This is a genomic window from Thermococcus sp. MV11 (assembly GCF_012027285.1).
Classification (GTDB): domain Archaea; phylum Methanobacteriota_B; class Thermococci; order Thermococcales; family Thermococcaceae; genus Thermococcus; species Thermococcus cleftensis.
In genome coordinates this window covers 761,830-815,605 of sequence record NZ_SNUD01000001.1, presented here as the reverse complement: position 1 = coordinate 815,605, position 53,776 = coordinate 761,830, and the positions used below count along the sequence as shown (strand labels likewise).

Genomic DNA, 53,776 nt, shown 5'->3' with positions numbered 1-53,776 from the left:
CAGTTCTCAATCCGGTCGGGGGGTTAAAAGGGTTTCCATTTGCCAACCTTTCGTTTCTTTCGTTTCGGCCCGGTTTGAAGCGATGAGGGGGGTATAAATACCCTGCCGCCGAATATAGTACAGGTGATTCTCATGAGGAAAAAGGCGATGGCTGCAGTTGGTGGAATTGCACTTGTAATCCTGGCGGTTTTTTCGTTCCAGGGAGAAAAGGCGGTGGCGAGCGACACCACCGTTGTTCTCTACAACTCCGCGAAGATTGGGGTTGTAGAGAAGACGCTCGAGCTTGAACTGGAAGAGGGAATAAACGATGTTCCCCTCGAGGAGCTTGCGGGCCTTAACATAGCCGAAGTCACGATAATGCCCCTTGATGAGGGGGTCCGGGTTCTCGGCATCTTCAGTAAAGGCCAGGGCGGGGACGTCTACAGCGCCAACATCGGGAGTGAAGTTGAGATAAAGCTGAGAGGTGGCGATACCGTTACCGGCAAGTTCCTCGGCTTCAAGAACGGGAAGATAGCCATCGAGGGGGACGGCTACTACCTGATCAACCCTAACGAGGTTGTCTACTTCAAGGCCAGGAACCTTGAGGGTCAGGCGAGCGTTTATGCGGCCATACAGGCCGACAAAGCGGGGAAGTACAACGTGAGCATAACCTACCGCGTCGCCAACATTAGCTGGGAGAGCAGGTACAAGCTCTACATCGGTGATGACGCAAGGCTCTACGGCTACATCGTCCTCAACAACCCGACGGCACAGGAGTTCAAGGGTGCGAAGGTCCTGCTGGTGGCCGGCGACGTTCAGCTCTACCAGAACGTTCCCCAGCCCAGGGTTCTCTACGCCATGGCGGAGAAGGGAACCGACCAGGTTAACGTCGGTCAGCCGGAGAAGATAGAGGCGTTCTACCTCTACAAGCTTGGAGTCGTTGACCTCAACCCATCGAGCAAGATGATGTACCCTTACATAAGCTTCGAGGTTCCCTTCGAGAGGGAGTACCTCTACGAGAGCTGGCCCTACAGTCGGGAAGGGCCGGTTTACGAGTCGATATCCTTCAAGACCGAGAAGGTTCTCCCGGCGGGTATAGTGGAGATATACCGGGAGACCGATGATGGAAGCCTGCTGGTGGGTGAGAGGACCATAGAGCACACCCCCAGGGGTGATGTGCTTAGGATAGGCATTGGACGGGACTACGACCTTAAAGGCACGACGACCGTGCTCGATCAGAGGAACGGTGATGGTTACTCCTACTACAAGGTCAAAATCACCCTTGAGAACTTCGGGAACGAGACTAAAACGGTCATCGTCAGGCACCACAAGTGGGGAAAGGTAGTTACATCAAACGTTGAACCTATCAACGAGACTGCAAACTACGTGGAGTTCAAGGTTACGATTAACCCCGGTGAAAAGAAGGAGATAATCTTTGACTACGAGAACCGCTATTAGCCCTTCCGGAGCGTTACTTCAAACCTTTTTTCTCCCCTCGTAACCTCGATGACGAGGCTCTTGTCGTAGTCGATGAATTTGGTTCCAACTACCGCGTAGCCCTCCTCCCTCAGGAACTCCGCCATCTTGAGGCCCAGGTCGTCGAAGAGCTCAGCAGCCATCGTGGCCATGCTCGGCTCCTTTATGCCCAACTCATCGTGGTAGCGCCTCGCGAGTTCGAACACGTCCATCTGTCCCACCGGTTGCTGTATGTACCCTGGGGATAAAATGCTTTCGTCCGAAAGGCTTAAAGCGGTGTAGGCCGAGCCTTTGGGAGTGGGTGCTATGGACGAAAAAACCCTCCGGAAGGGGGAGCGTTATTATAAGGCGGGAAAGGTCCTATGGGTGGTCAAGCACGGGGGTAAGCTTTTTTCCAAGGTTCTCGGCACGTATCCCTATTACGTCGAGCTAGATCTCTCCACGGGCGAGAACCGCTGCACCTGCCCCCTTGGCGGGGACTGCAAGCACGTCGCGGCCGTTCTCAAGGCCCACGAGAGCGGCTTCTACTTCGAGAGCTTTGATAAACATGCCGAGCTTTTTCCTGAGGCCGTTGCCATGGAGTTTCTGGCCGAGGTCCCCGAGCTGGCGCTCGACGTTACCCTCAAGGAACTCCTCTTTACCATGAGCACCGACGAGAGCGGGAGCGAGGTTGCGAAGCTTTTCAGGCGGGCCTTAAGGCTGGTTGGGATAACCCGCAAGAAGGAAGCCCTCCACGTCCTTGAAGAAGTTCTCGATGAGTACCGCCACGTGTTCGATGACTACGAGCTGGCGGTGAAGCTCGAGGACGAGCTGAGGGAACTCGAGTCTGCCCTCTAAAAAAGCCTTATAAATCCCCCGTTCCCCAAATAAAAACTTAGAGGGTGGGAAAATGAAGGCGATTTACCGGGAGATGTGCCCGAACTGCGCCGGTAGAATCTCCGACGAGAGGCTCGTAATGAAGAACCCCTGTGATGAGTGTCTCGAAAGTCCCGTTCACGCTGATTCCTATTTTGAACTCATCACTGCCGTCAGAAACGCCCTCCAGCTGAGGGGAACGCTCAAGGAGTGGGAGAGGATTCACTCCCTTGAAGCCGGGCTCAGGGAGGTCGAGGAGTTCTTTGAAAAGGCGACGGGCTTCACCTTCTGGAGTGCCCAGAGGACGTGGGTGAAGAGGCTCTTAAAGGGGAGAAGCTTCTCGATAATCGCGCCGACCGGAATGGGTAAGAGCACCTTTGGAGCGGTCATGGCGGTGTGGCACGCCCTCGGGGGCAAGAAGAGCTACATAGTGGTCCCAACCACCCCACTGGTGATTCAAACCGCCAAGAAGATTCAGGCCATAGCCGAGAGGGCGGGCGTCGAGATAAACCTCGCCTACTACCACGGTAACCTCCGCAAGAAGGAGAAGGAGGAGATGCTGGCCAAAATCGAGGGTGGCAACTATGACGTTCTCATAACCAGCGCCCAGTGGCTGGCCAGGAACTACGACGAAAAGCTGGAGGGCAGGCGCTTCGACTTCATTTTCGTCGATGACGTCGATGCGTTTCTCAAGGCCAGCAAGAACATAGACCGCTCTCTCCACCTGCTCGGCTTCAACGAGGAGATCATCGCCAAGGCCTGGGAGATAATAAGGCTCAAGAAGCAGATGTCAAAGTACCTCAACGGCCGCTCCCAGGACAGGGAAGAGAAACTCAGGGAGCTGAACTCCCAGATCTCGGAGCTTCAGCGCGAAATTGAGGAGTTCAAGCGCGAGAACCCGGTTGGAATAATGATAATCGCCTCCGCGACGGGAAGCGCGAGGGGTGACAGGATAAAGCTCTACCGCGAGCTTCTTGGCTTCGAGGTCGGAAGCGGAAGGAGCGCACTGAGGAACGTTGTGGACAGCTACCTCAAGCCCACGAAGGACATCAGGGAGCATGTGGAGGAGCTCCTAACGAGGCTCGGGAAGGGAGGAATAATATTCACGCCAATAGACCAGGGATTGAGCTATGCTGAGGAGCTGGTCGGTTACCTCCGCGAGAGGGGATTCAGAGTTGAGCTGGTAAGCTCAAAGAACAGGAAGGCCATCGAGAGGTTTGAAAACGGCGAGGCGGACTACCTCATAGGCTCCGCCACCTACTACGGCTCACTGGTCAGGGGTCTCGACCTGCCCCACCTGATACGCTACGCCGTCTTCACCGGCGTTCCCAAGTTCCGCTTTTCCATAGACCTCGAGAGGCCGACAATCTACCGCGCCCTCGGCCTCCTCAGTGAGGTCATGGACTTTCTGAGCGATGAAGACAGGAAGCAGGCTGAGAAGCTCCACGCGAGGCTCAGGAGGCTCATAAGGAACATTCCACAGTTCGAGCTCCTCAAGATAGAGGAGGCCCTCGCGGAGGGACTGCCTATAGAGAACGACTTCCACAACCACGTGCTCGGCGTCTTCCGCGAGCTGGTGGAGTTCCTGAGGAAGGTTCTGAGGGACGAGGAGGTTCTCAAAAGGCTCGCCGAGGATCCATTCGTCAGCCTCGTCGAGGAAGAGGGGAAGTGGTACATCGAGATTCCCGACGTCAGAACATATATCCAGGCCACCGGAAGGACGAGCAGGCTCTTCGCGGGCGGAATAACCAAGGGCCTCAGCGTCCTCATAGTGGACAACGAGAAGGTCTTCAACGGCCTGGTCAGGCAGATGCGCTGGCGCTTTACGGAGTTCAAGATGGTGCCCTTCGAGGAGCTGGACCTCGGCGAACTCCTGCGGCAGATAGACGAGGACAGGGAGAAGGTAAGGCTCGTCATGGAGGGCAGGATAAGCGCCAAGGTCAAGGATTTGGTCAAGTCGGCACTCATGATAGTTGAGAGCCCCAACAAGGCCAGAACGATAGCCAACTTCTTCGGTCAGCCGAGCAAGACGAGGATAGGGGATCTGGTCGCCTACGAGGTGAGCATAGGTAACATGATGCTGACCATTCTCGCGAGCGGCGGGCACATGTTCGATCTCGTGACGAACGAGGGCTACCACGGCGTTCTCGTTGATGAAAAAGATGGCATGCTGAGGTTTATTCCCGTCTACGACACCATAAAACGCTGCCGTGACTGTGGCCATCAGTTCGTGGACTGGGAGGAGAAAGGTACCTGCCCGCGCTGCGGCTCAACGAACGTGAGGGACGCGCTTGAAAACGTTAAGGCCATGCGTGAGCTGGCGCAAGAGGTAGATGAGATACTCATCGCGACCGACCCCGACACGGAGGGTGAGAAGATAGCCTGGGACATAAGGAACGTTCTCAGCCCCTACACGCCGAACATCAAGCGCATAGAGTTCCACGAGGTGACGAGGCCGGCGATAATGAGGGCCATTCAGGAAGCCAGGGACGTGAACGAGGGCCGCGTTAATGCCCAGATAGTGAGGCGCATAGAGGACAGATGGATAGGCTTCGAGCTGAGCCAGGAACTCCAGCGCGTCTTTGAGAACCGCAACCTCTCAGCCGGAAGGGTTCAAACGCCAGTTCTCGGCTGGATAATCGAGCGCTATAAGGAGTTCACCGAGAGCGAGACCTACTTCCTTGGTTTAACCCTTGAGAACGGTCTCCAGGTAACCCTTGAGGTGGGAAAGGACGGCAAGAAGGTTGAGCCGCCGGAGTACGTCACCGTTGAGGAGGTCGAGCTGGAGGAGAAGGAGCTCAACCCCTTGCCCCCCTACACGACCGACGCCATGCTGAAGGACGCCTCGACTTTCCTCAAGCTGTCAGCACCCGAGACGATGCGCTTAGCGCAGGATCTGTTCGAGGCCGGATTGACGAGCTATCACAGAACAGACTCCACTCACGTCAGCAACACCGGGATAGAGATAGCGAAGGAGTACATCACCCAAGAGCTCGGTGAGGAGTACTTCAGGCCGAGACACTGGGGTGAAGAAGGAACGCACGAGGCCATAAGGCCCACGAGGCCAATAGACACGGGCAGGCTGATGCAGTTAATCCGCGATGGAATCATTCAGATTCCAAAGAACCTCACAAGGAACCACTACAGGCTCTACGACATGATATTCAGGCGCTTCATGACGAGCCAGATGAGGGCTGCGAAGCTTCTCATGGAGAGGGCGGTCATCGATGCCGGCGTTGGGAAGGTCGAGCTCGAGGGCTACGTCGAGGTAATCGAGGACGGCTGGACAAAGCTGAGGAGCCCGCCGATGAGGCAGCTGCCAAAGCTTGAGCCTGGAGCTAAGCTTAAAGTCGTCGAGGCCAAGAAGTGGAAGGCGCCCAAGGTTTCCCTCTACACCCAGGGCGACATAATAGCGCTCATGAAAGAGCGCAAGATAGGAAGGCCTTCAACCTACGCCAAGATAGTCCAGACCCTGCTCCAGCGCTACTACGTGATCGAGACTCGCGGAAGAAAGAAGCTCGTGCCCACGGATCAGGGCATCAAGGTCTACCACTATCTCATAAGTAAATATAGAGAACTCGTAAGTGAGGAGAAGACGAGGGAGCTGGAGGAGCTGATGGACCGCATAGAGGAGAAGGGCGTGGACTACCAGAAGGTTCTGGGGGGCCTTTATCGGGAGCTTCAGGAATACCTTAAAGGTGGAAATGAAGGCTCCGTATGATGATTTCCGTACGGTCAGTTACCCTTTCCAAGTTTCTAAATATTTGTTCTAACAACATCGTGGTGGTACGATCTTGGAACTCACACGTACATAAAGTCTGGTTTTCGCTGATTTTCTCTGGCGGAGAGCAACATAAAGTTTCAACTTGAAATTTTGCTCCCCAGTAAAACCAAAAATTTTAAAATCCCTATGTAGTAATAGGTTTGCATGAATGCGCAACGGCCGTAATATCCGGGAAAGTTATCCCGGGCAGTCTCCGGAACATAACCGGAGACACTAACAAAGTTTGGAAAAAACTTATATGTGATGAAATCCAACTTCGAATATAGAAAATGTGGTGGTGGTAAAGATGGTTAAGGACAGGATGGTTGAGCTCCTTCAGGAGCACTTTGAGTTGAACCTCTACGAGGCCAGGGCGTACGTGGCATTAGTTGGTTTTGGCGTCCTCACCCCGGCCGAGCTGGCCAGCGTTTCGGAGGTCCCGGCTCCAAGGACCTACGACGTTCTCAGGAGCCTCGAGAAGAAGGGCTTCGCCATCAGCCAGCCGGGCAAGGTGAACAAGTACAGGCCCGTTCACCCGCAGAACATCCTCGAGAAGTTCATCGAGGAGTGGCAGGAGCGCGTTGCCGAGGAGCTTGAGGCCAAGAAGAAGGCGAAGGAGGAGCTCCTCGAGCTCATGAGCCCGCTCATCGAGACCGAGATTCCGAAGTACGGTGTCGAGAAGGTCTGGGTCGTGAGGGGCATAAGGAACGCCACCCTCAAGACCAAGGAGATGTTCGAGGAGGTCAAGGAGCAGATCCTCCTGGCTGACGACGGTTACATAGCCATCAACCTTGAGAGCGACATCATCAAGGCCATTGACAACGGCGCCAAGGCCAAGATAATAGTCACCGAGAACGTCTTCCACAGGCTCGGCACCTCAAAGATAATGGACTACTACAAGGCCGGCAAGCTCGAGCTCAAGGTCATCGACAAGCTCGAGCTCCCGATGCTCATCTGCGACGACGAGGTCTTCTTCGCCCTCGAGGACATGGCGGCAAGGTACTTCAACTACGAGACCCAGATCTGGATCAAGGACTTCCGCGTCAAGGCCCTCTTCGAGGGCAAATTCAACGAGTACTGGGAGAAGGCCAAGAAGGCCTGATTCCTTTTCTCCCCTTTCGTTTGTGTTGCTCTTTTCTGCAATTATAATGGAAAGAAAAGTCAGACGTACTTGAACTCTTCCTCAAGCTCGTCCTTCTCCTTCAGCTTCCAGTAAAGCTTCCCGTCCCTTTCAAAGGCCTCGGCCTTCCCGCTCTCGGCGAAGCGGAGTAAATAACGCCTCACTTCCATCGGTCTGATCCCGGTTTCCTCCGCTATCTCCTCGACGGTCTTCGGGCCGCTCTCAAGGGCCTTGAGAACCTTCACGTTCTTCATTCCCCTCCCTCCAGGACTTTGTACCTTTCTAACAGATTTATTATGAGTTCCATGACCCTTAAGTGTTTCTCAAGCTCCTCGATGTCCTCCGGGAGGGAGTTGGCGAGCTCGTTTAGCTTTTCCATCAGCCTCTCCTCGACGCCCTTCAGCTCAGCCTGTCTCTGCTTCTTCCTGTGCTCGCAGACGGGGCAGAAAACCTTCCCGTCCTTCTCGAAGAGCGGGGAGCCACACTTGGGGCAGTGCCTGTCAAGCATCTTAGCGCCGGAGAGCATGAGGGGCATTATTATCTTCCTTATCTCCTCCTCCGTGGGAGCCTTCGTCATCTCTCACCCTCCCAGGAGCTGGAACACTTCGACGAACGCCTTCTTTCCGAGTCTCGAGCGTCTTATTCTGTCCGAGACCTCGGCAATGTCAAAGGCTTTTATCCTGAAGTTCTCCTTGATTCCCTCCAAAAGCTCTAGGAGCTCTTCTAGGGTCAGCTCGCCGTGCTGGAAGCGGGCTATCTTGTACTCCGGTCTTAAGACGTCCATGTCCACGGTGAGGTAAACCTCATCACCGAGGTACTTCTTGGTTTCGTCAAGTATCTCCAAGAGGTCGTTGGTCTGGAGGTTCCTGTAGGCCCTCCACTTTCCCCTTACCCTCCTGCTCCTCAGCAGAGCCGGGAATATTTTGACCCTTCTCGTCCACAGCTGGGTCCTCTCGGTTGTGGGTATCATCAGAACCGGGGCCAGAACGACGGCCCTGTTCACGAGGCGCTCTTCCAGGGCGTAGGCGAGCCACGAGCCGTGGTCAAGGTAGTCGTGCATAAGGTCAGTGTGGGCATCGACGCTGATGAGGGATTGGGGCCTGAGCTTTTCAGCTATCCCGTACGTGGCAAGGTGCTCCCCTATTATGTACGCCCTATCCTGGGGAATCCTCTCGGCCAAAAGCTCGACCCTGCTTGATTCCACTATCATGTAGTCGTCGATGAGCTTGTTGCGCTTGAGGAGCTGGAGAACGTACAGAACCCCGTCCCTGTTGGGTTTTTCTCCGAAGGGAATGAACGTTACCATTGATTCCACCGCCCCCTGTTGGGTCTCGTGCTTTTAAAGTTTGGCCGAGCTCTTGGACATCTAAATGTTAATTTGCAATGCCAAAGTTTAAAAAGTAGCATCGCAAGCTTAAATCGAAAACTCTTCGGAGGCGAGGAGATGATACTCCAGGTTGCCCTGGACCTCACTGATATTGAGCAGGCCATTTCTATAGCCGAGAAGGCTGCGAAGGGCGGCGCTCACTGGCTAGAGGTTGGGACCCCGCTCATAAAGAAAGAGGGCATGCGCGCTGTCGAGCTTCTCAAGAGGCGCTTTCCGGACAGAAAGATCGTCGCCGACCTCAAGACCATGGACACCGGCGCTCTGGAGGTCGAGATGGCGGCTAGGCACGGTGCCGATGTTGTTTCTATCCTCGGCGTCGCGGACGACAAGACCATAAAGGACGCGGTCGAGGTCGCCAGGAGGTATGGAATCAGGGTCATGGTCGATCTAATCGGTGTCAAGGACAAGGTTAAGCGCGCCAAGGAACTCGAGAAGATGGGCGCCCACTACATACTCGTCCACACGGGCATAGACGAGCAGGTTCAGGGCAAGAGCCCGCTGGAGGACCTGGAAAAGGTCGTCAAGGCTGTGAGCGTTCCCGTTGCGGTGGCCGGTGGTTTAAACCTTGATACCATACCCAAGGTCGTCGAGCTTGGCGCCACCATAATAATCGTCGGCGGCGCGATAACCAAGGCCAAGGATCCGGAGGAAGTCACCAGGAAGATAATAGACCTCTTCTGGGGCGAGTACATGATGACCATAAGAAAGGCCATGACCGACATACTCGACCACATCAACAACGTCGCGGGAGAGCTGAAGCTTGATCAGGTTCGCGGCTTCATCGACGCCATGATAGGGGCCAACAAGATATTCATCTACGGCGCCGGCAGGAGCGGCCTCGTCGGCAAGGCCTTCGCGATGAGGCTCATGCACCTCGACTTCAACGTTTACGTCGTCGGTGAGACCATAACACCTGCGTTTGAACCAGGAGATCTCCTCATAGCCATCAGCGGTTCCGGCGAGACCAACAGCATCGTCGATGCCGCAGAGATAGCCAAGAAGCAGGGAGGCAAGGTTGTTGCGATAACCTCCTACGCCAGCTCGACCCTTGGAAAGCTCGCGGACGTGGTGGTTGAGATACCCGGAAGGGCCAAGACCGACATACCAACCGACTACATAGCGAGGCAGATGCTCACGAAGTACAAGTGGATAGCGCCGATGGGAACCCTCTTCGAGGACTCGACCATGATATTCCTCGACGGCGTCATAGCGCTCCTCATGGCGACCTTCCAGAAGACCGAGAAGGACATGAAACGGAAGCACGCCACCCTTGAGTGAGCACCGAAAAGGATATGAACGGCCCCCCATATTTTCCTTTTAGGGGTCGTCATGCAGTCTTTTACCCACGTCTTCGTCGGAATCGGGGGAACCGGAGCGAGGATTGTAAACAGCATCACTGCCGACGGGATAGTCAAGGTAACCGTCAATCCAGCATACTATCTCCTTCCGAACTCCAATAGTTACGAGGATCGGCTGAGGAACTTCTTTTCCAGGCTCCCAAGGGACACGTTTCTCTGGCTCGTGTTCGAGGACAAGGACATCAACCACGAGCTCAGGGAAATCATAACCGAGAGTGCCCCGGGGGATACCATAAAGCTGGCCTACGTCCTCACTCCCCGCAAGGAACTTGTTGAGGAGAAAAAACCCTCCTGGGCACGGGAATTTGAAACGGTCTTCTACGACTCCCTCTGGGACTTCTTCTCCGATGAAAACGTTTCCCTGGTAAAAGCTTTTGAGAGAGCCTCTGCCAACATAGCCGAGATGTTCTCCCGTCTCTACTACTACCTGGAAACGCAGATGCTCGTGAACATCGACTATGCGGACCTCTTCAACATGATCCGAGGGGGCAACGTGGGCATACTTCGCCTCCTCCGCGAGGTGGATTTCACCTGGCACTGGGGGATATGGGAGAGGGGCCTGATTGGAATCCTGGTCGGGAGCGATTTTCCACTGAGGGGCGCCCACAGCATACTGCGGAACTTTCAGGAGGTACTGTCGGAGAAGGACATAATATGGGGCGTCATAACGGACGAAAGTTTAAACGGCAGGGTCGAGATACTGGCACTGCTGGTTAAGAAGTGGTAGGTGATAGAATGAAGGCGGTTCTCTTCGACATCGATGGGACGATATTGACAGAGATGCCTCTTATCCAGCTCTTCCTCCCGCAGGTCTACGACAGGCTCTCGAAAAAGCTTGGAATCAGCAAGGACGAGGCAAGGGAGCGCTTTCTGGCCGAGATATTCGAAAGGAGGGACACCTACGACTGGCACGACTGGAACTTCTTCTTCAGGCTCTTCGACCTCGACCTACGCTACGAAGAGCTCCTAAAAAGATACCCCCACAGGCTCAAGGTTTATCCCGACACGGTGCCGACCCTCGAGTGGCTCAAAAAAGAGGGCTACCTCCTGGGCGTCATCACGAGCGGGCCAGAGTACCAGAGGCTCAAGCTCGAGCTGACCGGCCTTTCGAGGTACTTTGACGTAATCGTCACCCGCGAGGACGTGAGGACCATAAAGCCCGAACCTAAAATTTTCCTCTACTCCCTTGAAGCCCTGGGAGTCGAGCCCGATGAGGCGGTTATGGTCGGCGACTCACTGAGCCAGGACGTTTACGGTGCCAAGAACGTTGGAATGACCGCCGTCTGGATAAACCGGGAAGGTGAAATCGGTTACAACATGGCGGATTACGAGATTAGGACCCTTCACGAGCTTAGAAAAATCCTGGGGGGATTGGAATGAAGGAGATATTCAGTGGGGAGGGTGTCTTTGTCGAGTATTCGGAGAAGAAGGTCAGACTCGAGAACGGCCACGAGCTGACCCACAGGAGTGAGAAGCCGACGGAGCTATGGTGGAAGCTCAAGGAGGCCGTGAAGGGAAAGAGGGTTAAGGTGGTCGTGTACGAGATAGGGGAATGAGCCATGATAGCCCACCTCATAAACACCGACGTGGGAAACCGCGGGGTTCTGGGCCTGTACCTGGACTACCGCAGGAGGAATCCCAATTTTTTACATAATTCTGCAAAAATGTTTTTGGACAATTATGATAGAGTGCTCATCGTCACGGGCTTCCCCATACCCCCCACCATGCGCGCCGAGACCGACGGGCCGCCGGGAACGCTGGCCCTGGCCAAGGCCGTTGAAACCCTCGGCGGCAGGGCGGAGATACTGACCTATCCCGAGGTGGAAAATGCACTCGATGCCTTCGGACTGGAATTCGTCAGGGAACCGGACGTTTCCTCCTATTCTCTGGTCATCGCGGTGGAAACCCCCGGCAGGGCGGCCGATGGGAGGTACTACTCCATGAGTGGGCTGGAGATAACGAGGGAAACTTTTGACGGTGTTATCCTCACGGCTAGAGAGGTTGGGGTGCCAACGATAGGCATAGGCGACGGGGGAAACGAGGCTGGAATGGGCAGGATAAGGGATCTGGTCGTCAAGCACGTTCCCCATGGTGAGAGAATAGCAAGCGTCGTGGAGACCGATGAGCTGATCCTCTCGGCCGTTTCCAACTGGGGCGCCTATGGCCTCGTTGCCCAGGCCTCAATTGAGTTAGGGAGGGAGCTGCTCCCCGGCTGGGACGAGAGGACGATAGTGAAGGCCATCTCGAAGCTCGGGTTAATCGACGGTGTCCTGAAGACCCAGACGCCTTCCGTGGACGGGGTAAGCTTGAGCGTTCACGATGCCATCGTTGAGCTTTTAAATAAAATTGTCGAATTCAAAGAAGGTTGAGTTCCTTCCCCGTTGCTTCTTTTATTTCCCTCAGTCGCTCCCAGGTCGGGATTTTTTCTGTCTTGGCCAGCATGACGACGTCGTCCGTTATAGCGAGTATAAGGTATATCCCCTCCTTTGAGATTACGATGTAGTCATCTGAAGGTTCCAATGATGATAGTTTCTTTCGTAGCTCCGGGAGCTCGGCTGAGAGTTCTTCAACTGAATCCAGGGTTCCGCTTATTGGGAGGCCCTCTGCGGTTGCTAGAATAAACTCTTTAATTCCGAATCTCCTTTCCAACAACTCCTGGAAGCTTCCAAATTCTTTTGTTCCTGGTTTTAAGAGGTTCCTAAGTTTCTCCAGGAATCTCATCTTTACCAACCTCCAGTCCGATGAGCTTTACATACTCTGAACAGTACCTCTCAATGAGAGCTATTCCAGATTTTTCAAACCATACTTCGGGCTGTTCGGGTTCCATGTTCCTGGATAGCCGTTTTGTGATCCTCTTTTGAATCCTTACTAGGTCCTCAGAGGTGATCCAATGGTAGGTAATTCTTAATTTCTTTAGATGCCTTGTCAGTTTATTTTCATGTCCTCTTGTTGGGACAAGGGGAGGTGTTCTCGAAATGACTACGTGGATTCTATTACGCATATTGCTCTCAAGGACACTATCGAGCAACTCAATGACATTCCTTAGTCTCAAAGACTCAGTAAGGACCCACAACAAAATTTTGCAGTTTCTAATGTCTAGAATCAGGAGAAGCTTCAATCGTCTGGTTCCTGCCTTGGGGTGTAGCAATATCACTGCAATTATGGAGTCCCATTTTTTAAACATCTTATTTATTTCTCCCGACAGCTTTCGAGTCTTCTGTTCTCTTAGCGTGCTCCACACTTTGTACTTGGACACATTAATATTAACCCCGGATAGATAGTTCTGGATTTCTTCTATCGTATAACCTTGACGCTTAAGATCCAGTATGAGTTGAACCGTCTCGGGAGACAGTTCTTCTCGCTTTCTGCCAGGAGTGTTAATCTGTTTTGTTTTAAGAACCTGGAGTATCCTTCTTCGCGACACTCCAAGCACCGCCGCGATTTCATCGAGCTTTAATCCTTGCGCCCTTAATTGTAGTATTTTCTCGACGTCCTCAGGTTTAAGCTTCATAGGTCGTTGTGCACTATTGGCAAAGTGGGTTTATATAACTAATGCGAAATCATTTCCAAATATCATGCGGCAAATATTATATATTCACACAGTATCACTCCAGTGACAGCCCCCTTTGGGGTGTTATCCATGACGGAGGCGAAAGTCGTGGAGAGAGTTAATGAGAGGTCAGAAGAAATGGCAACCAAAATAAACAACCTAGTTCTTTATGGAATATATAAGGTTCTTGGGGCAGGTGCTCGAGGTCTGGGGAACTCAATCGGGGAAGAGCTACTTAACACGATGATGGAGGAATACGGACTGAACTTTGAAGGCAGTGATGATCCTCAGGAACTTCTAAACAGGTTCACTGAGGTTATGATAAACACTTTGGGCTTCGCGGAGAAAGGGGAAATAATCGTAAACGGTAACGTGGTGACATTAAAGCTGGATAATCCTATGGACCTGTATGCCCTCCAACTTCTCGATAAGAATGGCATGAAGCCCGTCCTGTACCCTATGGCCAATGCTATAGCGGCCGCTATAAAGAGATTTAGTGGGAAGAACGTTCTGATACGGGGGATTCGTGTTTCAGACAGACACGTTGAGGTAGACATGCTTATCTTGGGGTGATCAAAATGTTTGAAAATGTTATAGCCGACCTCCTCAGGGTTGAGGGTGTCAGGGGTGTCGCGATTGTTAGCAAAGATGGTCTGCTCATAGAGGGTCAGGCCAGTGATAGGACGATTGACATTGAAAGTGTCTCAGCCATGGTTGCAACCATATATGGAACTGCACTCAACGTGTCCAACGAAGTTTTTCACGAGGAAGCAGTTGACATGGTGACGCTTGAATCTCCTAAGGGCAAGATAATAACGGTTGAAGCTGGAGAGAACGCGGTTCTCACGGTCCTCACCGATCCGAAGGTTAATCTGGGCCTGGTTAGAATTTACCTCAAGCGGAACGCCCAGAAGATAGCCTCAATGTTGTAGGAGTATGGTGAGGGTAATGTTTAGCGGTCGGCTTGTACGAATAGAGACACGCTCAATATTCCCCGAGGTTCTCAAAGACCTCGGGGAGGGTTATGTCCTTTTTTCTTGGCGTGATGGAGAGGATCTCAAAAGGGCGTTTATATTCGTGGCCTCTGGCAGGGTCATTGGTGCTTTCGTTGAGGCTGTCATTTCAGGATACAGCAGAGAGGGTAATAATGCCATTGATGACATTGAAACTGCTCTGTCCAAGGGGCTTGTAAAGGCATTTGAAGTGTATGAAGCGGAGGTTGGCAGTATACTGTCTGAAAGGCCGACTTTGGCTGTTAGTTCATTCCCCCTGATGAGCCTCAGAGGCAACGAGATCCAAGAACTTCTTAAGTTGTACCGTTCATTTAGTGGGTGGCTCCAGATTAAAAGTGGGGATAGAGAGTGGCATTTGGCCGTTCAGAATGGAATAACACTCAGGGCACATCTCCTCAGTGGAAACCTACTTGGTGATGACGCAGTTCTGTTCCTTCTCAGGGAGTTTGATCATGTGATTAAAAATGGTGTCTACCGCTTTTTCTCAGGCGAGGGGAGTTTTCCTGTTGGGAGTGAAGTATTTGAACATTCCACATCGTTTCTTGATGTAGCGGAAGCTATCAAGCTTAAAATGGACATTGAAGCTGGATTAGCCTTTTAAACTCACTTCTTTTTTTCTGGACGGTGATTATGATGAGGCTGGAAGACTTCATAAGGGAAGAGGATTCAATCAGATTGATAGAACGGACGAGGGAGTTCGCGAAGGGCTTCTTCGAGAGGGAAGGGACGCACGGCTTTAGCCATACCGAAAGGGTCTTCAACCTCTGCCTCCACATCGGCAGGGAGGAGGGGGCCGATTTAGAGGTGCTCGCTTTGGCCTCTCTCCTCCACGACATAGCGAGGCCCCTGGAGAGCGCGGGGAAGGTCGAGGACCACGCGGTTGAGGGTGCAAAAATTGCGAGGCGTTTCCTGACGAGCCTAGGTTACCCCGAGGAGAAGGTTGAAGCTGTCGCCCATGCCATCGAAGCCCATCGCTTTTCGAGGGGACCCGAGCCGAAAACGCTCGAGGCAAAAATCCTGAGCGACGCCGACAAGCTTGACGCGATTGGTGCTATCGGAATAGCGCGTGTTTTTATGTACTCGGGCGAGCATGGAAGGGACATAGAGGCATCTCTAAGGCACTTCGAGGAGAAGATCCTCAAGCTCAAGGATTTGATGTACACCGAAACCGCCAGGAGGATTGCCGAGGAGAGGCACGTCTTTACCCTTGAATTCATTGAGAGGATAAGGCGCGAGATAGAGGGCGAAATCTGAACCCTTTTCCGGCTTTTTAATTCCATAATAACCTTTTTAAAGGACTTCCAGAATTAAGGGTTAGCCCCTTTAAGGTCATTCTCAGGCGAGGAGGTGAGAAGATGAAGGCGCCAATCTGTGAGGTGTGCTTGAAGACCGACGACATTCTGTGTCCGGCTGACGAGAAAAAGCTCCAAGAGGGGATTATCTCCGAACTGGACGTTAAGGTCGCGAGGCTTCTCTACAGGCTCATCGGGGACGTTGATATGGAGTTCAAGAAGGCCGTTGAGGCCGGCGATCTCATAGTCATCGTCGTTGGTGAGGGCGACGTCCCCGTAACAATCGGCAAAGGCGGAAAGAACATCAAGGCCCTCATGAGGGAGCTTGGAAAGAGGATACGTGTTATCGAGGCCGTTGAGGTCAAAGGTACCGAGGACATCAAGAAGCTCGCCACCGACCTCCTCTACCCGGCGGGAGTCTTTGGCGTGAACATCGTTTACAAGCCCGGAGGGGGAACCTACTACAAGGTTCTCGTCCTTGGCAGGGACAGGAAGAAGCTCCCGGAGAAGGCTGAGGTGCTGGAGAGCATACTCTCCCAGATAACCGGATCCGAGGTAAAGATAAACTTTATTTGAACTTCCTTTTCTCTCCTACAGGTTTCACAACCGGAGGTAGATGGTATGTATCGGACGCACTACTCGAGCGAGATAACTGAGGAGCTGAACGGCCAGAAGGTTAAGGTGGCCGGCTGGGTATGGGAAATCAAGGATTTGGGCGGAATAAAGTTCCTCTGGCTCAGGGACAGGGAAGGCATAGTCCAGATAACCGCCCCCAAGAAGAAGGTCGAGCCGGAGCTCTTCAAGCTCATTCCGAAGCTCAACGCCGAGGACGTAGTGGCGGTTGAAGGCATCGTGAACTTCACGCCCAAGGCAAAGCTCGGCTTCGAGATTCTCCCTGAGAGGCTCGAAATCCTCAGCAGGGCCGAGAGCCCGCTCCCCCTCGACCCGACCGGCAAGGTAAAGGCCGAGCTCGACACCCGCCTGGACAACCGCTTCATAGACGTTAGAAGGCCGGAAGTGATGGCGATTTTCAAGATACGCTCAAGCGTCTTCAAGGCAATCAGGGATTTCTTCCACGAGAACGGCTTCATCGAAATCCACACGCCCAAGATTATAGCGACTGCCACCGAGGGCGGAACCGAGCTCTTCCCCATGAAGTACTTCGAGAAGGACGCTTTCCTTGCCCAGAGCCCCCAGCTCTACAAGCAGATCATGATGGCTTCAGGTTTGGACAGGGTCTACGAGATAGCCCCGATTTTCAGGGCTGAAGAGCACAACACCACCAGACACCTCAACGAGGCCTGGAGCGTCGATGCGGAGATGGCGTTCATCGAGAACGAGGAAGAGGTGATGAGCCTCCTTGAGAGGCTGGTGGCTTATACAATCAACTACGTCCGCGAGCACAACGCGAAGGAACTGGAGACCCTCAACTTCGAGCTTGAGGAGCCGAAGCTCCCGTTCCCGAGGCTGAGCTACGACAAAGCACTTGAGATTCTCGCTGATTTGGGCAAGGAAATCCCCTGGGGAGAGGACATAGACACCGAAGGGGAAAGGCTCCTCGGGAAGTACATGATGGAGAACGAGAACGCTCCACTTTACTTCCTCTACCGCTACCCCAGCGAGGCGAAGCCGTTCTACATCATGAAGTACGAGGATAGGCCAGAAATCTGCAGGGCCTTCGATTTGGAGTACAGGGGCGTTGAGATAACCTCCGGCGGTCAGAGGGAGCACCGCTACGATGTTCTCGTCGAGCAGATAAAGGAGAAGGGGCTCAATCCAGCCAACTTCGAGTTCTACCTCCAGGCCTTCCGCTACGGCATGCCGCCGCACGGGGGCTTCGGCCTCGGCGCTGAGAGGCTGATAAAGCAGATGCTCGACCTTCCAAACATCAGGGAAGTTATACTCTTCCCGAGGGACAGGAAGAGGCTCACACCGTAACGCCTTTATACCACCTTTTCCTTTTGGTGATTAGCTAACTACTCTTTGGAGGCTGGAGGCATGAAAAAGGCCATTGCTTTAATCCTACTGGGGCTGATGGTTTTCTCACTGACACCGATGGCACGCCCAGTGATGTCAGCTGCCGTGCCCGAGAGCGCCAGCATAACCGGTGACGTTTACCTTGGCCTGGGAGACAAGGCAATTCTTGGACCTTTCGAGATTCAGTTCGTCGATGTCACGCCAAACTGGAGCAAGATTTATCTCCTTGTCAACGGGCCTCAGGGGCCGCTCAGGTACGTCCTGAGCCTCAACGGTTACCTCCTCTACCCGTCGAGTGCGAACGTTTACCTGAACGTGAGTCTCCTTTGGATTAGATACGATACCAAGTCAGTCCTCCTCGAGATAAAATCACCCCTCCAGAAGATTCTCTCCGACCAAAACATGGTCGTTGGAAACACCATTACCTTACCCGAGGGGTTCCCCCAGATAAAGATAAAACTGACCTCTGTTTCGGGCGATACGGCCACTTTCACCGTCACCATGCCCTACGGGAAGACCTACACGCTGACCGTGAACAAGGGTTCGGCGGCTTCCGTCGGCTACCAGCTTGACAGTTCACACTCCTATTCCAACTACCTCACCGTGGAGGTCACCAACACCGTCACTAACGGTGCTACCGTGAACATCTACATTCCCAAGGTCGCCTCGACGGACTTCAAGATAGTGAAGGAGGGCGAGGAGAACCCGCCGGAACCGCCGCAGGAGGAGACGGTGCTGGTTTACAACGGTCTCCTCTACGTGAACGAGAAGCTCCCCGTGAAGGTTGAGAACACCACTTACTACGTTAAGCTTGTCTCTGCGATTCCAGACGTTGCCAAGGTTGAGGTTCTGGAGGGCAGCGAGAGCCTCGGCACGATGCTCCTAGAGGTTGGAGACGTTCCAAAGGACGTTCCGGGAACGCCCCTTAAGCTCTCCGTCCAGAACGTCGAGCCGGACTACAAGAGGGCCACGATTAGGGTCTACGCTCCACTTGGAACCCAGGTGACCCCGATACTTCGTCAGGCCAACATCGTGGCGACGATCGATGCGATACCCAAGGAGATAATGCTGGACGACAACCTGGTGGTCACCATCAACGTCAAGAACCTGGGAAGGGGCGACGCCTACGACGTGAGCGTCGCCGCGCCGATACCGAACGACTTCGAGCTCATCAGCATGACCAAGACCTGGAACCTCAAGACCTTCCCGGCCTTCACCAACATGCCGGCGCTCATCTACGTCCTCAAGCCCACCAAGGTCGGCGAGTTCGACATTGGAAAGGCCGTCGTTACCTTCTACGACGACCAGAGCCTTGAGACGGGCAAGAAGAAAACCGTGTACTCCGCTCCCCTGACCGGCATCAAGGTCTACAACGTGCCCACCATCGAGGTCACTGCCCAGGCCTACAACGGCACCTGGAGTAACTACGTGACCGCCAGAGTCGGTGATGAGGTTAAAGTTAAGTTCACCCTCAGCGCCTCCGAGGGCAACCCGGACTTCGAGTTCGTAAAGAACGCCACCCTGCTCCTCGACCTCCCGGCAAGCGTCGATGGTCAGGGTCTGGTTGAGCTCGGCACGATAAGGGCCGGCGAGACCAAGACAGTCCAGCTCGACCTCACCGTCCTCAAGGAGAACCTGACCAACATCGGGGCCACCCTCGTCTACCTCGACCCGCTCGGCGGTCAGCACAGGCTCAACCTAGGAAACCTCGTCACCATAAACAGTGTTCCGCCGAGGATAATCAGGGAGGAGGTCAAGGTCTGGCCTACCCCCGAAGAGCTTCCGGAATACGTGAACAAGACCCTGGCCGGAATGGAGGACCCGATCCCGCTGGCCGAGAAGCTCGCCAACATCTCCGCCTACTACCTTCCCAAGGAGGAGAAGAGCAACCCCTGGCTGCCCCTGGCGATAATCTTCCTGCTGGCCGCGGTGATAGCGGGAGGACTGGCATATAAGTACCGCGATGAGGCGGAGAAGCTCAGGGAGAAGCTTGAGAGGAAGAAGCAGAGGCGTCCGGGAGGACTGCCCAAGAAGGAGGGCGAAGAAACCGAGACCGGCCAGGGAATGGCCGAGCTCTGATTCTCCCTTTTTCTGCTTCCTTAACTTTATAAACCGACCCCTCAGAGTTTCTCCGGTGTGGGTCATGTTCAGGTACAAGCAGGTCATAGTCTCGCGGAGGGACCTCAAGCTCAGCAAGGGCAAGTTCGCCGTTCAGGTGGCTCACGGGGCGGTGACGGCCGCTCTAAAGGCCCAGAAAGAAAAGCCAGAGTGGTTCAGGGCCTGGTTCAACGAGGGCCAGAAGAAGGTCGTGGTGAAGGCGGAGAACCTCGAAGAACTCTTCCAGCTGAAGGCCCAGGCTGAGAAGCTCGGCCTTCCAACAGCGCTGATACGCGACGCTGGCTTAACCGAGATTCCGCCGGGAACGGTAACCGTTTTAGCAATCGGTCCCGGGCCGGAGGAGCTCGTCGATAAGGTCACCGGGCATTTGAAGCTGGTGTGAGCCATGGACCACCGCGAGTTCTTCTCCCAGTTCCGCCATCTGAGCGAGAGGCCGGGGATAGGCGGACGGATAAAGGCCCTCCCCGAGGACTTCGTCGTAATAGAGGAGCCTTTGCCCTCGATCTTCGAGGGCAAGAGACATGCCATATTCCTCCTCAAGAAGCGCAACTGGGACACGATGACGGCCGTAAAGGAGATAGCGAAGCGTGCCGGGATAAGCCATCGCGAGATAGGCTTCGCCGGGACCAAGGACCGGCACGCCGTTACTCATCAGTACATAAGCGTCCCCGCGGGGGCCAGGGAAAAGGTGGAATCGCTCCGGATCAGGGACATCGAGCTGACCTTTGCAGGCTACGGCCGCTTCATCAAGCTCGGCCACCTCCTTGGAAACCGATTCAAGATAACCGTGAGGAACGTTGGCGAGAGGGCCTTTGAGAGGACGAAGGAGATAGTCCGCGAGCTCCGCGAGAAGGGGGGCTTTCCCAACTACTTCGGCTACCAGCGCTTCGGGGAGAGAAGGGTGGTGAACCACCTCGTCGGGAAGCTCCTCCTTCGGGGAGAGTTTGAGGAAGCGGCGAGGCTCTTCCTCGGCCATGCAGACGGGAGTATGGAGGGCGACGAGGCCAGGAAAACCTTCTGGGAAACCGGGGACGTGGACAGGGCTTTGGAGGAGTTCCCGCGCTTTCTGAGGTACGAGAGGACTCTGCTCCACACCTACAAAAAAACGGGGAGCTGGAGGAAGGCCTTTCTCTCGCTCCCGCTCCCAATAATGCGCATCTTCATTCACTCCTACCAGAGCTACCTCTTCAACCTCTACCTGTCGAGGAGAATAGAGGAGCTTCCCCTGAACGAGGCCCTCGCCGGGGACGTCGTGGTCCAAATGAAGGGCGGAATCCCCTACCGCGACAGAACATACCGTGTCACCGAGACCAACAGGGATTTCGTCAATGAGAAGGTACGGAAGGGGCAGGCGATGGTTTCAGGCCCGCTCTTCGGCTTCTCCATGAGGGAAGCAAAGGGTCTCCCGGGAGAGCTTGAGAGGGAAATCCTCGAGGAGGAAGGGATTGGCCTTGAAGCCTTCAGGAGACTGCCGAGGCCGATGGCCGAACCCGGTGGGAGGAGGGAACTTCTCATAAGGCCCCTTGGCTTAACATACGGTTACATTCCCGGCACGGGTATGTGCTTCCGCTTCTTCCTGCCGAAGGGGGTTTACGCGACGAGTGTCCTGAGGGAGATAATGAAGGACCATTAATGGGTAGAAATCCTTATAATCGCTCCTTCCTTCCCGTTTCTGGGTGAGAGAATGATTAGGGCGATATCGCTCGACATAGACGGGACGATAACCTACAGGGACAGAACCCTGAGCATCGACGCCCTGAAGGCCATCAGGCTCGCAGAGAGGCTCGGCGTTCCAGTGATGCTAGTAACGGGGAACTCAGTCCCTTTCGCCGAGGCCGCCGCCGTCTTCATCGGCACGAGCGGGCCGGTCATAGCCGAAGACGGTGGAGCACTTTCGCTCAAGGGCGAGGGGACGATGAGGAAGCGCGTTTTCCTCACGGATATGGACGAGGAGTGGATACTCTGGAGCGAGCTGAAGAAGCGCTATCCTGAGGCCGAGCTTAGCTACTCGACGATGGAGCGGAAAGCCGGCCTCGTGCTGAGGAGAACGGTTCCGGTCGAGGTTGTAAGAGAGATTATCGAGGAGCTTGGGCTTAACCTAATAGCCGTCGATTCGGGCTTCGCAATCCACGTCAAGAAGCCCTGGATAAACAAGGGGACTGGGATTGAGAAGGCCTGCGAGTTTTTAGGGATAAAGCCGAGCGAGGTGGCGCACGTCGGTGACGGGGAGAACGACCTCGACGCCTTCCGCGTCGTCGGTTACCGTGTTGCCATAGCCCAGGCCCCCGAGAGCGTGAAAAGAGAGGCCGACTACGTAACCCGGAAGCCCTACGGCGACGGCGGTGCCGAGGCTATAATTCACATTCTGAGGAAGTTCGGCTACCTCGGTGAGGGCGATGAGGATCCGCTTGGCGACCCTTGAAGACGTCAGAGGTATTGTTGAGCTCCATACCGCCGGAGAGAATTTGAAGGGCAGTCTCTATGGGCGCTACACGAGGGGTGGCCCGTGGACGAGCGTTGAGACCCTAGCGGTTCACATCAACAACCTTCTCCTCGACGACCAGCTCGTTGCTGTTGCCGAGCTTGACGGGAAAATCGTTGGTGAAGTTGAAGTCCTTTTCTCGGAGGAGCCCGTTTTGGGAAGGCAGATGAGGATAGCCCACGTTGACGTCATCGAAGTTCACCCCGATTACAGGGGTAGGGGAATAGGAAGGGCCCTAGTGGAGTTCGTCGAGGACGTTGCCCGGGAGAGGGGTGCGGAGATGCTGACGGTTCAGCCCGACGATGAAGCCAAGGGCTTTTACGAGAGGCTCGGCTTCAATGTTGAGCTCTTTGATGGAACCATGGTGTGGGTTCATGCAAAGGGCATGGGACGGACGGAGGTTCTTGAATTCAGCTGGCAGAACGTTAAAAACCTTGAACTGGTTGCAGGACGCTTCCAGAGCTCCTACAGCGTGTTCTTCTCAGCATTCAGGGACAACATCGCTGGCATTCACTACACGGTCGAAGCAGGAAAGAGCGGGGACTCCTACTACGCCCTCAGAAACCTTCCCGGCAGGGAGGGGGTTGCACTTCTCCTGTGGGGGAGGATTGAAGACGTTAAACCCGTCCTCGGGCGGGCAAAGGTCCTTGGCTTTGAGGGGGTTTTAACCGTCCTCCAGCGCGGAACTAAGAGCTTTGGGGTGGAAAAGGTTGGGGAAGTTAAAATAATGGGAAAGCCCATCACGTGAGGAACTCCAGAGCTAGGGCAACCTCCATGGCCGTTCCGAGGTAAAGCACGTCCTCGTCCACGTCAAAGCGCGGGTGGTGGTGCGGGTGAATTATCCCCTTCTCCTCGTTGCGGATCCCGAGCGTTAGGAAAGCCCCGGGAACTTTCTGGAGGTAGACGGCAAAATCTTCCGCACCCATCGTCGGTTCAACACCTCCGTGCCTAATGCCATACTTCTCGGCGACTCTTCTGGCAAACCTTGCCATCTCAGCGTCGTTAATCGTCGGTGGGACGAGCTCCTCTATTGAGAGCTCGTAGGAGGCACCGTGGGCCATGGCGACGCCCCTGAATATCTCCTGTATGCGCCTCTGGATAAGATCCCCTATCTCAGGATTGAAGAATCTTATCGTACCCTTCATCTCGACTTCCTCAGGAATCACGTTGAAGGCCGTTCCAGCGTGCACCGCCGTGACGCTGACCACTCCTGTCTCGATCGGGGAAACGTTCCTGCTCACTATCGTCTGAAGGGCCAGTATCGTCTCCGCTGATATGGGAATTGGGTCAACCGTCTGGTGGGGGGAAGCCCCGTGTCCGCCCCTGCCCGTTATCCTGGCGGAGAATATTCCAGCCCCCGCCATGAACGGCCCTTCCTGGATTCCAATTATTCCGCTCGGGAGGTCTATCCACACGTGGAAGCCGAAGATTGCGTCAACGCCTTCCAAAGCGCCACCCTCAATCATCTTAACCGCTCCGTTGCCACCTTCCTCCGCCGGCTGGAAGATGAGCCTTACCCTACCGTTGAACTCCTCGGCGTGCTCGGCTATTATTTTTGCCGCCCCGAGGAGCATCGCAGTGTGGGCGTCATGACCGCAGGCGTGCATCTTTCCGGGAATTCTGGACTTGTAGGGAACGTCGTTCTCCTCCTGAATCGGCAGGGCGTCCATGTCGGCGCGGAGGGCTATCGTCTTCTCGCCCTCCCCGATGTCCGCTATGATGCCCGTCCCGACGCGCTTTACCCTGTAGCCCCACTCACGCAGGTGTTCCTCTACAATCTTCGACGTCCTCTCCTCCTCGTACTTTAGCTCAGGATACATGTGGAAGTCCCTTCTCCAGGAGATAATCTGCTCCTTAATCTTCAGAGCCTCTTCGACGGGATTCATGCCAATCACCGTTTCGGTATTCACAGAACACCATATTAGCTTTTCGATGGGTATCTGAAAGATATCCCCCAACCGCAAAATTTATAAACCCCCCCAGATAGGTGATTACGGCGTCGATGGGAGTGGGCCGGTAGCTCAGCCTGGTATGAGCGCCGCCTTGGCAAGGCGGAGGCCCCGGGTTCAAATCCCGGCCGGTCCACCAACATTTGGGCTGGGCCCGTGGTCTAGACTGGTTATGACGCCACCCTGACAAGGTGGAGGTCCGGGGTTCGAATCCCCGCGGGCCCACCAGTTACAAACTTCGCCTGCGCGAAGTTTGATCAAGGTTCGTAGCTCCTTCTTGAAATGCCGGTTTCCAGGGGGTTTCTTATTATTGGAGCAGTTTAGTGTGGAGAATTGCTTTAAAAGCCTCTTTGTGTAGGGTTTGCTTTCTTTTGATGCCCTTCGGACATCTTTTCGAAGTCAAACCCCTTTGCAAGGAATCTTTGGAGGTTCTCACAGGAAAAGTTGACCTCGAGTTTAGAAACCCACCCTCAGAGTGCAACATTATAAAAGAGCTACCAACTTTTGGTCAAGCTTTCTTAAAGCTTGCTCTGTACTCTCAAACCCCCGTAGTGGGGGTTTTGCCCCCACGCCCTCGAAAACTTTGCCTGCTTTCTGTAATAACCCGCTTTATCTCCGCAACGCGAACTCCAGCACGGGGTCGGCTATGTGGTAGGTTATGTTCCTGCCGTTGATCTTTTTCTCTATAAACGAGGCCTTGAGGAGGGCATCAAGGAGCCTAGCAAGGGTTGCATCTGTTATTTCACGCTTTTCTGCTTTTTCAAGCTCCGTCTTCAGCTCGCTCCAAGTGTTTCTTCCGCGGGCTATTGCGTGGAGAACGGTCAAATATCGCTTTCTTGCGAGGGGTCTCTTCTCAAGGAAGCGATCAAGCTCTCCCAAAGCCATCTTCGACGCTTCTTCAAGAACCTTATCCACAGTTTTTTTGTCCAGTCCTTCCTTGAGCGAAATCACTCCAAACTTAACGAGCCATCCAACTATGCCGTCAAGCCTGTTAACTGCCTCCTCCAGGATCTCTGCCGGCGCTTTGATTCCCGCCTGTTCAAAGCCTTTAGTTAGAAAATCCAGGCTGTGCTCTCTCGAAAACCGCCTGAGTTCTATTTCATGACAGACCCTCCCGTAAAGGGGTGCATTGGGGTTCTCAATGCCAATAAAGTCGTAGAGAAGCCCAACCTCGCTCCCGGTTAAGATGAAGCTTGTCTCGCCGTAGTCATAGAAATGGGCTATCAGTGAAGCCAGCTCCTTTCCGGCTGGCCCTCTAATCTCCTGAACCTCATCGAACGCTATTACAAACCCCTCGCTTTCAAGGGCGGAGATCAGGGAATACAACGTTTCGGGGTTCTTCCACGAGAGCGAGACTCCCACACCGGAAATCCTCACACCTTCTATGAGCCTTATCTTGTCCTTCACTCTTTTGAGGAGGGGAGCGTTTTTCGATAGGTATTCGTTGAGTGCCGCTTGAAAGCGGAGGTATAGGTCGCGCCTTGAGTTGGGATTCACCCCCCTGAGATCAACTATGACGTGGGGGAGTTTCGCTTCGTTGAGGGCCACCCTTAGGAGGGAGGTCTTCCCAAGCCTGCGTATTCCTTTGAGCAGTATGAGGGGCTTCCGTGAGTTTATGGCACTTAGTAACTCTTCCAACTCCTTCTCCCTGTCATAGAGGTCCTCTCTCCTGACCTTGGGTCTCTCATCAAAGTACAAACTACCACCCCGATAGTATACTATCACCCAGATAGTTAAAAAGGTTTAGGTGGATCTCTTCTCTTCCTCTGGGAACTTCCAGCTCTTCGTTATCCGCGTCACGTTCCGGACGAGGGCCTTCTCCTCTGGGTGCCTTGAGACGAACTCCTCCAGGAAGGAAATAAGCTCGTCGTAGGCCGGCTTGTCTATCGGGAACGGCACCCTGTCTTTACCGCCAACGGCGTAGGTGAACTTGAAGGGGTCGGGCGGGTGAGTTACGGGGTCCTTCCAGCTCGGGTGGACGTCGTAGACGAGTTCAAGAACGAGCGACAGGGCTCTAAGGGTGCTTGGGCCGAGGCCCTTCAGGAGAAGGAACTCTTCATAGTTCGAAACGCTCAGCTCGCGGGCGAACTCTAAAGCTCGCTTGTTCAGCTCAAACCTTCCGAAGCTCTCATAGCGCTTCAGAATGGAAACCTCATCGACATCGCGGGGCTTGTAGTAAACGAGCGGACGGTAGCCTTTTGCGAGCGCTTTCAGGCTCTCCAGCTCACGCTTTATCTTTGCAGGGCTCTCCTGAACGACGTCGAGGAGCGTCTTCTGATACTCCCTCGATTCTTTCGAGACCGTGTTCAGGGCGAACTCTCTCTTGAGACCTGAGATGGCCTTGTGGGGGTCGAGGGTGAAGGTTTCAGCGTCGAACCAGTGGAAGCGCCTGGCGAGCTTTTCTTTCTCGTTCATGCCCTGCTGTACCACCGCCCAGTTGCCCTCCTCATCGAGGAAGAAGACGTGGTGGTAGAGCTGGTAGCCGGTCTGGAGTGCAACCGTGTCAACTTTGGCCACAAGCCTCGATGTCCTCACGTAGGGTTCCGGGTCGAGTTCGTAGAGTTCGGCTATGGTTTTCAGCTCCTCTGGCGTGGCGCGGCTCTTCTTCCCCTTGCCCCCTGCAGCTTTCACGCCAAGCTCCTCCCTCCAGAGGGCGTCCTTTATCATGCCCGCCGTTACGGTCGTCGAGCCGGAGGAGTCCCAGTCCATTCCGATGACGTTGTTGAAGGCCTGGAACCACACCGGGTCGGAGAGTCTCTCCAGGAGTCCCTTGGTGCCGTACTCCTCAACCGCCAGGATCAGAACTAACCGGGTGAGCTTTCTCATTCTTTGTGCTAGCCACGCGGGAACGCGGCCGCCGTGGAGGGGCAGATCGGCTACGTTCCTCATCGAAGTTATATAACCGTCCGGAGTTTTAACGCTTGTCCCGGAAGAATCTTCATTGTTATTGTACCAAAAGCGCAGAATCATCGGGTGGTCTTGGTCATATAGGGGGAAAGCCTTTTTATCCCTGGTCCCGATTCTCCTTCGCCGGTTAGGCTCACGGAGGGTTTGAAGATGGGAGTTGAAAAGGTTCCGAAGTACGATATCCCGACCGTCAAGGTGGACTACGTCTTCATAGAGCTCGACAAGATGAAGCCCCACGAACAGCTCGTCCAGAAGGAGCTCGAGGCATTCATCGAGAGCGTCACAGGCTCCGGTCTCTTCTGGAAGCCGATGCTCCTCGCCAAGATTCCGGGAACCGACGAGTACCTCATCGTCGATGGCCACCACCGCTGGGCAGGCCTCCAGAAGCTCGGAGCGAAGAGGGCTCCCTCCGTCATACTCGACTACTTCAGCGACGACGTCAAGGTCTACACTTGGTACCCTGCCTTCAAGGGAAACCTTGAGGAAGTTCTTGAGAGGCTCAAGGCGGAGGGCCTCGAGGTGGTCGAGGATCCCGAGGCGGAGGAGAAGGCCGAGAGGGGGGAGATTGCCTTCGCCATTGTCGGTGAGAAGAGCTTCGCCGTTCCGGGTGGCCTTGAAGAGCAGAAGAAGGTCAGCAAGGTTCTCGACGAGATGAGCGTCGAGGGCAGGATCGAGCTCATCTACTACGGCCTCAAGGAGGACGCTCGCGAGGACATGGCCAAGGGCGAGATCGACTACGTCTTCATCAGGAAGGCCCCGAGCAAGGAGGAGGTCATGGAGCTCGTCAAGCGCGGCGAGGTCTACTCCCCGAAGACCACCAGGCACGTCCTGCCCTTCAACCCGGACAAGATCGACGTCAAGCTCGAGGAGCTGTTCTGAAACCTTTTAACCCCTTTTTCCTATCCTCACCGCCGATGACGAGGGATCAACCGGCTGATGGGTGATGAGCAGTCCAGGAGGCCGAGGCATGATTAGGGGATTGATATTCGACGTTGATGAAACCCTGGTCTACTACGAGGGTTATACCCTGAAGAGCTGGTACGAAGAGGTCGGACGGCCAGCAATGGAGAGGCTCGGCGTGGTTCTCGACTGGGAAACCTTCAGGCGGATCGTGAAGGGTGAGCTCTCGAGAAGGTACGTCGAGCGCTTTGGCATAGACCACGTCGAGTTCTGGAAGGCGATGGACAGGGCAAACAGGGCCTACCGCGAGAGGCTCCTACGCGAGGGAAAGATCAAACCCTTCCCGGACGTTGAAGCCCTTGGAGAGCTCAGGAATCTCGGGCTGAAGCTTGCCGCGGTGAGCAACGCCTCCCAGGACAACACCGAGCTCGTTTTGGGGGCCTTTGGGCTTGATAAGCATTTTGACGTCGTATTCGGGAAGGACTACTCCTATCTGGACGGCGTGAAGCCGAACCCCTACCTCGTGAACAAAGCTTTGAACGCCCTCAACCTGAAGCCTGGAGAGGTTCTCCTCGTTGGTGACAGCTCAAACGACGTCTTAGCCGGTAAAAACGCGGGGATAAAAACGGTAAACGTCACGCGCTTTGAAAGGGTCGATGGGGCCGACCACTACGTCGGGAACCTCTGGGAGCTCGTCGAGCTCGTGAAAAAGATGCTGGGGACTCAGTCCCCGTAAAACTCCTTCTCGAAGACGTCTATCCCGACCTCGAGACCGTCGAGCCAGTCGAGGAACTTGCCAACGTTCTCGTCCCGGAATATCGCACCGTGCTGAGGTGCTATGACCTTGGGCTTCAGCTTCCTGATTGAGCGAACCCATGCCCTCAGCGCCTTGGTTGAGCTCATGTAGCGCCTGTGGAAGGCCTCCATGTGCTTAACGTGCTCCTCGAAGTCCTCGACGAAAAGGTACCACTCACCCTCCGGAAAAGCGGCCGCACCTATGTCCGTGCTGAAGAGTATTCCGCTCTTCTCGTCGTAGAAGGCGAAGTTACCTGGACTGTGGAGATAGTGGGCGGGGACTGCCCTTATCACGGAGTTTCCGAGCTTGAACTCCATTCCCTCGTCCGGGATTCCGATCGTCCTTCCGGCGCTCAGCACGGCCATGTGGGGGATGAACCTAACCCAGAGCTCCGAGACGGCCACCTTGGCCAGGGGTGCGTACTCGAACCACAGGTTCAGGCCGGCGACGACGTCCGGGTCCTGGTGGGAGTACATGAGGTACTTTATCTGCGTGGGGGGGATTAGTGACGAGACGTTCCTCAGCACCCTCGAGAAGACGAAGAAGCCCCCCGGCTCCACCAGCGCCCCCTCGTTGCCGTCTATCACCAGGTACTGGTTGGTGAGTATCCCCTTCTCGTCCTCGGCCTCCTCTATGCCGAGCCAGTAAACCTTGTGCTCCCCGTCGTCGTAGAGCGGGTAGCTGTTCATGTTTCTTATCATCTCAAGCACCTCCAACTGGAACCCATACGTTCACCATGTACGCCCCCTCGATTCCGGAGACTATCTCGAGGGCCTCCCTGGCGGTGTTCTCGTCCTCAACCTTGACAACCCTGCTACCGTTCTGGTCCCGGTACTCCACCGCGAGCACCTGGCTGCCCCTCAGGAGGAGCTTGAAGGACCTGCTCCCGTCCTGGGTGACACCGGAGACGTAGAGGACGCTGTCGCTCAGTCTGTCACGGATCTCCGTTATGACATTCAGCAGACCGCCCTTCTGGACTATGTGGAGTCCGCTGTGCACCATCTTTGACTTGGACAGGAACGTCGCCACGCTCATCGGGTCGGAGAAGTCTACTCCATCGACGATACTTGATGAGGCCGATGGTGACGGGATCGGACCAAGGTTCTCAGCTAGCTCCTTCAGGCTCCTGGCAATCCCCTTGGTGAGTATCTCAAGGGGCTTTCCTAACAGGAGTTCCCCTCTTCCCTGGTACGAGAGCTCGACGTTTGCGGTAACGCTCTTTTGCCACTCTTTTAACGTCACAGTAGCCGTCAAATGGCTCTTTCTACCAATTCCCTCGTAGATGTAACTACTGCTGTCGGTCATTACAGTGAACGCGTAGGTGTCTCCAAACTTGAATACAAATCTGGGTAGTAGTATCTCCGCTTGAACGCCGTTCTTAGTACTCACCTTCACCACATAGGGCCAGTTTGTGATGAACTGAGGTGCGTCTTCCAGTATTCTTTCAATGTTCTCCCGGGGAGCGTTTATCTCCACGGAGGTCTCTCTGCGCTTCATACGACCTCACCCAGGACTTCCTGAAGGCGAAGATAGGCACCCTCCACGCCTTCCAACGGGTTTACCGGCACGAGGAAATACACCCTATGGTCGTCTCTGAAGGTCAGTCGTCTTTCCATGTCGTGGAACACTACCTCAACTTCCATTCCAGTTATCCTGTCCCCCATGAGCTCAAGTATCCCGACGAGGTGGGGTACTGCACCCTCTGGGGGTTCACTCATATGTCCCCATATGCGGTAAAGATGCCCAAACGGATCAAAGGTCCAAACGGGCGAAGTTCCAACAGTGTTCTTCACTTCGGATATCATTTCTTTACACCTTGTGAATTTCACAATTTCTTGTAGCCTAGACAAAAGTGGTAGGTTCATTTTTTAAACCTTTGGTTTAAACTTCGTAACATTTGAATTTAAAACTTCGAAATTCTTACCTTTGATCCGCGATACCTCATTATCCTTATATACATGAAGAAACAAACTGACCAAGTCGTGATGATGATGGAACCCCAAGGCTTTAGGTGTGAGAGGTGCGGTGCGCCTCTCGAGGTGTCTCCCGAGACGATAGTAGCGGTCTGCCCATACTGCGGTTTTCCAAACCACATAAGTGGCAACCTGAAGACTGAGAACATTCACATCGTTCCAACGATGGATAAAAACGCCATAGCCAAGGCCTTCTGGAAGCGCGTTGAGAGGGACTTCGACCTGAAGAGGATGAAGGAACAGATTGAGATAGTTGACATCGAAGGCCACTACGCCCCTTACTGGGTGGGCGATGTTCACGTCGAGGGTGACGTCGAGTACATGGTGCGCGAGGAGGAGTGCCACACCGATTCCGAAGGCGAAACCCACTGCCACACGGTAGAGAGGCACTACCATGACCACGTCGATGAGACCCTCGGCTTAATAGGCTCCGCGAGGAGGCAGGTGAGGAGCTTCGGCGTCGATGACATAATCGCCCACTACTCCCGACACAGGCCAAAGGGAAAGAAACTCCTCGAGCTGGACGAGGGGGAGTGGGGCAGGATAAAGCTGGAGGTACTCAACACGGAGATGGACGAGGTCCAGGCCAAGATGATGATGCGGGAGGACGCCATAGACGTCATAAGGAACCGCTATTCGGCCAAGGCGGACAGGATAGAGCGCTTCGACGTAACCGCCGACGAACCGAGGAACGTCTCCCTGCTTCTCCTCCCGATGTGGACGGTCTACTATAAACACGAGAACTCGATATACCACGCCGTCTTCGCTGGCTGGGACGGAAAGGACGTAGCCGCCACCGAGCCCATGCCGATCTGGAGGCGCGCCCAGTACATGGCAGGCGTAGTCCTCGGCGTCCTGATAGGTGCCGCTGGAGCTGCCTACGGCGGTGCCAACGGCTCCGCGATGGTCTCGTTGCTCTCACTGATAATCGGCGCCGGCACGGGAGGCTACTTCGGCTCGCTGGTTCTGGAGGGACAGAGGACGGAGAGGAGCACGGGATTCATGGGGAACTTCATGGGAGGGCTTAAGAGGTGATTCAGATGGAGGTTCAGTGTCCGACCTGCTCGGCCAGGTTCAAGGTTCCCGACACGGTGAGCGTGGTAACGTGCCCCTACTGCGGAACCACCTTCCACCTGGAGACCGGGGAAGAGGCCGGAGAGCACTTCTTCTTTCCGCCGATGAGGAAAGACGCCGGTGGTGTTCTGCTCAAGTTCCTCTCAAGGCAGTACGGTGCTCCGGCCGACATAACCGGGGCAAAGGTGACTAAAAAGGAACTCCACTGGGTGCCGGTTTACTTCTTCTACCTCCACGGGAAGAGCAAGCGGTGGGGGACGATAGAGGAAGTCCGCTTCGTGGGAATACCCGCTGGCTCGCCCTTCAGGGAGCTTCTCAGGGACTATCCCTTCCCCATCAGGGGCAAGCGCTTCTTCGATGAGGCAGTGGTCAGGAAGGGCAGGTACTACGAGCCGGAGATGTCAAGGGAAGAGGCGGAGGCTATGGCGAGGAAGCTCATGGAGAGTGCGTTGCTGAGCGAGGCCTCGCAGGAGGACAAGTCCCTGGGCGACTTTGAGATAGAGGTGAAGTACCAGGGACTCGTTCACTATCCCCTCTGGGAGGTTCACTACGAGTACGGCGGGGAGGGCTTTGCCGGCTACGTCGACGGCACCGACGGGAGGGTCGTTCAGGCGGAGTACCCGCTCATGAGCGGGGCGAGGAAGAAGGCCAGCCTCCTGGGGGCAGGTGTTCTCGGCGCGGGCCTGGTCTTCGGCATAGCCGCGGCCGGCATTTACGGGAGTGCCTGGGGCCTCATCGGCGGACTGGTCTCAGCCGGCGCCGGAGCCTTCGGCATATTCCGGAAAGGGGCCGTGAAGAGGAGAACGGTCAGCGAGGTTATGAGGCTCAACAGGGGCAACCTGTATTTCAAGCCTATGTGAGGTGTTGGTTATGGGAAAGGAAACATCGATAGTTGAGAAGCTCGAACTCGTCATACCGGGCTTCCACGGTTACAAGAAGAAGGAACTCATAAGGGAGGACGACAGGCTCGTCCGTGGAAAGGTGGCTGACACTCTTGCCCTGGCCAGGAGGGAGATGGAGCGGGCTCTACAGCGCTGCGCCATGGTAAGCTGTGCCCAGCTAGTGGCTATAGACAACCTGAGAAAGAAGCTCATGGCCCTGGAGAGCAGGGTGAGGCACGCGGAGGCCGGTTACAGGGGCTACTTTGACAGGGTGAAGTTCAAGGAGGAGGAGCTCAACAGGCTCTTGGAATACGACGCCAAGATGATAGAGCTGGCCGAGGAGATACTGAACGAGGTTAAGGCCCTGAACGGCCAGATAGCGAACCCACAGGCTCTGGGCATGGCCGTCCTGAACCTCGACGACAAGCTGGTGAACTTCGAGGAAGTCCTTGGCAAGAGAATGAGCTTCGCGGCGGGTGAGTGAGATGGCTCAGGTCATAGAGTGGGTAAACCCCGGTGAGGACGAGATAATCTGGCGCTACCCCAACGAGGTCATCAAGTGGGGCGCCCAGCTGATAGTCCACGAGTACGAGGTAGCGGTCTTCATGCGCGACGGCAAGATCTACGACGTTCTCGGCCCCGGAAGGCACACACTGACGACGCAGAATCTTCCACTCCTCTACAGGCTCGTTGGCGGTTCAAACAGCCCCTTCAAGGCGACGGTGATTTTCGTCAGCATGAAGCAGTTCCAGGGGCGCTACGGAGGAGAAACGCAGACGAGGGAACTCGCCCCTGTCAAGTACTACGGCGTCTACTGGTTCAAGGTCGCTGACCCCGTTCTTTTCATCACCGAGGTCGTCGGTGGCCAGAGCCTCTACGATACCCAGGACGTCACCAAGTTCATTCGCGCCTACTTCAACGAGGGCATGATGAAGCACCTCAGCGCCTACTCAATCGTCGACCTCTTCCAGAACCTCGACATGGTCAGCACGCAGGTCAAGGTGAAGCTCATGGAGGACTTCCGCAGGCTCGGCCTTGAACTGGTCGATGTGAAGATTGAAGGTGTGAACACGACCGACGAGTGGCGCCAGAGGCTCTTCTGGATAATGCAGACCGGCAACGCCCAGTACGTCATGCAGATGGACACGGCGAAGCAGGTCGCGGCAGAGCTTGGGAAGAGCGAGGGGGCGGCCATGGGTGCCGGAATGGTGATAATGCCCCAGCTCCTTCAGCAGCCGGCTCAACCAGCCCAGCCGGCGCAGCCCTACGCAGGTGGAGGCGTTCCGCCAGCAGGATACCAGCAACCGGCCCAGCAAGCGGGCCAGGAGATATGCCCCTACTGCGGCAAGCAGATTCCAGCCGGAGCGCGCTTCTGCCCCTACTGCGGACACGAGATCAAGCGCTGCCCCAACGGCCACATAGTCCCGGAGGGGGCGAAGTTCTGCCCGGTCTGCGGGGCGAAAATAGAGTGAGCTTTTTTCTTTACACTTTTGAGGGCAACGTTCAGGGGCTTGAGACAAGACGTTTCGGGCTGCTTCTGTCTACAGCTCTTTAATAGACGTCACCAGCTTAATTCCCTCTCCCCTACAGGCGCTCTTAAAGTCCCGGTCGAGGGATACGAGGGTATCAACGCCGTAGTACTCGGCAGTTGCGAGTATGAGTGCATCGTTCGGAAGCAGGCCGTATGTCTTTGATACGCGGAGGGCTATTGTAGAGATGTCGTAGTTCACTTCAAGGAAATCTGGAATCGCGAGCATGGGGAGCACGACCCTCTCGAACTCCTCCACGGCCTTGGAAACTTTTTCAGGGTTCTTCTTGGCGCTCCAGTATGAACCAGCCCTTATGCGTATGAAGTGGTACATAACCTCGCTGAAGACAACGTCGTTTATGAAGACCCTCCAGTCCGAGCGCAGGAGGCGTGAAAGTATGTCCTCCGCCTCACCGTCCCCTTTGAGTGCCTCGATGAAAACGTTGCTATCCACCAGAAAGCTCCTCATAGAGCTCAGCCTCCAGCTCTTCCCAGCCCTTGGAGGTTTTCAGGTAGCCGAAGGCCCTCTTCAAGACCCCGTCCACGTTTGCCCTCGCCTCGGCCCTGAGCTTATCCATCCTAACCCGCCATTCGATGTTCATCCCAATTTTTCCTTCAGCGTTCTCCATTCCCTCACCCGTCATAGATTTGAGTGTGAGGGTAAAAAGACTTTCCCCGATTTTTCAATCCACCGGACGTGCAACCGTCTATTAAATGCAAGACCCAGAAGAGTGAAATCACGTCTTTTGGCTCACTTCCCCAGCTCGCCCTTCAGCCTCAGGTAATCCTCCTTCGTGAGGGGAAAGTCCCTCGCCGCTTTGAGGAAAGAATTTACCAGCTTAACCTGCTGGCTGAAGACCTCATCGGGGTTCTCCTTAAGTCTTTTAACGTAGAGCCTTGTGAAGGCCAGCCTTTCATCCATGTCGCACTTAGAACGGGACTTCAACGCCGAGCCTCTTTGCGGGTTCATTTGAGGTTCACCTGCCTCTTGTTTAAAAATTAAAAAGGGCCTCAAACCCCGAACCTCTCCTCAATGTAAGCCCTCATCAGCTCCTTCGTCGCGAGCAGGCCCTTGACGTGCGTCCTCTCCATGCCGTGGCTGGCGTGGACGCCGGGCCCGATTAGGGCAACGCGGAAGTCCCAGCCGGCCCTCAGAGCGGCCGAACCGTCGGAGCCGTAGTAGGGGAAGACATCAACGACGTGCGGTATGTTCCTCTCCTCGGCCACCTCGATAAGTCTGGTAGTCATCTCGTAGTCGTAGGGCCCGCTTGAATCTTTGGCCGCTATGGAAACGGCCGTCTCCTTTCCGTAAACGCCTTCACCAACCACGCCCATATCAACGACGAGAAGCTCCTCGGTGGTGGGTGGATAGCCAGCTGAACCGCCGTGCCCGACCTCCTCGTAGGGCGAGAAGAAGAACGCCACCGGGAGCCTTTCGAGGGTTTCGGCTCCAAGGTCAAGCATGAGGTCTATCATCACAGCCACGCTCGCCTTATCGTCGAGGAAGTGGGCCTTGACGAAGCCATTGACGTACTCGAACTTCGGGTCGAAGGCTATGAAGTCGCCCGGCCTGATGCCGAGTTTTTCAGTGTCCTCTTTCTTCTCGACAAGCTCGTCTAGCCTTATGTACATGTTCTCCTCCTTGCGCTCCTTCTTTCCGGCTTCCCTGTTCACGTGGACGCTGGGGTTCCTGAGGAGGAGCGTTCCGCGGTGCTTCTTCCCCGAGCGGGTGATTATCGTGCAGTACTCACCCTCGAAAGCTGGCAGAAGCAGTCCGCCCACCCTCGTGAAGCTCAAATGCCCGTCGGGCAGGATTCCCTTCACCATCGCGCCGAGGGTATCAACGTGGCCCGCCACGACGAGCTTTGGCTCGGGGTGGTTGCCCGCTATCAGGGCGCCCTTGTTGGTGTAGTACGTCCTGATTCCTGCCGCGTTGAGCTTCCTCTCTATGTGGGCCAGGACTTCCCTCGTGTAGCCCGTTGGGGAGGGTATCTCAAGGATCTCCTTCAGAATCTCGACCACTCGCTCCATTTAGACCACCGTCTAAAGAGAGGTCGGGGAGTTGAAAAGGGCATCGGTTTCAACCAACCAATGCGCTGAGAGCCATGAACAGTCCTATCACCATCATGGTCAGCACGAAGGTGACACTTATCGCCTCCTCGGCCTTGAGCCTGTACTGAGCGAGGATAGCGTTGGCCGCTATCGCCGGCGGCATCGAGGCCTCGACGAGAACGGAGTAGAAAACGTCCGGCGCCGCCCATCGGAGGGTAAGGAAAACGAAGGCGAAGGGAACAGCTATTCTGAAGAGTCCGACCTCAGCGAGCCTGCGCCAGTCGAAGCTCCTCAGCGTTATCCGCGAGCCGAAGTATATGAGGAGCAGGGGAATGCTGAGCCAGCCGACGGTTCTTATCGGCTCAAGGATTTGGCTCGGAATCCGAACGCCCGCTATAATCAGGGCCAGGGCGAGGAGGTTCGCCACTGTCGGCGGGAACTTCAGGGCCTTCAGAAAGCTTTCCTTAACGTTCGCTCCGCCGCTGGAATAGTGGGCCGCTATGAAGGTAACGATCGGGATGACTATCATGGAGTTGGTTGTCGAGTAGAGTATCGCGGGCGTTATGTCGTCGAGGAACAGGCTCGCTATAGGGAAGCCGAGGGCGGCCGTGTTGGGGTAGACCGAGAGAACCATGAGCGCGCCGGCCCAGGGGTCATCCTTGAGAAAGAATCTGCCGTAGAGGTAGGAGGTTGAAAGGCTTATCGCGATTATCAGGAAGACGTAGAGAAAGACCGTCTTTATGCTCAGGAGGTATGCTAGATCCTTGCTCGCCACGTTCCCGAAGATGAACAGGGCGAGGAGAAAGTCGTTCACCAGAATACGTAGGTAGTCAAAGGGCTTCTCCGATTTAATCAGTCTCTTGAGGACGTAGCCGACCGCTATGAGGGCGAGCATCTCGGCGATGTTCATGCTTAAACCTGGGGTTCAGCGTTTAAAAGCCTGTCGAGTAGAAAAATGAAAAGGGGTCGGGGCAGAACTTGAAAAATAAAAACGGGGGTTGAGGCTCACTCCTTCTTTGTCTTGTGCAGGGGCCACCAGGCCTTCTCTCCGAAGAGAGCCATCGTGGCCGGGCCGATGAAGTAGACCGCCGCCGTGGCGGTCAGCAGGACACCAACGGCCAGGGCGAAGCCTATCTCCCTTATTCCCCACGTCGCTCCCGTCATCAGCGAGCCGTAGGTTACCGCCAGCACAGCGGCGAGGCCGACGACGAGGGTGTCCATCGTTCCTGCCGCGACCACCAGCGCGTCCCTCGCGCTCCTGCGCTCGAACTCGTCCCTGGCTTTGACCAGGTAGAAGCTGTTGTAGTCTATGCCGACTCCCATGAGCACTATGAAGACCATCATGGGCAGGAACCACATGACCTGCTGGCCGAAGACCCTCTCGAAGAGCCAGCTGGAGACCGTTATGCTGAGGAGCACTCCGACGGCTATGGTGCCTATGGTGGTTATGACCGCGGGCAGTCCCTTGAGTGTCGGTATGAGGGACAGGAACATCAACAGGAGCGCCACCGGGAATATCCTGTGCCAGAAGACGTCGTTGATGAGGTCGCTGAGGTCGAGCGCCAGTGCAGTGCTTCCGCCAACCATTCCGGACTTTATTGCTCCTGACTTCTCCTCGTCTTTCACTATATCCCTTATCTCCCTCACCATGTCCTTGGAGCGGTCGTCGGTGGCCTCGTACTTCCCTGTTACCTGAATCAGTACCTTGGTGCCATCTCTGGACAGGTAGCGGTCGCCGCCGATGCTCTTCAGCTCGTCCACGCTGACGTTCACCGGCCTTCCGTAGGGCTGGGTCACGGTGTAGACGTACTCAACGCCTTCCACCTTTGAAATCCTCCCCACGAGCTCGTTGATGGTCTTGATGTCCTCATCGCTCAATGGGTGGCCGAGGTCTATAACCACGTAGGTCGGCGAGGTAACGCCCGCACCGACCGTGCTTTCGCTGAGCTGGAGAAAGTTGTAGGTCTCGCTGTCCTTGGGAATGAAGAGCTTTATGTCGTGGGTTCCGTTGAAGTTGACGAAGTTGTAGGCCGCCGGAACCGCCACGAGGAGAGCCACGAGGACAACCACCTTGGCGTGCTTGACGGCCCACTCCGCGATTCTGCTCCTCTCATGGAGGTCCACCCTGCTGAGGTGGTGTTCGATGTGTCTCGGCCACCAGAATGCCGGTTTGTCGCCTATGAGGACGGTTATCGCCGGAATGAAGGTCAGGCTGGCGAGGAGGACCACGATGACCGCCAGGGGCGCTATCATGCCGATGGTCTTAAATATCGGGAACTCCCATGCCAGGATAAAGCTCGCGAAGGCTATGATGTCCGTTGAGGCACTCGCGAGGACGGCATCTTTTGCTCTCTTCAGGGCTTCGCTTGCGGCTTTGTTGTGGTCGTAGCCTTCAGCGAGATACTCCCTGAACCTGTGCAGGTAGTAGGTGGAGTAGTCTATTCCAAGGCCGAGTGCCGTCGTGACGGTGAGCATCTGGGCCCAGCTCCCGACGTCTAAGTAGTCGCCCTTCGCGAGCAGGTAGAGTATCCCCAGCGCCGTGAGCGTCGCGGTGGCGACGCCGGTGAAGGGCAGGAGCGTCGCTAGCAGCGCCACCCCCATCAGGATAAGGAGCACGAGGAGCGCCCCAACGATGCTGAACTTCGTAGTCTTGTCGTTGTCCTCCTTGCCGTATTTAATGGCCTCGTAGGTCTGAACGGGCGTTCCGGTTACGTATACCTTGACTTTCGGCGAGACCGCTCCGAACTCCTTCACAGCTATTTCCTTAACCTTCAGCGAGCTCTCGTACTGTGCCTTACTCTGCTTCTCCAGGTCGCTGACCCCTTCAAGGCCCTTTGGAATGAAGAGAATCAGCATGGTTCTGTTGTCCGTGCTCTTGAGCATGCCGATGTAGCTCTTTGCGAGGCTGTAAATGGACGGGTAAATCTGCTCCTCTATGGGCTTTACGTCTTCCCTGGTTATACTCCCCGGGTCGTCCCTGAATTGGAATGCGAGGTTCACAAGCTGGGTAGCGTTTATGTTCAGCTGAACCCCAAGGTTAAACTCTGCTATAAACTTCTCGACGAGCTTTGCTGTCTTTTCTTTGACAAGTGCCTCGATCTGGGTGTCGCTCATCGGGTAATCCCTGGCAACGGTCAGCATTAGCTCCCTCAGCGTTTCCTTGACGTCCTTGGGAGCGGTAACGTTGGCGAGTTTCTCATCAACCCCCTGCTCAAACAGGCTGTAGGCAATCTCCTCCGGACTTTTACCGGCGTAAATCCCGTCCACAACTTTGCTAAGGTCTATGGGGGCGTTTCCGGCCAGGCTCGTGATTATTTTGCTGACCGCTTCTTTAACTCCAACCCCTCTGGCCAGCTCATCAGGGTTCTTGAGGACGGTGTCAACGATGGTTTCAGCGACCTCCTCGCTCCCAACCCGCTCTGCGGTCTTCTGTATCAAAAGCTCCCTCGCAATCGGTTCAACGTTCCCCTTCGAGTCGTAAACCTGGATTATAACCTCCTCCGGGAGCTCAACGCCCATGCCCTTGAGCATCTCAGCCAGCAACGATACTGTTGCCTCCTTCAGCAGGGCGGGATTCCTTGCCAGAACTCCGGTCGCGTTGGCGTCAAAGCTTACAACCGTTTTGGCTATCGGCTCCGCCAGAGGCCTCTGCTCCCCGGGCAGTTTCTCCTCAAGCGCACCGGTGAGCAGGTTAGTCTCAAGCTCCTTCGTCGGGCCGTAAACGAGGAGGGTTCTCAGTATCTCGTCGGCGTTGGGCATTTCGAGGAGAGGGCTTCCAGTCATGAGGGCCTTCACGACCTCGATTGCCGCACTCTCGACAGCTGAAGCGCCTGGGTTCTTTCCAAGCCCTATCGAGGCGTTGACGATGTGGGCCAGCGTGCTGGCGGGAACCTCACCGAAGCCCGGGACTTCGTAGCTCCCACCCGCTTCCTCGATGACGAGCGGGAGGTTTTTGAGGGCCTCACCTGCTATCTCATCAACGGGCCTAACCGCGCTCTCGCCGAGCTGAATGAGGGCGTAATCACTGCCCGCCTGCTCATCGAACGCCACAACTCCCCTGTAGAATGCAACCGAGTATGCCTCCGCTAGGTTCCTCTGCATCGGGTCGCTTATCTGGCTCAGGACGATTTCCCTGGTTACGTTGGTAAGGAAACCGTCGGTTATCGCACTTGCTCCATATGCCGAGTAGGCTGGGTAGGTGGCGTTGTAGACCGCGTAGACGAACTCAACCGGAACGCCGAGCTGAGTAGCTATTGCCTGTGCCGTTGCCTCATCGAGGCCCCTCTCGTAGGCCCCAGCCTGGACGAGGGCGTCGTAGGCCCCTATCGTTCCTAGGTAAGTTCCCGCGTAGCTATCGCTCAGGTTGTAGAGGCCGGCGTTAAGGCCAGCTATCGTGGAGTTCAGCGTTCTTAACTGCTCGCCTGCGCTGGTGAGGTTCCGGTGGAGCTCAACGTAGGCCAGATCCGTCTGGTTGAGCGCTTGCCGGAGGGCAATGCTCCTGTTGTAGAGCGCCGTGAGGTTGGCATCGAGCGAAAGATAAGCTCCTGCCAGCTCCGGAACGGTCTCGTTGAGTGTCCTGACCTGACTGCTCAGATTTTCAATCTGGGTGAGAAGGGCTCCGTAGGCGTTGCTCGCGTTGATGGCCGAGCTGTAAAAGATTCCGGTCAGGTTGGCGGTCGTTCTGGTGAGGTTTAAGGCTATCTCGTAGGACTTGTTGTGGAGCAGGTCAACGGCATCGTAGTAGGACGTAAAGTTGCTCCCGTAGGGCTTTGCTTCTGCTTTGAAGCGCTCGTAGGCTTCTCTCGTTGCCGGGTCGTTCACGTTCACGCCGCTCACTATCATGTACGTCTGGTTGTCGCTGGTCGCGAACTCCGGAAACTCCTTGGCCAGGGTGTCCTGAACCTTGACGGACTCCACGTCCTTCGGAAGGAACTGGTCCATACTGTAGTTGGTGAGGTCGTTCAGCTTTGCAGCCAGCGGCATCGCCGCTATAACCACGATAATCCAGAGGGTCACGATGGCCTTTGCGTGCTTAACGATCCAGTCGTTCCAAGCCATACCCACCACCATTGTCGCTTATCAACATGACGAATTTAAACATGTTGAAATTCGACATGTCGTTGAGAGAAGCGTTTATAAGGGTTGTGGTTCAACCTTCGACCATAGGTGGTGAAGATGGGGGAAGATGTGGAGCGGAGGATAATCAAGGGGCTCTTCACGGTTCCGCTGAAGGACATCATACTCGTCATCGTCGGCCTGAAGGGAGAGGCACATGGCTACGAAATACTGAAGGAGCTGGAAAAACTCGCTATTGGGCTCTGGAAGCCGAGCCACAGCAACCTGTACACAATCCTCAACAAGATGGTGGAGGAGGGACTTCTGGAGCCGAGGGAGGAGTACAGGGGGAGGGTCAGGCGCGTTAAGTACAGCCTCACCGAGAAGGGGTGGGACTATCTGAGAACCTCAAACGACCTCGCCCTGAGGGTTCTTTACACGTCCGTGAACTACCACGAGGCTCTGAAGAAAAAGCTCGAAGAGATGGAGCTTAAGAGACCGATGGACAGGGAGACCGTTAAAACCTACCTGGAGCTTCTCAAGAGGATACGCGACATACTCGATGAGGAGATAAGGACAATAGAGGCCGAGCTGGCTGGAGAATGAGGCTTTTCTTTTAGCGGGTCCTGGCCTTCAGGACTGGGAGGAGGTCAGTCTTTCTCCACTTTCTTGTTATGCGGAGTTTTGTTCGGCGTGGCCGTTTTGGCACTTCAAACCGATAAACTTTTATATACCTATCGCGCTAATTAGGTACAGAAAAGTGTACTACAAAAGTCTGTACCTGGTGGTACCATGGAGAACGACCTGAAGGTTCAGCTCGAAGAGCTGAAGAAAAGGCTGGAGGTGCTGGAGGAAAGCATTGACCCCGTTGATGAGGTCATGCTCTCGATAAAGGCCCGTCTCAGGAGAAAGCTCGAAGGCGGAAGCCTGCCCGAGATAGATGAGGAGAAGGCCGCGAAGACCCTCAAAGCTCTGGCCAACCCGGACAGGATAAGGATACTCAAAATGCTCTCCGAAAGACCGATGGGCTTCAAGGAGATTAAGGAAGCCCTCGGTGTGGAGAGTCCAACTGTTTCACACCACCTGAAGCTCCTGGTGAAAACCCGCATGGTGAAGAAAGGCGAGAGGTATGAAATCTCGCCGGACGGACGTTTGTTTTTGCGTTTGCTCGAGATAATAACTGCCCTTGAGGAGGTGGAAGAATGAGTTTTAGCTGGAAATACTGGGCTGCCCCACACGAAGGCCCAAGGTTCAGGATAGCGGAGTATCTGAAGGCCCTCACGGCGATACTGCTCATCGTGTGGCTTTTCAAAGGGCCTTTGCGTCTGGAGGCCTATAACGACCAGCTGGTCTACGCGATAGTGGCGTTCATCTTTGCCTTCGAACTTCTCGCGGTGGGCAAGTGGTTCGGGGTAACGGTGAGCGGGGTAGTCTTTGCCCTCGCGAAAGGCTTCTTCTGGACGAGCGTCTTTCTGTTCTTCGGCCAGTGGCTCGGGATGAGCGAGGCCCTTCACAGCTACGCCGGCACTGCCTTTGCCTACGCGGTGGTTCTGGCAATAGCCGGTCTGCTTCTCTCCAAGTTCGACGAGAAAAGGCTCGATTTGAAGGTCGAGAGCAAGGCCTACGAGTTCAGCGGGGCCGATTTCGGGGAGGTGAAGCTCAGGGGGACCGGCAAGGCCTATCCCGTGAAGTTCGGACGGAAGAGGGTAGGCTGGGTGATAGATGGGAGTGTTGAGGTGGAAGCCGAGACGCCGCTCGGAAGGGTAAAGAAGAGGCTCCTCAGCCCGGTCATCGTGTGGACCGAGGAGAAGATAGCCGGGCGAAAAACAGCCGCTGATTCGGGTTTCGTTTCGAGGGTAAACGAGATGATAAACCCCGACCGGCTCTACCGGAAGGGCAGAAAGGACAGCGTGGTTGACCTGGGCTTCATCAAGGTCTACGAGGGCGAGAACTTCGAGTACGTAAAGCTGCCCTTCATTGAGGTCATTGAGACCCCAACCGGCGAGGAGGTCAAGATAGGACCCATGAGGTTCCGCGAAGGTAGCCCCGAGATGCCTCCCGGCGATATGCTGACCATCAAGGAGCTCCGCAATGGCTTCCAGCTCACAAAAGTTGGCGACAGGCTCAGGATTCAGACCGACGAGTACTCCATCGAGGTGGACGGGGAGAGGGTCACTTACCGGAGCGGAAGCGAGAGCCTCAGCCTCGGTGAGACCATCTCCCTGCGCTCCGGCGACGTTTCGGTCACCGTGGGCAGGGGGAGGGCAAAGATACGCATCGAGGACGTCGTCATCTCTGCCAGGGAAGGAAAGGTCCGCATAAGGGCCGGCGGGAAGACGTACACCGTCGAGAACCCCGAGGCCTACCGTCTGGTGATAGATAAGGCCAGGGAGATAGTCGAGGAGCAGAGCGCGGAGCTGATAGAGGGGCTCGGCATAGACAGAACCCTGCTCAACAGGCGCGTGAAGGAGCTCCTCGACGAACTGACTGCCTACCTGGGGTGAGCTAGATGGAGACTGCAGTAATCCCAAAGGCCTCCAGCGCCATCACGATCCCTGGTGAAGGACAGGAAGGCTGCGAAAAGAAGACGGGGCACGAGAGGCCCCTTTTCGATTTTGAACTTCATCCTCTGGAGGGCTTGATATGATATTTGAAAACGTCCGGGAAGTCGAGATAAAGGCCACAAACGGCCGGATCGAGATTGAGGGCTGGGAGAACGACTACGCCGAGGTGAACTACGTTTCGCACGGCGAGGTGAAGGTCACCGTCGAGCAGAAGGGGAGCAGACTCATCATCAGGGAGGAGCCGAAGAGGAAGTTCCTGAACCTGCTCGGGGAAAAGGGCTGGGCCGAGATAAGCGTTAAAGTTCCGCGGGGGGTCCTGGTAAACGCGAAGAACGTGAACGGCGAGCTCAAGGCCAGGGGCGTGCGCTTTGGGGAGGCAACAACGGTGAACGGCGAGATAACGCTGGAGGACTGTGAGGCCGAGAAGCTTGGCACGGTTAACGGGGAGATAAGGGCCGGTCTAACGGTTGCCGGCCCCCTCAAGGCCTCCACCGTGAACGGGGAAATCGAGCTTACCATCGAGGAGCTTGAGGGGGACGTCGAGGTAAGCTGCGTCAACGGAGACATCGTGCTTCGCCTGACCGAGTTCTGCGATGCGAGGATAGTGGGCAAGGGGGTTAACGGAGACGTCAAGTTGGTCGGCATAGACCCCGATGACCCGGTCATTGGGACGGGGGAGTTCGAGGTGAAGATAAGCACTGTTAACGGCGACGTCAGGGTGGAGGTCGTTTAATTACATAATCACACAATTAGGTAATAGCACAAACCCGGGGGCACGGGAATGGGCGATCGAGGCATTTTGGGCAGGAACTTCTGGCTCTTCGCGATTGGTCGCTTCATCTCCCAGCTCGGCTGGGCGGTGCAGGAGGTGGCGCTGCCGCTCTATGTGCTTGACAAGACACACAGCGGCGGCATGATGAGCCTCTTCGTCCTGGCCGATGTAATCCCCTCTCTCATCGTCATGCCGTTCGCGGGTGTGGTGGGCGACCGCTACAATAGAAAGAGGCTTATGGTGTGGTTCGACGTCCTGCGCGGGGTTCTGCTCTTCGCTGTTATAGCCTTCAACTTCCTCGGAATCTACCAGCTACTCGCAATTCAGGTCATCATGGCGGTCATGGGAACGTTCTTCGGTGCCGCAACGAGTGCCATGTTCCCCGACCTGGTTAAGCCTGAAGAGCTGGAGAAGGCCAACTCCACCGTCAGCTCGTTCTCGATAATAGCCCGCCTCATAGGCCCGGCCCTCGGTGGCCTTATCTATGCCTTCGGTGGGATAAAGATTGCACTCTTTATAAATGCGACCAGTTTCTTTGGTTCCGGCCTCTTCGAGGCATTTATCCATTATGAATGGAAGACCCGCGAGATAGAGAGCATGGGCGAGGTCATACGGGACATTCGTGAGGGGCTCGCCTTTCTGAGGTCAAGCAGATATCTCATGGTGCTCATGGGGTTTGCACTCTTCATGAACGCGGTCGGGCAGCCATTCGGTGCCGTCATAATGCCCTATGCATTCAGGGAGGTTCTCAAGTTCACGAGCCAGCAGTTCGGCCTTCTGGAGAGCTTCTTCATGGGCGGCATGCTCCTGGGGAACCTCATTGTGGCGGTGAAGCTCGGTAAAAATGCAGGGAGATTCTTCTTCAAGGCACTGGCATTCAACGGGACCATGATACTGGTGTTCATATGGGTGATCTCCCCTTGGGCTGGACTCTCAAGGGACGTCGCTTTCATGACCCTCGCCGGAGTTGGTGTGCTGTGGGGCGTGAGCAATGCGATAATAAACGTGCCCCTCAACGCCAAGATACAGCGCGCCGTACCAACGGAGCTCAGGAGCAGGGTTTTCTCGGCACTGGCGCTACTCATTAACCTCTCGACCCCTCTTGGCCTTGTGGCGGTTGGCCCGCTGCTGGATCGCTACGCGGCATGGTTGGTCTCATTAGGGATATGGATCATTCAGGCAGTTGTGGTGTTCTACTACTGGCATAGATATCGCAAAGTCCTCTTAGAGAATGTTGGAGACGTATCAACTAAAAAATGAGAATAAAAGGGCCGTAAAATTTTTAAATACTTGTTGTTACTTTTATCCGAAAACGTGGAGGGGGTGAGAGAATGGCGGCGGTGGACCTCGTGATGGACAAAATACTCACTGACATGCTCGAAATAGATGGAGTTATCGGCACCATCGTCGTGGACAAGGACGGTCTCGTCATAGAGTCAGCCATGAAGAAGAACCTCGATCGTGAGGCCATAGCCGGCGTTCTCCACGAGCTGGTTTCTGCAATCAAGCTCATCGGTGACCAGTTCGGGTCTGGGGAGCTCAAGGAAGCCATACTGGAGTACAAGAACGCTAGAACCTTCGTCAATCCAATTGGCGCGGACTACTACCTGATCGTGATAGGCGACTCCGAGCTCAACCTCGGCCGCATGAAGCTCGAGCTAAGGAAGGTTCTCCCCAAGCTCGAGGAGATGCTCTACTGACCCCCTCCACATTTATAGGGGGTGGAAGCGTGCCAATGAAACTCATACAGCTCCTCTGGGGCAGAGAAAAACCAGGGATCTACGAGATGGTCATCACCCAAGATGGTCTTAGTTTAGAAGGAAACGAAAAGCTAGGTGCCCACATCGAGGACATACTCCACTACGTGGAGAAAAAAGCCGAGGAAATAGGGCTTGAGAGGGACAAGATCGAGGTCTTCATTCGCAACGGAAACAAAACCATAGCCATAAAAAGAATAGGCGGCCTGGGCGTGGCCGTCGTCAGTTCTACCATTGAAGAGGCAGCAAGGGCACTGAAGGACGTCGAGAGCAGGGCCAACGACTTCCTCGAGGACAGGTACGTCGAAGCCATAGAGGAGTACCGCAGGTCTAAGTGATCTCCCTGAGCCTGCCCTCCCTCTTCTCTATAGCCCTGGCCATTAGGAAGAGCAGGTCGCTGAGCCTGTTGAGATAGACGAGGGCGTTCTTCCCGAGGCCATAATCCAGGACGAGCCTGGCAACCTTTCTCTCGGCCCTCCTCGCTATCGCCCTGCAGACGTCGAGTTTGGCGCTGGCTATCGTGGAGCCGGGCAGGACGAAGGTTCTGAGCTGGACCTCCTCCTCGTACCTACTAATAAGCCCCTCAAGCCACTCCACCTCTTCCTTCCCAACCTTAGCGTACTTTCCCCTGCTGGCAAGCTCTGCCATGAGGTCGTAGAGCTGGACCTGAATCTTCTCGAGTATCTCCACCATCTCCTCTGGTACGTAGTGCTTTGCTTCCCCCAGAAAGCTGTCCAGTTCGTCTATCGTCCCGTTTGCTTCCATAACAGGCGAGAACTTCGCAACGCGATCGCCGGTGAAAAGGCCGGTTAGGCCCTTATCCCCTGTTTTCGTGGTTATGGACATTTTGACCACCCTGGAAACTAGGGTGCCGGGGCTTTTTAGCCTTTGTGGGCACTTTTGAACACCAAGGGTGATATCCGACTCCACAGGAGATGTGGAAAAACTTATTTATACATCAATGCCGTTTTTCTTTGGGTGGTTTATATGAAACGATGGGGACTCGCTTTAATTGCCCTGCTGGTATTGAGCCTAGTGCCGAGCGTCGCGTTTCACGCGGTCTCGGCGGCAACGACGACCGTTCAAATAAACCCCACCGACGACGCGTACGTCAAGGACACCGCTCCAGATTCAAACTACGGCTCCGATAGCAGTCTCTACGTTGGAACTTATTACAGGGACAATGCGAACGAGAGGGCTTACCTCAAATTCGACCTCTCCGGCATTCCGGACAACGCGGTCATAGTCAGCGCGACCCTCCACGCATACACCTATTGGGGCGCCTACTCAACCCCGGTAAACATAAGCGCCTACGCGGTTTCCGACGATTCCTGGACTGAGGACTCGATAACTTGGAACACCAAGCCTGCCGCCGGGGAACTTCTCGATAAGGATTTAGTCCCGGATTCAAACAAAAGGACGGATCCCGTGAGGCACTGGTCCGTCTGGAACGTGACGGACTTCGTTAAGGCAGAGTTCTCTGGCGACAAGGTGGTCAGCTTCGTCCTTGTCTCCGACGTCGAGGGCATCGTGACCGAGAGCATTGGCTACAACTCCAAGGAGAGCTCGTACGGAAACTATCCATACCTCGAGGTCGTCTACTACGTCCCCGAGGGGCCAAGCTATCAGCCCATCAGGGAGATAAGGGAGAACTGGGAGACCGGCAAGCAGGTCGTCACCAGCGGAATAGTCATAGGCACCAAGTACAACGGCTTCTTCATTCAGAACGGCACCGAACCCAACAGCGGCATCTACGTTTACACCGGGAGTACTCCCTCCGTGAAGGTCGGTGACGTCGTTCAGGTAAACGGAACCACCGCCGTTTGGAAGGGTCTCTACGAGATATCCAACCCGAGCTACAAGGTGGTTGGAAAGGCCGAACTTCCGGAGCCAGTAGTTCTCAAGGTGGGGGAGATCAACGATTCATACCAGAGCATGCTCGTTAGGCTGGAGTGGATCAGGGTCACCAGGGTCGATGGAAAGCTGATCACCATAGCCGACGACACTGGAAGCCTCGTCCTCTACGACTACTACGGGGTTATGGACGTCACCACGGGCAAGATACTGAAGTACCTTGACGGTATCGGCTACAAGTACAACGTTATGGAAGTCTACCCGCTCGATTACGAGCTTTACATTCCGTCGATAGGTATCTCCGAGGTCGGCAGGCCGGAGTACGCCATCAAGGGTGTCCCGATGAGGTTTAAGGTCACCGTCATTAACAACGGCGAGGTCGCCGACAACGTCACGGTTGTTCTCTACGCCAACGGCGTGAAGGTTGGAAACGTCACCCAGGAGATAGCTGTCAATGGAAGCGCCATCTACGAACTCTCTTACGTCCCGACCGAGCTGGGAGCGCTGTCGATAGACATACAGGTCATCACCACCGACTGGGGCCTCATTGACGAGAGGATATACGACTACAAGGTGGTTCCGAATCCCAACGTCATTGCCTACGGCCTTACTCCATACTACGAGCGGCTCTACTCTAAGGAGATGGAAACCCTCACCCCCCTCTACGAGAACCTCACCTGGACCGTGAACGAGCTCCAGTCCTGCGGTGTTGACCTCGGTGACTTCGCCCCGCGGGTTCAGTGGATAGAGGAGAGCATGGTGGAGATACAGAGGCAGTACCAGCTTTACGACACCCTCAAGGGGCTCCTCATCAAGCAGAACCCGTACAGGAACGCCTACTACTATCCGGTGATGGTGCACATAAGAAAGGCCGCCATGCTTGGCAGGGACGTGACCGAGGAGATCAACGATGTCCTTCCGGTTCTCCAGGCCGCCCTTGCCCAGGTTCAGCCCATGTGCCACCCGCCGGCCCCGGCCAACGAAACCGAGGCGAACCCTGGCAACGAAACCGTTCCTGGAAATGAGACCGGAACCACGCCCGAAACCAACGTCACCCCGACCACCAACATCACCCTGAAGGTTACCAAGGTCCTCATCGACGCCTCCCACGGCCAGTACTACGTCAAGGAGGCCGGGGTCAGCTACCTGGTGGACAAGATACAGAGCGAGCTCGGCTGGGAAGTTGAGATAAACCAGCTCCCGCTCACTTACGACCTTCTCAGGCAGTACGACGTCGTCATAATAACCGACCCCAAGGACGACTTTACCCCCGCTGAAATCGAGAGTCTCAAGAAGTACGTAGAAAACGGAGGGGGTCTCTTCATAGCGGGCGAGTGGTACAAGTACCTCAACGCCGATAACCTCAACGCGATAGTCGGCGACTACGGCATTACCTTTAACGCCGACGAGCTCATGGACGACGACAAGAACAGCGGCAGGCCGTACTACCCGTTCGTCGGAATCTACAACAAGGACCACCCGGTCATGAAGTTCGTGCCCGACGACTGGACGATGTACTACAACGGTGACACCCTGACGATAAGCGGAAACGCCGTCTGGCTCATCAAGGGCTACGACACCAGCTACTCAGTCGATGCCGACGGAAACGTGGTCAGGATAAAGGGAACCAACCCGATAATAGCCGCCGCTGTGGACCTCGGCACCGGCAGGATAGTCGCCTACGGCTCCAGCAAGGCCCTCAGCGACAGCTACTACCAGAAGTACATCAAGAGCAACTGGCCCTTCATCAAGGGCGCCCTCCTCTGGCTTGCCCACCAGGAGTGACCTCTTTCTTCTCCCCCTTTCTGAATTTTCCGTGGTTTGAGGCTTAGATTTCCTTCGGCGGAACTAAAATCCCGAGTTCCGTTATCACTCCCCTAACGTACCGCCAGGGCGTAACGTCGAAAAGGAAGTTCCTCACCCGATAGCCCTGCCGCGCGTAGGGCCTCTCCATGATCTCTATCTCTTCCGAGGTCAGCTCCAGGTGGAGCTTGAAGCTTTCGGCTGCGACATAGAGGGGAACGCCGCCCTCGTGGCAGGCAAGGGCTAGGAGATAGGTCCCGGCCTTGTTCACCACTGCCCCGTCGCGCGTCACGCTGTCGGCGCCTACCAGGGCGAGTGTGGCGTTTCCGGCAAAGAGGCCCAGCTGGGCGTCGGTTATAACCTCGAAGGGAATTCCAAGGGACTCCAGCTCCCTCGCGAGGGCGATCCCCTCGTAGTCCGGTGCGCTCTCGGTGAGGATAACCCTAAAGCGTTTGCCCTTCTTCTTAGCGGCCTTGAAAATTTCAAGAACAGCGGACGAGAAGGAGTGTGTGATTACAACCTCGTTTTCGTCTATCAGCTCGCTTCCGATGTTGCCTATCTCGCGCTTCGCTTCCTCCCCGAGCCTGATGAACTCCTCGGCCCTCGTCCTCACCCGATCCGGATCACCCGTTATCGGAATGAACCTGGTCAGATTGTACAGGGAAGCCATCGTCCGGTTCACGGCGGGGATTTCCCTCCTCATTTCCATCAAGGCATTCTCAAGCTCTTTCCCCTCGAGGAGTTCAGAGAGGACTATGTACGCCTCGGCGCCCTTCCTGGCCAGCCAGCTGGCGCCCCTTATCCTCTCGGCTCGCATCTCTTCAAGGAGCGAACGGACCTCCGGCGGAAGCATAGGTATCACTCCAGCGCCTTCTTATCACCCTTTCGCTACCAGCCTTCCTCGAAGCGTATCCCCTTTGACTCCATGAAGGCTTTGGCCTTCTCTATCTCCTCCTCGCTCTCGCCGAAGAGGATTATCCCGATGTACTTCCCGAAGCCCTTGGGCGAGGAGTGAATTCTGACGTTAAAGCGCTCCAGCGTCTCGTTGAGTATCGGTGCGAGCTTGCTCTCGTCGGTTATCTCAGCCAAGAGCTTCCTCTGGACGAACTTCCGCGAGCCGAGCCTCGGCAGGACTTCCCTCTCAAGCATCGCCTTCATCTCGCGAGGCATTCCGGGAAGGACGAATATTTTAACGCCGTCATGCTCGATGTAAGCGCCTGGAGCGGCGCCCTCGGTGTTCTCCAGCGGTTCCGCCCCCTCAGGCAGGTAGGCCATCTTCTTTCTTGCCTCGTTCAGCTCCGGGTCGTCTATGAGGCCCTTCGCATAAAGCTCGCGGTAGAACTGCCTAATCCTCTCTAGGCAGGGTTCGCAGAGGACGAGCTTCCTTCCGAGAGCTTCAGCGACCGCTAGCATCGTAACGTCGTCGTGGGTCGGCCCGAGCCCGCCCGAAATCACCAAAACCTCTGGCTTCCTCGCGAGGATTTCCCTCACAACGGCCTTTATCTCCTCAACGTCGTCTCCAACGGTTGTCTTCCTCCTCACCCAGTGGCCCCGCTCGGTCAGCTTCTGGGAGATAAAGGCCGAGTTGCTGTCCACGGTGTTTCCTGTGAGCAGTTCGTCGCCCACCGTCAGCACCTCGGCGAACATCTCCACCACCGGTGGGGGATTTCTCCCAAGTCCTTATAATACCAGCGGAGGGGTTTTCCAGAAATCCGTCAAAAATCCCCACTTCCGAGACCACTTTTCACCACGAGTGAAAACAAGGCTTAAGTATTTTACCGCTGTAAAACTCCTGGTGATAGCATGAAGGTGAAGGTGGGAATCAACGGCTATGGGACAATAGGCAAGCGCGTCGCCTATGCCGTAACGAGACAGGACGATATGAGGCTCATCGGTGTGACAAAGACCAAGCCCGACTTCGAGGCCTACCGCGCGATGGAGCTTGGAATTCCGGTTTACGCTGCCAGCGAGGAGTTCCTGCCGAGGTTCGAGAAGGCCGGCTTCGAGGTCGCGGGCACTCTAGGCGACCTCCTCAACGAGGTTGACGTAATCGTAGATGCCACCCCCGGCGGAATGGGGGCAAAGAACAAGAAGCTCTATGAAAAGGCGGGCGTCAAGGCGGTCTTCCAGGGCGGTGAAAAGGCGAGCGTCGCGGAGGTTTCCTTCGTGGCCCAGGCCAACTACGAGAAGGCCCTAGGCAAGGACTACGTCCGCGTCGTGTCGTGCAACACGACGGGTCTGACCAGAACCCTCAGCGCGATTCAGGAGTACATCGACTACGTCTACGCGGTGATGATTCGCCGTGCCGCCGACCCGAACGACGCCAAGCGCGGCCCGGTCAACGCCATAACGCCGAGCGTTACCGTTCCGTCCCACCACGGACCGGACGTCCAGACAGTCATTCCAATAAACATCGAGACCTCGGCTTTCGTCGTTCCGACCACGCTCATGCACGTCCACAGCATAATGGTCGAGCTGAGGAAGCCGGTGGAGGCGAAGGACGTCGTTGATATCTTCGAGAACACCACGCGCGTTCTCCTCTTCGAGAAGGAGAGGGGCTTTGACAGCACGGCCCAGCTCATAGAGTTCGCCCGCGACCTGCACAGGGAGTGGAACAACCTCTATGAAATAGCGGTCTGGAAGGAGAGCATAAGCGTCCGCGGAAACAGGCTCTTCTACATACAGGCTGTCCACCAGGAGAGTGACGTGGTTCCTGAGAACATAGACGCGATAAGGGCCATGTTCGAGCTGGCAGATAAGTGGGAGAGCATAAAGAAGACGAACGGGAGCCTGGGGATTTTGAAGTGACTAGACCTTCAACTTTTTCTTAATTTCCTCCACGCCCAGCCCCCTCACCAACAAATCCTTCTCCCTGCTCGCCTCTCCGCGGATTATCTTCACTTCCGTCCCGAGAACCTTCGAGAGGAACTTGACGAGTTCCTTGTTCGCCTTCCCCTCCACCGGCGGGGCCTTTATCTTCACCTTCAGCCTTCCGCGCCACTCGTCGATTCCTTCGACCTCGTTTCTCTTCGCCTTCGGCTGGACGTAAACGAGCAGGAGCGTCCCGTCCTTGGTTTCCTTCAGGAACTCCATTCCACCACCCGGAAATGGTGAGGTTAAGCCCTTTAAACCCCTTTGCTCTACCTTGCACCATGAGGACCTTCATAATCAAGGCGAACGAGGCCCACACGAGGGCGGATTTCAAGCTGAGCGACCTTCCAGGAACGAGCGGCAGGATAGACGTGCTGTGCAGGTTCCTCAACTCCGCCTTCCTGCTCTCCCACGGCTTCAGAAAGAACGTCCGCGTCTGGCTCCTCCTCTACGGCCCGCCGGACCCGCCCAAGGCGATACGCTTCGAGGGCCCAAAGCTGAGGGTTCGCCTCAACCCCGACGAGAGGAGCACGGCGAAGCTGATAATGAGGGCCCTCAAGGCAGGTGAAGGTCTCAGGGAGCCGGGGAAGGAGGTAGAGGTGTACCCCGGCCTGTACGTGAGCAACAGGACCTTCGAGGACGTGGTGAGGCTCACCCTCAAGGGCTCGGC

At 55.5% G+C, this 53,776-nt stretch carries 59 protein-coding genes and 2 tRNA genes (1 of these 61 cut by a window edge); 39 read left to right on the top strand and 22 right to left on the bottom strand.

Features of this window, described 5'->3' with window-relative positions:
* Nucleotides 1-132 precede the first annotated feature (132 nt).
* On the top strand, nucleotides 133-1,437 hold the full coding sequence (locus E3E27_RS04540) for a DUF4139 domain-containing protein (RefSeq protein WP_167773560.1): 1,305 nt from the start codon (nucleotides 133-135) through the stop codon (nucleotides 1,435-1,437).
* Here the strand turns inward: E3E27_RS04540 and E3E27_RS04535 are convergent.
* The gene (locus tag E3E27_RS04535; protein WP_014788224.1) at nucleotides 1,434-1,667 is read right to left on the bottom strand and encodes a hypothetical protein; all 234 of its coding nucleotides are present in this window, start codon (nucleotides 1,665-1,667) and stop codon (nucleotides 1,434-1,436) included. The genes E3E27_RS04540 and E3E27_RS04535 overlap by 4 nt on opposite strands.
* Before the next feature lie 94 nt (nucleotides 1,668-1,761).
* Between E3E27_RS04535 and E3E27_RS04530 the strand changes: the two genes are divergently transcribed.
* The 3 genes from E3E27_RS04530 to trmBL2 all read left to right on the top strand — a co-directional run bounded on the left by E3E27_RS04530 (nucleotide 1,762) and on the right by trmBL2 (nucleotide 7,175).
* Nucleotides 1,762-2,292, top strand: coding sequence for an SWIM zinc finger domain-containing protein (locus tag E3E27_RS04530; RefSeq protein ID WP_014788223.1), 531 nt, complete (start codon nucleotides 1,762-1,764; stop codon nucleotides 2,290-2,292).
* 52 nt (nucleotides 2,293-2,344) lie between these two features.
* A complete protein-coding gene (rgy, locus tag E3E27_RS04525; protein WP_167773559.1) occupies nucleotides 2,345-6,031 on the top strand; it encodes a reverse gyrase in 3,687 nt (1,228 codons plus the stop codon).
* Nucleotides 6,032-6,380: 349 nt separating this feature from the next.
* On the top strand, nucleotides 6,381-7,175 hold the full coding sequence (gene trmBL2, locus E3E27_RS04520) for an HTH-type transcriptional regulator TrmBL2 (protein WP_014788221.1): 795 nt from the start codon (nucleotides 6,381-6,383) through the stop codon (nucleotides 7,173-7,175).
* Between the two features lie 59 nt (nucleotides 7,176-7,234).
* Here the strand turns inward: trmBL2 and E3E27_RS04515 are convergent, their stop codons facing one another.
* The 3 genes from E3E27_RS04515 to E3E27_RS04505 are packed head-to-tail and all read right to left on the bottom strand — an operon-like array spanning nucleotide 7,235 to nucleotide 8,499.
* A complete protein-coding gene (locus tag E3E27_RS04515) occupies nucleotides 7,235-7,447 on the bottom strand; it encodes a helix-turn-helix domain-containing protein (protein WP_014788220.1) in 213 nt (70 codons plus the stop codon).
* The gene (locus E3E27_RS04510) at nucleotides 7,444-7,770 is read right to left on the bottom strand and encodes an Sjogren's syndrome/scleroderma autoantigen 1 family protein (RefSeq protein ID WP_167773558.1); all 327 of its coding nucleotides are present in this window, start codon (nucleotides 7,768-7,770) and stop codon (nucleotides 7,444-7,446) included. Before E3E27_RS04510 ends, E3E27_RS04515 begins: the two co-directional genes overlap by 4 nt.
* Before the next feature lie 3 nt (nucleotides 7,771-7,773).
* Nucleotides 7,774-8,499: an arginase family protein gene (locus tag E3E27_RS04505; protein ID WP_014788218.1), complete on the bottom strand. Its 726-nt coding sequence runs from the start codon at nucleotides 8,497-8,499 to the stop codon at nucleotides 7,774-7,776.
* 138 nt (nucleotides 8,500-8,637) lie between these two features.
* On the opposite strand from E3E27_RS04505, the gene hxlAB reads away from it, so the two are divergent.
* The 5 genes from hxlAB to E3E27_RS04480 are packed head-to-tail and all read left to right on the top strand — an operon-like array spanning nucleotide 8,638 to nucleotide 12,307.
* Nucleotides 8,638-9,858, top strand: a complete 1,221-nt coding sequence (gene hxlAB, locus E3E27_RS04500) for a bifunctional 3-hexulose-6-phosphate synthase/6-phospho-3-hexuloisomerase (protein ID WP_167773557.1) — start codon at nucleotides 8,638-8,640, stop codon at nucleotides 9,856-9,858.
* 51 nt (nucleotides 9,859-9,909) lie between these two features.
* Nucleotides 9,910-10,665 carry a hypothetical protein gene (locus E3E27_RS04495; RefSeq protein WP_014788216.1) on the top strand — a complete coding sequence of 252 codons (756 nt, stop codon included), beginning with the start codon at nucleotides 9,910-9,912 and terminating at the stop codon, nucleotides 10,663-10,665.
* Between the two features lie 8 nt (nucleotides 10,666-10,673).
* The gene (locus E3E27_RS04490) at nucleotides 10,674-11,318 is read left to right on the top strand and encodes a TIGR02253 family HAD-type hydrolase (protein ID WP_167773556.1); all 645 of its coding nucleotides are present in this window, start codon (nucleotides 10,674-10,676) and stop codon (nucleotides 11,316-11,318) included.
* Nucleotides 11,315-11,494, top strand: coding sequence for a hypothetical protein (locus tag E3E27_RS04485; protein WP_167773555.1), 180 nt, complete (start codon nucleotides 11,315-11,317; stop codon nucleotides 11,492-11,494). Before E3E27_RS04490 ends, E3E27_RS04485 begins: the two co-directional genes overlap by 4 nt.
* Nucleotides 11,495-11,497: 3 nt before the next feature.
* Complete coding sequence (locus E3E27_RS04480) at nucleotides 11,498-12,307, top strand: DUF4392 domain-containing protein (RefSeq protein ID WP_167773554.1); 810 nt, start codon at nucleotides 11,498-11,500, stop codon at nucleotides 12,305-12,307.
* Here the strand turns inward: E3E27_RS04480 and E3E27_RS04475 are convergent.
* Nucleotides 12,294-12,659 carry a hypothetical protein gene (locus E3E27_RS04475; RefSeq protein WP_167773553.1) on the bottom strand — a complete coding sequence of 122 codons (366 nt, stop codon included), beginning with the start codon at nucleotides 12,657-12,659 and terminating at the stop codon, nucleotides 12,294-12,296. The two genes, E3E27_RS04480 and E3E27_RS04475, sit on opposite strands and share 14 nt — an antisense overlap.
* Entirely contained in the window at nucleotides 12,637-13,362 is a 726-nt protein-coding gene (locus E3E27_RS04470) for a hypothetical protein (protein ID WP_167773552.1), read from the bottom strand. Before E3E27_RS04470 ends, E3E27_RS04475 begins: the two co-directional genes overlap by 23 nt.
* Nucleotides 13,363-13,578: 216 nt before the next feature.
* Between E3E27_RS04470 and E3E27_RS04465 the strand changes: the two genes are divergently transcribed.
* The 11 genes from E3E27_RS04465 (at nucleotide 13,579) to E3E27_RS04415 (ending at nucleotide 23,118) form a co-directional block, all read left to right on the top strand.
* Nucleotides 13,579-14,061 (top strand): hypothetical protein, encoded by a 483-nt coding sequence (locus E3E27_RS04465; RefSeq protein WP_167773551.1) that lies wholly within the window; start codon nucleotides 13,579-13,581, stop codon nucleotides 14,059-14,061.
* Nucleotides 14,062-14,066: 5 nt separating this feature from the next.
* Nucleotides 14,067-14,420, top strand: a complete 354-nt coding sequence (locus tag E3E27_RS04460; protein ID WP_167773550.1) for a roadblock/LC7 domain-containing protein — start codon at nucleotides 14,067-14,069, stop codon at nucleotides 14,418-14,420.
* 4 nt (nucleotides 14,421-14,424) lie between these two features.
* Nucleotides 14,425-15,102: a DUF2226 domain-containing protein gene (locus tag E3E27_RS04455; protein WP_167773549.1), complete on the top strand. Its 678-nt coding sequence runs from the start codon at nucleotides 14,425-14,427 to the stop codon at nucleotides 15,100-15,102.
* 32 nt (nucleotides 15,103-15,134) lie between these two features.
* Complete coding sequence (locus E3E27_RS04450; protein ID WP_167773773.1) at nucleotides 15,135-15,755, top strand: HD domain-containing protein; 621 nt, start codon at nucleotides 15,135-15,137, stop codon at nucleotides 15,753-15,755.
* A 101-nt stretch (nucleotides 15,756-15,856) separates the two neighbouring features.
* Nucleotides 15,857-16,369: a KH domain-containing protein gene (locus E3E27_RS04445; RefSeq protein ID WP_014788211.1), complete on the top strand. Its 513-nt coding sequence runs from the start codon at nucleotides 15,857-15,859 to the stop codon at nucleotides 16,367-16,369.
* 45 nt (nucleotides 16,370-16,414) lie between these two features.
* The gene (aspS, locus tag E3E27_RS04440) at nucleotides 16,415-17,731 is read left to right on the top strand and encodes an aspartate--tRNA(Asn) ligase (RefSeq protein ID WP_167773548.1); all 1,317 of its coding nucleotides are present in this window, start codon (nucleotides 16,415-16,417) and stop codon (nucleotides 17,729-17,731) included.
* A gap of 60 nt (nucleotides 17,732-17,791) precedes the next feature.
* A complete protein-coding gene (locus tag E3E27_RS04435; RefSeq protein ID WP_167773547.1) occupies nucleotides 17,792-19,849 on the top strand; it encodes a hypothetical protein in 2,058 nt (685 codons plus the stop codon).
* 64 nt (nucleotides 19,850-19,913) lie between these two features.
* Nucleotides 19,914-20,270 (top strand): peptidyl-tRNA hydrolase Pth2, encoded by a 357-nt coding sequence (gene pth2 / locus E3E27_RS04430; protein WP_167773772.1) that lies wholly within the window; start codon nucleotides 19,914-19,916, stop codon nucleotides 20,268-20,270.
* A 3-nt stretch (nucleotides 20,271-20,273) separates the two neighbouring features.
* Nucleotides 20,274-21,521 (top strand): tRNA pseudouridine(13) synthase TruD, encoded by a 1,248-nt coding sequence (gene truD, locus E3E27_RS04425; RefSeq protein WP_167773546.1) that lies wholly within the window; start codon nucleotides 20,274-20,276, stop codon nucleotides 21,519-21,521.
* 51 nt (nucleotides 21,522-21,572) lie between these two features.
* Nucleotides 21,573-22,310 (top strand): phosphoglycolate phosphatase, encoded by a 738-nt coding sequence (locus E3E27_RS04420; protein ID WP_167773545.1) that lies wholly within the window; start codon nucleotides 21,573-21,575, stop codon nucleotides 22,308-22,310.
* Entirely contained in the window at nucleotides 22,285-23,118 is an 834-nt protein-coding gene (locus E3E27_RS04415) for a GNAT family N-acetyltransferase (protein ID WP_167773544.1), read from the top strand. Before E3E27_RS04420 ends, E3E27_RS04415 begins: the two co-directional genes overlap by 26 nt.
* On the opposite strand, the gene E3E27_RS04410 is transcribed toward E3E27_RS04415, so the two are convergent.
* On the bottom strand, nucleotides 23,111-24,256 hold the full coding sequence (locus E3E27_RS04410; RefSeq protein ID WP_167773771.1) for a M20 family metallopeptidase: 1,146 nt from the start codon (nucleotides 24,254-24,256) through the stop codon (nucleotides 23,111-23,113). The genes E3E27_RS04415 and E3E27_RS04410 overlap by 8 nt on opposite strands.
* Nucleotides 24,257-24,380: 124 nt before the next feature.
* Here E3E27_RS04410 and E3E27_RS04405 point away from each other — a divergent pair.
* Both E3E27_RS04405 and E3E27_RS04400 read left to right on the top strand, forming a co-directional pair.
* Nucleotides 24,381-24,458: transfer RNA gene (locus E3E27_RS04405), tRNA-Ala, on the top strand.
* A gap of 11 nt (nucleotides 24,459-24,469) precedes the next feature.
* Nucleotides 24,470-24,547: transfer RNA gene (locus E3E27_RS04400), tRNA-Val, on the top strand.
* Nucleotides 24,548-24,928: 381 nt separating this feature from the next.
* Here the strand turns inward: E3E27_RS04400 and E3E27_RS04395 are convergent.
* On the bottom strand, nucleotides 24,929-26,017 hold the full coding sequence (locus E3E27_RS04395) for an ATP-binding protein (protein ID WP_167773543.1): 1,089 nt from the start codon (nucleotides 26,015-26,017) through the stop codon (nucleotides 24,929-24,931).
* A 45-nt stretch (nucleotides 26,018-26,062) separates the two neighbouring features.
* Complete coding sequence (locus E3E27_RS04390; RefSeq protein WP_167773542.1) at nucleotides 26,063-27,208, bottom strand: DUF763 domain-containing protein; 1,146 nt, start codon at nucleotides 27,206-27,208, stop codon at nucleotides 26,063-26,065.
* A gap of 168 nt (nucleotides 27,209-27,376) precedes the next feature.
* On the opposite strand from E3E27_RS04390, the gene serK reads away from it, so the two are divergent.
* On the top strand, nucleotides 27,377-28,105 hold the full coding sequence (gene serK, locus E3E27_RS04385; protein ID WP_167773541.1) for an L-serine kinase SerK: 729 nt from the start codon (nucleotides 27,377-27,379) through the stop codon (nucleotides 28,103-28,105).
* An 88-nt stretch (nucleotides 28,106-28,193) separates the two neighbouring features.
* A complete protein-coding gene (locus tag E3E27_RS04380) occupies nucleotides 28,194-28,862 on the top strand; it encodes an HAD family hydrolase (protein WP_167773770.1) in 669 nt (222 codons plus the stop codon).
* Here the strand turns inward: E3E27_RS04380 and E3E27_RS04375 are convergent.
* The 3 genes from E3E27_RS04375 to E3E27_RS04365 are packed head-to-tail and all read right to left on the bottom strand — an operon-like array spanning nucleotide 28,850 to nucleotide 30,640.
* Nucleotides 28,850-29,623: an MBL fold metallo-hydrolase gene (locus E3E27_RS04375; protein ID WP_167773540.1), complete on the bottom strand. Its 774-nt coding sequence runs from the start codon at nucleotides 29,621-29,623 to the stop codon at nucleotides 28,850-28,852. The genes E3E27_RS04380 and E3E27_RS04375 overlap by 13 nt on opposite strands.
* A gap of 1 nt (nucleotide 29,624) precedes the next feature.
* The gene (locus tag E3E27_RS04370) at nucleotides 29,625-30,419 is read right to left on the bottom strand and encodes a hypothetical protein (protein ID WP_167773539.1); all 795 of its coding nucleotides are present in this window, start codon (nucleotides 30,417-30,419) and stop codon (nucleotides 29,625-29,627) included.
* Nucleotides 30,416-30,640 (bottom strand): hypothetical protein, encoded by a 225-nt coding sequence (locus tag E3E27_RS04365; protein ID WP_148267249.1) that lies wholly within the window; start codon nucleotides 30,638-30,640, stop codon nucleotides 30,416-30,418. The genes E3E27_RS04370 and E3E27_RS04365 overlap by 4 nt, the downstream gene beginning before the upstream one ends.
* A 273-nt stretch (nucleotides 30,641-30,913) precedes the next feature.
* Here E3E27_RS04365 and E3E27_RS04360 point away from each other — a divergent pair, with 273 nt between their 5' ends.
* The 4 genes from E3E27_RS04360 to E3E27_RS04345 are packed head-to-tail and all read left to right on the top strand — an operon-like array spanning nucleotide 30,914 to nucleotide 34,322.
* Nucleotides 30,914-31,930 (top strand): zinc ribbon domain-containing protein, encoded by a 1,017-nt coding sequence (locus E3E27_RS04360; protein WP_167773769.1) that lies wholly within the window; start codon nucleotides 30,914-30,916, stop codon nucleotides 31,928-31,930.
* Between the two features lie 5 nt (nucleotides 31,931-31,935).
* Nucleotides 31,936-32,829, top strand: coding sequence for a hypothetical protein (locus E3E27_RS04355; protein ID WP_167773538.1), 894 nt, complete (start codon nucleotides 31,936-31,938; stop codon nucleotides 32,827-32,829).
* Between the two features lie 10 nt (nucleotides 32,830-32,839).
* Nucleotides 32,840-33,334, top strand: a complete 495-nt coding sequence (locus E3E27_RS04350) for a hypothetical protein (protein WP_014787918.1) — start codon at nucleotides 32,840-32,842, stop codon at nucleotides 33,332-33,334.
* A 1-nt stretch (nucleotide 33,335) separates the two neighbouring features.
* The gene (locus E3E27_RS04345; RefSeq protein WP_167773537.1) at nucleotides 33,336-34,322 is read left to right on the top strand and encodes an SPFH domain-containing protein; all 987 of its coding nucleotides are present in this window, start codon (nucleotides 33,336-33,338) and stop codon (nucleotides 34,320-34,322) included.
* 69 nt (nucleotides 34,323-34,391) lie between these two features.
* Here the strand turns inward: E3E27_RS04345 and E3E27_RS04340 are convergent, their stop codons facing one another.
* From E3E27_RS04340 to E3E27_RS04315, 6 genes are all read right to left on the bottom strand, one after another.
* Entirely contained in the window at nucleotides 34,392-34,832 is a 441-nt protein-coding gene (locus E3E27_RS04340) for a type II toxin-antitoxin system VapC family toxin (RefSeq protein ID WP_237266255.1), read from the bottom strand.
* Nucleotides 34,825-35,007 carry a hypothetical protein gene (locus tag E3E27_RS04335; RefSeq protein ID WP_167773536.1) on the bottom strand — a complete coding sequence of 61 codons (183 nt, stop codon included), beginning with the start codon at nucleotides 35,005-35,007 and terminating at the stop codon, nucleotides 34,825-34,827. The genes E3E27_RS04340 and E3E27_RS04335 overlap by 8 nt, the downstream gene beginning before the upstream one ends.
* A 122-nt stretch (nucleotides 35,008-35,129) precedes the next feature.
* Complete coding sequence (locus tag E3E27_RS04330) at nucleotides 35,130-35,348, bottom strand: hypothetical protein (RefSeq protein WP_167773535.1); 219 nt, start codon at nucleotides 35,346-35,348, stop codon at nucleotides 35,130-35,132.
* 41 nt (nucleotides 35,349-35,389) lie between these two features.
* On the bottom strand, nucleotides 35,390-36,409 hold the full coding sequence (locus tag E3E27_RS04325; protein WP_167773534.1) for a M42 family metallopeptidase: 1,020 nt from the start codon (nucleotides 36,407-36,409) through the stop codon (nucleotides 35,390-35,392).
* Between the two features lie 49 nt (nucleotides 36,410-36,458).
* On the bottom strand, nucleotides 36,459-37,340 hold the full coding sequence (locus E3E27_RS04320) for an AEC family transporter (protein ID WP_167773533.1): 882 nt from the start codon (nucleotides 37,338-37,340) through the stop codon (nucleotides 36,459-36,461).
* A 95-nt stretch (nucleotides 37,341-37,435) separates the two neighbouring features.
* Complete coding sequence (locus tag E3E27_RS04315) at nucleotides 37,436-41,488, bottom strand: MMPL family transporter (RefSeq protein ID WP_167773768.1); 4,053 nt, start codon at nucleotides 41,486-41,488, stop codon at nucleotides 37,436-37,438.
* Nucleotides 41,489-41,605: 117 nt separating this feature from the next.
* Between E3E27_RS04315 and E3E27_RS04310 the strand changes: the two genes are divergently transcribed.
* The 8 genes from E3E27_RS04310 (at nucleotide 41,606) to E3E27_RS04275 (ending at nucleotide 46,916) form a co-directional block, all read left to right on the top strand.
* On the top strand, nucleotides 41,606-42,091 hold the full coding sequence (locus E3E27_RS04310) for a PadR family transcriptional regulator (RefSeq protein WP_014787931.1): 486 nt from the start codon (nucleotides 41,606-41,608) through the stop codon (nucleotides 42,089-42,091).
* Between the two features lie 186 nt (nucleotides 42,092-42,277).
* Nucleotides 42,278-42,691, top strand: coding sequence for a helix-turn-helix transcriptional regulator (locus tag E3E27_RS04305; protein ID WP_014787932.1), 414 nt, complete (start codon nucleotides 42,278-42,280; stop codon nucleotides 42,689-42,691).
* Entirely contained in the window at nucleotides 42,688-43,989 is a 1,302-nt protein-coding gene (locus tag E3E27_RS04300) for a hypothetical protein (RefSeq protein WP_167773532.1), read from the top strand. The genes E3E27_RS04305 and E3E27_RS04300 overlap by 4 nt, the downstream gene beginning before the upstream one ends.
* Before the next feature lie 5 nt (nucleotides 43,990-43,994).
* Entirely contained in the window at nucleotides 43,995-44,132 is a 138-nt protein-coding gene (locus E3E27_RS04295) for a hypothetical protein (RefSeq protein ID WP_167773531.1), read from the top strand.
* A complete protein-coding gene (locus E3E27_RS04290) occupies nucleotides 44,129-44,782 on the top strand; it encodes a DUF4097 family beta strand repeat-containing protein (protein WP_167773530.1) in 654 nt (217 codons plus the stop codon). The genes E3E27_RS04295 and E3E27_RS04290 overlap by 4 nt, the downstream gene beginning before the upstream one ends.
* Before the next feature lie 48 nt (nucleotides 44,783-44,830).
* Complete coding sequence (locus E3E27_RS04285; RefSeq protein ID WP_167773529.1) at nucleotides 44,831-46,081, top strand: MFS transporter; 1,251 nt, start codon at nucleotides 44,831-44,833, stop codon at nucleotides 46,079-46,081.
* A 71-nt stretch (nucleotides 46,082-46,152) separates the two neighbouring features.
* Nucleotides 46,153-46,521 carry a roadblock/LC7 domain-containing protein gene (locus E3E27_RS04280; protein ID WP_014787936.1) on the top strand — a complete coding sequence of 123 codons (369 nt, stop codon included), beginning with the start codon at nucleotides 46,153-46,155 and terminating at the stop codon, nucleotides 46,519-46,521.
* Nucleotides 46,522-46,556: 35 nt separating this feature from the next.
* Nucleotides 46,557-46,916 carry a hypothetical protein gene (locus E3E27_RS04275; protein WP_014787937.1) on the top strand — a complete coding sequence of 120 codons (360 nt, stop codon included), beginning with the start codon at nucleotides 46,557-46,559 and terminating at the stop codon, nucleotides 46,914-46,916.
* Here E3E27_RS04275 and E3E27_RS04270 read toward each other — a convergent pair.
* Nucleotides 46,909-47,424, bottom strand: a complete 516-nt coding sequence (locus tag E3E27_RS04270; RefSeq protein WP_167773767.1) for a cob(I)yrinic acid a,c-diamide adenosyltransferase — start codon at nucleotides 47,422-47,424, stop codon at nucleotides 46,909-46,911. The genes E3E27_RS04275 and E3E27_RS04270 overlap by 8 nt on opposite strands.
* Nucleotides 47,425-47,565: 141 nt before the next feature.
* On the opposite strand from E3E27_RS04270, the gene E3E27_RS04265 reads away from it, so the two are divergent.
* A complete protein-coding gene (locus E3E27_RS04265; protein ID WP_167773528.1) occupies nucleotides 47,566-50,217 on the top strand; it encodes a DNRLRE domain-containing protein in 2,652 nt (883 codons plus the stop codon).
* 43 nt (nucleotides 50,218-50,260) lie between these two features.
* Here the strand turns inward: E3E27_RS04265 and E3E27_RS04260 are convergent, their stop codons facing one another.
* Together E3E27_RS04260 and E3E27_RS04255 are read right to left on the bottom strand one after the other, a co-directional pair.
* Nucleotides 50,261-51,088, bottom strand: a complete 828-nt coding sequence (locus E3E27_RS04260) for a translation initiation factor IF-2B subunit alpha (RefSeq protein WP_167773766.1) — start codon at nucleotides 51,086-51,088, stop codon at nucleotides 50,261-50,263.
* Between the two features lie 35 nt (nucleotides 51,089-51,123).
* Nucleotides 51,124-51,882, bottom strand: a complete 759-nt coding sequence (locus E3E27_RS04255) for a molybdopterin-binding protein (protein WP_167773765.1) — start codon at nucleotides 51,880-51,882, stop codon at nucleotides 51,124-51,126.
* 156 nt (nucleotides 51,883-52,038) lie between these two features.
* Between E3E27_RS04255 and E3E27_RS04250 the strand changes: the two genes are divergently transcribed.
* Entirely contained in the window at nucleotides 52,039-53,043 is a 1,005-nt protein-coding gene (locus E3E27_RS04250) for a phosphorylating glyceraldehyde-3-phosphate dehydrogenase (protein ID WP_167773527.1), read from the top strand.
* Here E3E27_RS04250 and E3E27_RS04245 read toward each other — a convergent pair whose 3' ends face one another.
* Nucleotides 53,044-53,328, bottom strand: a complete 285-nt coding sequence (locus tag E3E27_RS04245) for a DUF167 domain-containing protein (RefSeq protein WP_167773526.1) — start codon at nucleotides 53,326-53,328, stop codon at nucleotides 53,044-53,046.
* Nucleotides 53,329-53,387: 59 nt separating this feature from the next.
* Between E3E27_RS04245 and trmY the strand changes: the two genes are divergently transcribed.
* Nucleotides 53,388-53,776, top strand: partial view of a tRNA (pseudouridine(54)-N(1))-methyltransferase TrmY gene (gene trmY, locus E3E27_RS04240; protein ID WP_167773525.1) — the 5' portion only. 220 nt of this gene lie beyond the right edge of the window; 389 of the gene's 609 nt are visible here — the first part of the coding sequence; it begins with the start codon at nucleotides 53,388-53,390; its stop codon lies off the right edge, out of view.

Excerpts from the sequence above, each read along its gene's own strand:
- E3E27_RS04415 (WP_167773544.1), top strand. The coding sequence starts at position 22,285 with ATGAGGATCCGCTTGGCGACCCTTGAAGACGTCAGAGGTATTGTTGAG.
- E3E27_RS04455 (WP_167773549.1), top strand. The coding sequence starts at position 14,425 with ATGGTGAGGGTAATGTTTAGCGGTCGGCTTGTACGAATAGAGACACGC.
- E3E27_RS04355 (WP_167773538.1), top strand. The coding sequence starts at position 31,936 with ATGGAGGTTCAGTGTCCGACCTGCTCGGCCAGGTTCAAGGTTCCCGAC.
- E3E27_RS04255 (WP_167773765.1), bottom strand. The coding sequence starts at position 51,882 with ATGTTCGCCGAGGTGCTGACGGTGGGCGACGAACTGCTCACAGGAAAC.
- E3E27_RS04345 (WP_167773537.1), top strand. The coding sequence starts at position 33,336 with ATGGCTCAGGTCATAGAGTGGGTAAACCCCGGTGAGGACGAGATAATC.
- E3E27_RS04460 (WP_167773550.1), top strand. The coding sequence starts at position 14,067 with ATGTTTGAAAATGTTATAGCCGACCTCCTCAGGGTTGAGGGTGTCAGG.
- rgy (WP_167773559.1), top strand. The coding sequence starts at position 2,345 with ATGAAGGCGATTTACCGGGAGATGTGCCCGAACTGCGCCGGTAGAATC.
- E3E27_RS04410 (WP_167773771.1), bottom strand. The coding sequence starts at position 24,256 with ATGAATCCCGTCGAAGAGGCTCTGAAGATTAAGGAGCAGATTATCTCC.
- E3E27_RS04285 (WP_167773529.1), top strand. The coding sequence starts at position 44,831 with ATGGGCGATCGAGGCATTTTGGGCAGGAACTTCTGGCTCTTCGCGATT.
- E3E27_RS04375 (WP_167773540.1), bottom strand. The coding sequence starts at position 29,623 with ATGATAAGAAACATGAACAGCTACCCGCTCTACGACGACGGGGAGCAC.
- E3E27_RS04245 (WP_167773526.1), bottom strand. The coding sequence starts at position 53,328 with ATGGAGTTCCTGAAGGAAACCAAGGACGGGACGCTCCTGCTCGTTTAC.
- E3E27_RS04300 (WP_167773532.1), top strand. The coding sequence starts at position 42,688 with ATGAGTTTTAGCTGGAAATACTGGGCTGCCCCACACGAAGGCCCAAGG.
- E3E27_RS04540 (WP_167773560.1), top strand. The coding sequence starts at position 133 with ATGAGGAAAAAGGCGATGGCTGCAGTTGGTGGAATTGCACTTGTAATC.
- E3E27_RS04330 (WP_167773535.1), bottom strand. The coding sequence starts at position 35,348 with ATGAACCCGCAAAGAGGCTCGGCGTTGAAGTCCCGTTCTAAGTGCGAC.
- E3E27_RS04290 (WP_167773530.1), top strand. The coding sequence starts at position 44,129 with ATGATATTTGAAAACGTCCGGGAAGTCGAGATAAAGGCCACAAACGGC.
- E3E27_RS04315 (WP_167773768.1), bottom strand. The coding sequence starts at position 41,488 with ATGGCTTGGAACGACTGGATCGTTAAGCACGCAAAGGCCATCGTGACC.
- E3E27_RS04305 (WP_014787932.1), top strand. The coding sequence starts at position 42,278 with ATGGAGAACGACCTGAAGGTTCAGCTCGAAGAGCTGAAGAAAAGGCTG.
- E3E27_RS04295 (WP_167773531.1), top strand. The coding sequence starts at position 43,995 with ATGGAGACTGCAGTAATCCCAAAGGCCTCCAGCGCCATCACGATCCCT.
- E3E27_RS04450 (WP_167773773.1), top strand. The coding sequence starts at position 15,135 with ATGAGGCTGGAAGACTTCATAAGGGAAGAGGATTCAATCAGATTGATA.
- E3E27_RS04360 (WP_167773769.1), top strand. The coding sequence starts at position 30,914 with ATGGAACCCCAAGGCTTTAGGTGTGAGAGGTGCGGTGCGCCTCTCGAG.
- E3E27_RS04465 (WP_167773551.1), top strand. The coding sequence starts at position 13,579 with ATGACGGAGGCGAAAGTCGTGGAGAGAGTTAATGAGAGGTCAGAAGAA.
- E3E27_RS04380 (WP_167773770.1), top strand. The coding sequence starts at position 28,194 with ATGATTAGGGGATTGATATTCGACGTTGATGAAACCCTGGTCTACTAC.
- E3E27_RS04390 (WP_167773542.1), bottom strand. The coding sequence starts at position 27,208 with ATGAGGAACGTAGCCGATCTGCCCCTCCACGGCGGCCGCGTTCCCGCG.
- E3E27_RS04370 (WP_167773539.1), bottom strand. The coding sequence starts at position 30,419 with ATGAAGCGCAGAGAGACCTCCGTGGAGATAAACGCTCCCCGGGAGAAC.
- E3E27_RS04485 (WP_167773555.1), top strand. The coding sequence starts at position 11,315 with ATGAAGGAGATATTCAGTGGGGAGGGTGTCTTTGTCGAGTATTCGGAG.
- E3E27_RS04510 (WP_167773558.1), bottom strand. The coding sequence starts at position 7,770 with ATGACGAAGGCTCCCACGGAGGAGGAGATAAGGAAGATAATAATGCCC.
- hxlAB (WP_167773557.1), top strand. The coding sequence starts at position 8,638 with ATGATACTCCAGGTTGCCCTGGACCTCACTGATATTGAGCAGGCCATT.
- E3E27_RS04445 (WP_014788211.1), top strand. The coding sequence starts at position 15,857 with ATGAAGGCGCCAATCTGTGAGGTGTGCTTGAAGACCGACGACATTCTG.
- E3E27_RS04535 (WP_014788224.1), bottom strand. The coding sequence starts at position 1,667 with ATGGACGTGTTCGAACTCGCGAGGCGCTACCACGATGAGTTGGGCATA.
- E3E27_RS04365 (WP_148267249.1), bottom strand. The coding sequence starts at position 30,640 with ATGAGTGAACCCCCAGAGGGTGCAGTACCCCACCTCGTCGGGATACTT.
- serK (WP_167773541.1), top strand. The coding sequence starts at position 27,377 with ATGGGAGTTGAAAAGGTTCCGAAGTACGATATCCCGACCGTCAAGGTG.
- pth2 (WP_167773772.1), top strand. The coding sequence starts at position 19,914 with ATGTTCAGGTACAAGCAGGTCATAGTCTCGCGGAGGGACCTCAAGCTC.
- E3E27_RS04250 (WP_167773527.1), top strand. The coding sequence starts at position 52,039 with ATGAAGGTGAAGGTGGGAATCAACGGCTATGGGACAATAGGCAAGCGC.
- E3E27_RS04310 (WP_014787931.1), top strand. The coding sequence starts at position 41,606 with ATGGGGGAAGATGTGGAGCGGAGGATAATCAAGGGGCTCTTCACGGTT.
- E3E27_RS04350 (WP_014787918.1), top strand. The coding sequence starts at position 32,840 with ATGGGAAAGGAAACATCGATAGTTGAGAAGCTCGAACTCGTCATACCG.
- E3E27_RS04420 (WP_167773545.1), top strand. The coding sequence starts at position 21,573 with ATGATTAGGGCGATATCGCTCGACATAGACGGGACGATAACCTACAGG.
- E3E27_RS04495 (WP_014788216.1), top strand. The coding sequence starts at position 9,910 with ATGCAGTCTTTTACCCACGTCTTCGTCGGAATCGGGGGAACCGGAGCG.
- truD (WP_167773546.1), top strand. The coding sequence starts at position 20,274 with ATGGACCACCGCGAGTTCTTCTCCCAGTTCCGCCATCTGAGCGAGAGG.
- E3E27_RS04270 (WP_167773767.1), bottom strand. The coding sequence starts at position 47,424 with ATGTCCATAACCACGAAAACAGGGGATAAGGGCCTAACCGGCCTTTTC.
- E3E27_RS04480 (WP_167773554.1), top strand. The coding sequence starts at position 11,498 with ATGATAGCCCACCTCATAAACACCGACGTGGGAAACCGCGGGGTTCTG.
- E3E27_RS04325 (WP_167773534.1), bottom strand. The coding sequence starts at position 36,409 with ATGGAGCGAGTGGTCGAGATTCTGAAGGAGATCCTTGAGATACCCTCC.
- E3E27_RS04280 (WP_014787936.1), top strand. The coding sequence starts at position 46,153 with ATGGCGGCGGTGGACCTCGTGATGGACAAAATACTCACTGACATGCTC.
- E3E27_RS04335 (WP_167773536.1), bottom strand. The coding sequence starts at position 35,007 with ATGGAGAACGCTGAAGGAAAAATTGGGATGAACATCGAATGGCGGGTT.
- E3E27_RS04530 (WP_014788223.1), top strand. The coding sequence starts at position 1,762 with ATGGACGAAAAAACCCTCCGGAAGGGGGAGCGTTATTATAAGGCGGGA.
- E3E27_RS04320 (WP_167773533.1), bottom strand. The coding sequence starts at position 37,340 with ATGAACATCGCCGAGATGCTCGCCCTCATAGCGGTCGGCTACGTCCTC.
- E3E27_RS04265 (WP_167773528.1), top strand. The coding sequence starts at position 47,566 with ATGAAACGATGGGGACTCGCTTTAATTGCCCTGCTGGTATTGAGCCTA.
- E3E27_RS04435 (WP_167773547.1), top strand. The coding sequence starts at position 17,792 with ATGAAAAAGGCCATTGCTTTAATCCTACTGGGGCTGATGGTTTTCTCA.
- E3E27_RS04505 (WP_014788218.1), bottom strand. The coding sequence starts at position 8,499 with ATGGTAACGTTCATTCCCTTCGGAGAAAAACCCAACAGGGACGGGGTT.
- trmBL2 (WP_014788221.1), top strand. The coding sequence starts at position 6,381 with ATGGTTAAGGACAGGATGGTTGAGCTCCTTCAGGAGCACTTTGAGTTG.
- E3E27_RS04490 (WP_167773556.1), top strand. The coding sequence starts at position 10,674 with ATGAAGGCGGTTCTCTTCGACATCGATGGGACGATATTGACAGAGATG.
- E3E27_RS04475 (WP_167773553.1), bottom strand. The coding sequence starts at position 12,659 with ATGAGATTCCTGGAGAAACTTAGGAACCTCTTAAAACCAGGAACAAAA.
- aspS (WP_167773548.1), top strand. The coding sequence starts at position 16,415 with ATGTATCGGACGCACTACTCGAGCGAGATAACTGAGGAGCTGAACGGC.
- E3E27_RS04275 (WP_014787937.1), top strand. The coding sequence starts at position 46,557 with ATGAAACTCATACAGCTCCTCTGGGGCAGAGAAAAACCAGGGATCTAC.
- E3E27_RS04515 (WP_014788220.1), bottom strand. The coding sequence starts at position 7,447 with ATGAAGAACGTGAAGGTTCTCAAGGCCCTTGAGAGCGGCCCGAAGACC.
- E3E27_RS04260 (WP_167773766.1), bottom strand. The coding sequence starts at position 51,088 with ATGCTTCCGCCGGAGGTCCGTTCGCTCCTTGAAGAGATGCGAGCCGAG.